The sequence below is a fragment of the Arcicella gelida genome (assembly GCF_034931025.1).
GTDB lineage: Bacteria > Bacteroidota > Bacteroidia > Cytophagales > Spirosomataceae > Arcicella > Arcicella gelida.
In genome coordinates this window covers 1-51,579 of record NZ_JAYGIL010000041.1, presented here as the reverse complement: position 1 = coordinate 51,579, position 51,579 = coordinate 1, and the positions used below count along the sequence as shown (strand labels likewise).

Below are 51,579 nucleotides of genomic sequence, written 5' to 3'. Positions count from 1 at the left end.
ACTTGTCCATAAAAAATAACAATTATTGTTGCTAAGTTATTTAACTTTTTTAGTTTGACATTTGATTTTTTAAAAAATCAAATGTCAAACTAAACTTACACAACTAAAGGGAGGGTGCCGATGTTTGATAGAAAAAATACTTTAATGCTTTTGTAAAATTAATTAGATTTTTTGGATGTTTCCTTGTCTTCTGTTAATCAGATTTCTTTTATTTTTTGGGATGATTGGTTTTATGATTAATAGCAATTCTTTGCTTTAAAGAAAGAGTATTTTGATGTTTTTCTTATCAGCGAAACTTTTTCGTAAACTAGCAATAGACTTTTTCTTGTCAGCAAAACTTTTTCGTAAACTAGAAATGGACTTTTTCTTGTCAGCAAAACTTTTTCGTAAACTAGAAATGGACTTTTTCTTGTCAGCAAAACTTTTTCGTAAACTAGAAATGTACTTTTTCTTGTCAGCAAAACTTTTTCGTAAACTAGAAATGGGCTTTTTCTTATCAGAAAAATTTCTTCGTAAACTAGCAATGGATTTTTTCTTGTCAGCAAAACTTTTTCGTAAACTAGAAATGGGCTTTTTCTTATCAGAAAAATTTCTTCGTAAACTAGCAATGGATTTTTTCTTGTCAGCAAAACTTTTTCGTAAACTAACAATGGACTTTTTCTTGTCAGCAAAACTTTTTCGTAAACTGGAAATGGGCTTTTTCTTATCAGCAAAACTTCTTCGTAAACTATTTATGACTTATTTCTTATCAGAAAAAATGTTCAGCAAACAAGAAAAATTGACTGAATGGTAAAATAAAAGGAGAGTATCCACTAAACTGTGTCAGTTGATTATTGAGGAGTACAATTGCTTTGTTTATTTCAATTATTTACTTTTATGAAAAAACGTGAATACTCCTTTATGAATTAATGGTAATGCTGTAAGACAACTACAATGACAACAAAATTTTTAACACTATTAACAATATTTTTGCTCGTTGGACTTTTTGTGAACGGACAAGATAGAACTTCGCCTAAAAAAATAAAAATTAAAGGCGATTATGTTCATGACCCAACAAATTTTGTTTTTACTGAGAATTTTGAAAATTATAATAGGCGAGCTATCTATTCTTTCAACAAGGAAAACTCAAATATTGGAGTAGTGTATGAAAGTCAAAAGAATGACAAAAATACAACAGTTTCAATTTATCTCTACCCAGCGGGTACGGAGGGTTCAGAAAGTAGATTGCAAAACGAATATTTAATGTCCTTGAAAGAAATCGCTAATGGTAATAATGGCTTTTGGACAAATCAATTTCCTGTCAAATTCAATGGGGAATATATTTGTAATGGATTAAAAGCAATTGGTAGAACTAACATTAACGAATATGATAACCTTACTTTGTATGAATGTGGTACTTGGTTTTTGAAGATTAGATTGACAACAAATGAATTAGATTCTACACAAATTAGTGATATCGAAACGAAGATAGTAGCAAGATATCAACCATCAGACTTAACCAAGTTAAAACCTTTAACTACAAAAGGGAATATCTATATTGCACCAGCAGCTTTTGCAGACTCGTTAATGTTAGGTTCGATAATGGGTAGTGCATTTAAAAAAATGGAATGGGCAAAGAACAATGTAAAAGAAAATGAAAAAGCTTCTGGATTTCCTAATATTTATTTAGATATGCAAATAGAGTCTTTTAAAGAATTACTCATGTTTAAGAATAAAAACAATTTTAAAAGAAAGAGCGAAGCAACTGAAAAGTATTTAGAACAAGTAGCGTTAATTGTAAATTCAGGATTTTTACCTGAGTTTATTATGAAACAATTTGACATGATTTTGATAGTTCCAGAAAAACAAATTTTTAATTTTGAAGGTTTTGAGAAATGGAGGCAAATGAACAATATTTCAATAGATTTAAATAAAAGATATTATGTTGTCTCGTATGGACATAAATAAGTGGATTATTTTCAATCCTTTACCGTTATCTTAGTCTCAACAGACTAATCTCAAGTAACCCCAAAATTTTGTCCAAAACCTTAAAAATCCAAAATGAAACCTCAAATCAAAATCTTGCCGTTGTCAGTGTCTCCACTGACAACTTCTCAAATAACTAAAATCTGTTATCCAAAACCCAAAATGAAACCCTTTATCAAAATCCTATTTATCTTCCTAATCTCTATCACAAATTTTAAAGGCATCGCTCAACAAAAAGAGGAATTCAAAGCTAAAGTGATTTATAAATCTAAGGATTTAGTGATTACTCAAATCGCTAAGAATGCTTTTGAACATACTTCTTTTAAACAAACTAATGATTTTGGTTATGTTCCTTGCAACGGGCTTATCGTTCGAAATAGTAATGAAGTAATTATTTTCGATACGCCAACTAATGATAAAAGTTCAGAGGTATTAATCAAATGGATTAAAGAAAAGCTTCATTGTAAAATCAATGCCATTATTCCAACGCATTTCCATGATGATTGTCTGGGAGGATTGAAGGCTTTTGATGAAAATGGTATTCCTTCTTATGCCCATTCCAAAACCATATCGTTGGCAAAAGAGAATGATTACATTGTTCCTAAAAATAGCTTTAACGATTCCCTTGTCTTAAAAATCGGTAAAGAACATATTGTCGCAAAGTTTTTTGGAGAAGGACATACCAAAGACAATGTAATAGGATATTTCCCAAGTGAAAAAGTTATGTTTGGAGGTTGTTTAATCAAAGAACTAGAAGCTGGTAAAGGTTATTTAGGTGATGCAAATGTTGCAGAATGGTCGAATACGGTTGAGAAAATTAAAAAGACATATCCTAATGTAAAAACTGTAGTTCCCGGACATGGAGAATATGGAAACATCGCTTTGTTGGATTATACTATTCAATTATTTAAACCCTAACAATAGCCCAAAACCTTATAAACACAATAGCCAAGTATTTCATGAATCAGATGATAACCTTCATAATATCCTGCTTCGCTTGGAATGATTAAGCTATTAAAAGTAAACGTTCTTGCTTTTGATCTGAAGGCTGTACTAAAAGGCGTTACTGTTAATCCTGCTTTTTCAAAACAACCAATTGAGCGTCTTTGATGAAAGGCGGAGGTGAATAAAAGGTATTTTGTACCTAATTGTGGATTTTTCTGGAGAATTTCAGCCGTATAAATAGCATTTTCTCTGGTATTTCGGGCTTTAGTTTCGAGGATTAAATCACTTTTCTTTACGCCTAATTCTTCTAATAATTGAGCTGTTTTTAGGTTTTCGTCGGATACATCATTTCTGATAATCGTCAAATCAGTATTACCACCCGTTATTAATATCTTTTTGATTTTTCCCTGTTTATAAAGTCGAAGTGGCTGAATAAATCTATCGGCTGTTTTATCAACAAATATTTCTTGTGGTGTTCCTTCTTTGTTGCTAATCATTCCGCCTGTTAATATTATTCCAACATCATAAGTTTCAGTGATACTTTCTGGCGAAGTAGCTGGAATTTCCCATAACAAAAAGCCTTCATTTACAATAAAGTCGTTTCCAAATACAAAAACCATGATGATGCCAATCTTCAAGAGTTTGTTTTTGCGTTTGATATTTTTAGTAAGCATCGCCCAAACGAATATCAAAAGCGTAATTGATAAAGGCATTAGCACATAAAAAAGTACTTTTGAAAGAAAGTAAAACATAAGTTGATATAAGAATATGTTGATTATGAAATAAATATCGTTAATGCTGTTTAGATGAGCATTATCAAAGAATTAATATCTTGAGGTGATTTAAGTTTTGATACAAAACTACTAAATACTTTTACTTAATGTTTTCCTAAAGTAACTTTGGCTAATATTGCATCGTTTGTCAACTTAAAAATAAAAACGCTTAATTTTTAAAATATTGAAACAACAATTAAACCCAATGAAAAGATTATCTCAAATTTTACTCCTACTATTTATTACAGCTTTCTCTCAGCCACTTTTGGCACAAAAGACTGAAGGTTTTTCTATTAAAGGAAAAGTAAAAGGTATAAAAGATACCACTGTTTTTTTAGCCCATTATTTTGGTTATAACCAACAAGTGATAAAAGATACTGCTAAAGTAGATTCAGAAGGAAGCTTTCATTTTAAAGGAGAAAAGACTTTACCTGAAGGATTGTACTTGGTTTCTTTGCCAAAAGGCAAGTATTTTGATATGATTATTGGTAATCAAGAATTTTCTTTTGAAACTGATACGGTTAATTTGATTCGTAAAATGAAAATTGTTGGTTCAAAAGAAAATGAGGCTTTCTTTAAATTCCAACAAGAAATGTCTGACCGTTTTGATGAAATGAAAGCGTTGGAAGCGGAGGCAAAGAAAGGAAAAACACCCGCTGTTGAAGCAAAAATCAAGAAAGTACAAGCGGCAACAAGTCAATTTCAACAAGAATGGCTTAAAAATAATGCTACTTTGTTTGCTGGGAAATTAATTAAATCTTCACAAGAACCAGAAATTCCTGCTTATCCAAAGCCAGTACTTACCAAAGCAGATACCGCTGCAATGTATCAATTTCAATTTCAATATTACAAAGCACATTTTTGGGATAATATTGATTTGAAAGACGATAGAATGATGCGTACACCTTTCTTGCAGAAAAAATTAGAACGTTATTTTGATGATTTAACGGTTCAAACTTCTGATTCTATCTCTAAAGAAGCAGATTTCGTGTTGGCAAAAGCCACAGCGAGAGATGTAAGAAGATATGTGATTTATAAAATCTCTAGTCAGTACGAAACACCAAAAATCTTAGGAACAGATGGAGCTTTTGTACACATGGCAGAAAAATATTATATCGGCGAACCTGTATTGTGGGATACTTCTACCGTTAGAAGAATGAAAGAAAGAGTAGCAATTCTTAAACCACTTTTGATTGGTAAGCGATTCCCTGATATGTATTTGACGGATACTTTAGGAAAGGAATTAGACATCCCAAGAATCCCAGCTGACTATACCGTAATGTTTATTTATGACCCAGAATGTAGTCACTGTCGTGAATCTGCTCCTAAATTGAAAAAGGCGTATCAGAGTTTAAAAACTAAAAATGTAAAAGTTGTGGCGGCTTCTATTGACAGAACACCTTTTAAATGGAAAGGCTTTATTAAAGAATTTAAGTTAGAAGAAATTATTAATGGAATTGATATTCATAAGAATCCACAAACAGGTAAGGAAGAGTATTATACTGATTTCAAAAATACTTTTGATGTATATGCCACACCAGTAATTTATGTGTTGGATAAAGAAAAGAAAATCATTGCCAAACGCTTACCAATTGAGCAAGTAGAAGATTTTATAGATTTTACTAGAAAGCAAAAAATGGCAAAGAATAAGTAAGAATTTTGAGTGATAAATTGTGAGTGATGATTAATTCAATCAACAGAGGTGTATCAAATGTTAACATGATAAAAAAGCGGTCGAAATTAGTTTTTCGACCGCTTTTTTATGATTGATGAGTAAGTAATTCCATCTTCCAGACAGCCCAATCTATCTAAAAGAACCATCAATCCATCTCAGAGATAGAATGACCTATCTTTTTCATAGAACAAGCTATCTCAGAGATAGCTTGACTTATCTTTTTTGCGGTTTTTTGCGTGAAAAAGATAGGATGTCCTATCTCAGAGATAGATTAATCCATCTTTTTCACGCAATTTTCCGTATAAAACCGACAAAAACCGTAAATTGAAATTCTCTTGATTTTATTGGTCTTTTGCCTTTCTTAAATTTCCCAATACTTGTTGGTGCTATTGTTCTACCTTAGCCAGAATCTCATCTTTCCATTTATCAAGCTTGTCCTTTACATCCTGCATTTTGAATGGTTTACTGATATAATCATCCATTCCAGCAATTATCGCTTTTTCACGGTCATCCGTAAGTGCATTGGCAGTAGTGGTAATAATAATCGGTCTGATATTTTTAGGATGTTGCTCAACGATAATTTTGGTAGCTTCAAAACCATCCATTTCTGGCATCATTACATCCATAAATATCAAATGGTATCGTTTCGCTTCCATTGCCTTTAATGCTTCCAAACCATTTTCAGCAATGTCTGCAATGTATCCCATTTTTTCTAATACTCTTTTTAGAAGCTTTTGATTGATAGAATCATCTTCTGCTATCAGAATATTAATTGGTAATGAAGGCGTAGCTTCCACTAAAGCATCTGTTATTCGAGGAGCTGATTTTTTTGATTTAGTCAAAACCTCTTCAATTGCTTTCAAGATTTGGCTGTGTCTGGTTGGTTTATTTAAGATGGCTTCAAATAATCGTGCATTCTCTTCGTATGACAGTATGTGGTGATTTCCAGATGAACTAAATAAAATCACTGGCAAATCTTTGCGCATTTCCTTAATGATATTGGTTACTTCAATGCCATCTTTCACAGGCATCAACATATCAATAATCACTAAATCATAATTTTCCTTTTCTATGGATGCCAGTGCATCTTCGAAATACTCAAATGTTGTGACATTCATGCCCCAGATACTACATTGTGCTTTAAGTATCTTTAGGTTGGTTTTATTATCATCAAGAATTAATACTCGTTTATCTTTAAGAGAAACTTTTTCTGTATTGATATTGATGGTATTATACTTTTTGACACTATGATTGGCTTTTGCTTTGATATGAAAAATAAACGCAGAACCTTTTCCTACTTCACTCTCAACACGAATACTTCCGCCCATTAAGGAAATTAATCGTTGACTGATGGCTAAACCTAAGCCTGTTCCTCCATATTTACGAGTAGTTGACGAATCAACCTGCGAGAAACTCTCAAACAATCTATAATACTTATCTTGAGGAATACCTATTCCAGTGTCTTTTACGGTGAATTCTATTTTATAGAAACCGTCGTTATCTAGTCCTAAATTTTTAACACTTACTTGTATTTCACCTTTTTCAGTAAACTTAATGCCATTACTTACCAGATTAATCATGATTTGTCGGAGTCTGGTAATGTCGCCTTCTATTTCCAAAGGCACAGTTGGTTCGATGAAATAAAGTAAATCAAGTCCTTTATTATTGGCATTGACAGAAAGTAAATCATAGGTTTCTTCAATGACATTGTTAATGTAAAATGGTTTGTTTTCTAGCTCAATTTTGCCAGATTCAATTTTAGAAAAATCAAGAATATCATTAATAATCGTGATGAGAGCTTCGCCACTGATACGAATGGTTTCTACATAATCTATTTGTTCTTCGCTGAGTTCGGTATTTGTCAGTAAACTTGCCATACCAATTACGCCATTCATCGGTGTCCGAATTTCATGACTCATATTGGCTAGAAAATCAGACTTCGCTTTGTTTTGGTCTTCAGCAATTCTTCTTTTTTCTGCTAATTCGGTGTTCAATTCATACAATTGTTCATTTGCCAAATGTTGAAAAGTAACATCTGTAAATACCCATAAGCGTCCTTTAATATTCTCAGAAATCGTTGGGACACAAGATACACTCAATACCGAAGTAATTGGATTTCCAAAAATCCATTTCCAGTGATGTATTTTTTGCCCCGGAGTTTTAAACAGTCTAATTCCTTCTTGAATAATTTCTTCTTTGTTGGCAGCAGTATTCCTTAATTGTTGCATCGCCTCGGCGATGGCAACAGGATGATTTCTTTCTTTAGGAATATCCAGAATTTCAGCGGCTTGACTATTCACCCAGCCACTTTTCCCTACATCATCTACAAATACAATTCCTTGTGGAATGGTTTCAAGAATGGCATTGAAACGGGTAGTGAGTTCTTCAATAAGAAAATAATTTTGAATGATAAAGGCTGTCTCTTTTAGTCCAACTAAAGCATATTCTAAAAACTTCAGTAATTCTTCAGACTTGAGTTCCTCGTCAATCAATAATATCACAGCTCCCATAAAACCAGATTCGTTTAAGGGAATAAATACGATTTCCTCTCCAGCTTCTTTGGGAAAAGCATTATCAGTATCAAAAACTATTTGATTTTTTTCTAATAGCGTTAATACCAATGTTGCATTATTAAACCTACTCAGAAAATGCTCGGAAGTGTTAGCGTGTTTTCTAACGGTAAGCTTATCTTCCATCCGCACAAAGGCAGCAGCTTTTGCGTAGGCATGTTTTTTGATAAGATTGCTAGTACGAGTATAAATAACTTCGAAGTCTTTTTCTTTTTTAATAGGATACAGACCTATTAAAAAGTTAACTGCTTCGTAAGTCCAGTCGATATTTTTTAGCTTATCCAAAATCATTAAATAAAGTTTTGTAAAGAATTGATAATCTCATTTGGAGCACTCATGTGGGGGAAGTGACCATAAGCATTTACGACTTCAAGCTTACTATTAGCAATATGTTTATTAAGATATTCTGCTACATCTAAAGGCACAGCGATATCTTCTTTCGCCTGAATAAGTAAAGTAGGTTTATCTAGTTTTGTTAATTCGCTTCGATAGTCGGACTGAAAAATAACTCTTGCTACCGACTGTGCAATATCAGGTCTAATAGCATTTAAGCTAGCAGCAAAGTTCTCTGCCAAGTGTGGGTTTTCAGGGTTCGCCATCGCTGCTGCTGAGAAACCACTTACCCAAGCAAAATAATTATTCGCCATGGTATCGAATAAAGCATCTAAATCTTGTTGTTCAAAACCTCCGACATAATCAACATCATTCAAATATCTCGGAGAAGCACCCACTAATATCAATTTAGAGAAAAATTCAGGTCTTTTAATAGCTGTCAATAAGCTAATCATCCCACTAACCGAATGCCCAACCATGATAGCATTTTGCACTTCATAGTCAGTACAAATATCAATCAGGTCATCGACATAAGCCTCAAGACTATCGTATTTGTTAGGGCTAAACGCTTCTGGATCAGAAGCACCACCGCCAACATTGTCAAAAAGAATTACTCTATAATCAGCCAAAAAAGCTTCTGATACTTTAGCCCAAGCACTTTGGTCAGTACCAAATCCATGAGCGAATATAATCGTTGGGCCATCTAGTTTGCCCACTAGTCTTACATTGTTTTTTTTAGCGGAATTCATCATTAATAAAGTACGGAAAATTAGGTTTTTGGGAATGAAGATATTGTTAAAATACTGACAGACGGTTGTTTAAGGAAGGCAGGAAATACTTACTATAATTGTTATAACAAGTAATTGTTCACAAAAATAGTTATGATACGCAAATAATAATCTAATTTTCAATATTTAAACATTATTTTTAGAAATAATAGGCTAAAGCAGGCTGAAATACTCCTTTAATCAAACGTGAAAAGGACATTATACTAAATCTTTAAACAAAAAGAATATGATTGAAATTACAAGTATAGCACAAAAAGAAATTATCAAAGGATTTAAAGCAAGGTTTATTCATACCGATAACCTAACCTTAGGTTACTGGGATGTTGAAGAAGGTGCTGTTTTACCGCTACATTCACATTTTCATGAACAAGTAACCAAAGTTTTAGAAGGAAAATTTGAATTGACCGTTGGCAACGAAACCAAAGTATATGAAGCAGGTTATGTAGCAGTAATTCCTTCCAATGTAATTCATGGTGGCAAAGCACTTACACCATGTAAATTATTCGATATTTTTAGCCCTGCCAGAGAAGATTATAAGTTGTGATATTCTATTATTAGTCAGCAGATAAATCCTAAAAAACACGAAAATTTTTGTTCCATTCTTTATTTTAACATTACTTAATATCAATACGCTTGAGCAAAAAGGATTAGAAGAAGTACAAAAAATATCAATTCAAGAAACGGAATAAATTTTAGGACAACAAGCTAGCTTGAAAGAACCTTTATTATAACTCAAATCTCTTCCCTTGTTCAGGGAAAATAAGATTTAACCCTAAAGTATTTTGCTCGATTAATTGTTTTTTGATTTTTACTTCATTCATAGCTGGTGGTTTTAAATGCGTAATGATGACTTTAAAACCTTTTAATGCTTCTTTTCCTGTTAATTCACTTAATTTATTCATTTCTTTCATCAGCCAATTTGGAGTAAGATGTCCGAATAAAAACTTATCAGGCTGTTCATTTGGAAATGAAACTTCAATAAAAATGCCTTTCAATTGTTTTTGCTGAATGAGTGGCACAATTTCCTTCCAAAGTAAAGCCAATTTATCACTTTTTTCTACTTCATCTGGACCAGTATCGCCCAAATACAAAGCATAATTATTTTGATTTTTAATTAAGAAAGCTGTGCTTTGATAAGGATTCACGTGACTTAATGTCAATGCTTTCACCGTCATAGAAGTATTTGTGATAGCACTTTCTTCGCCAGTCTTTAACGTTTGAAAATGGTATTTCTTTAGAGGAAAGCCTTTGCCTTCGTCTCCAAAATTAGCCCAAGTTTCATCGTTGAAGTAATGATTCTGCATCATTTCCATACATTTTTGGGTGGCATAAACGGTTTTGGAAGAGTCACCAGGAGAATTAATGATTAAACCAGAAACATGGTCGAGGTGAGCGTGCGAAATGAAATAACCTTTGATGTATTTTCTAAGTACTTCACTGGCTGGAACTTTAAATACATTATTTTGTACAGCTTTTTCTATGCCTGCATAAACAGTTCCAGCATCTAAACATACATAATCGTTTGTTGAAATAGGAGCGAGGAGGTAGGCGGAAAGGTTTTTTTCATCCGTTCCACCTTTTACGCCCAAAGGCACAACTTGAAAGGCTGAAGACTGGCTTTGTTGCGCAAAAAGCTTTGCAGAAAATAATAAAAAGCAAATTAAAAGACGATAGTACATATTTGAAAATTGGTTTGCTGAATAATTGAAGAGATTTAAACATAAAAATACCTCCTTCTTTTCAGAAAGAGGTATTTTATTGATTAAGATTTTAACACTAAAGTATTTTATAAATATCTACAGCGTCAATTTTATCTTTTAACTCTTTAATGTTGATACTTGACTTAATGGCTGAATCCTTCTTTTTCTTTTTAGCTCCTAATTCTTTAATCAAATCATCGTAAACCATTTGGGCTGAACGTTCACCTACAGCTTCAATTATATTATTGCTTTTAGCAACATTGATTGACTGCTTTACTAAATCGAAATAGCGGTTTTCTAAATCAAAATATTGGTCATGAATACCAATAAAGCGATTACAAAGTGCCTGTAAATAGTCTAAATTGTTGTTTACATGACGAATATCTAACTCTGTTTGTAACATATCCGTTAAATTAACTTTGCCATCTTTTTGAGTGTACTTACTTTCAATATCGCTAATTCTTTTCTTTACATAATCAGTAGAAAACTCATTCACCATATAATTGAAGTAATCATCCAAAGATTCATCGTTTCTTATATCTCTTGGATTATACCCAATTTTCTGAACATCTTTTTTGAATTTTTCAAGCAAATCTAATTGTAGTGCTTCTAGCAAAGTAACCGTTTGTGAACTTGCATTTGCATTGGTTAAATTGGCTTTATCTAAAGCATTATAAAAACCAGTGTAGCGTTGAAGTTCCTTTTCAAATTCACGGATTTTGTCAAAATTTACTTTTTTGTCTTGTACTCCAGCCGCATAAGCCACATTTACTGCTGCTGTAGAAAGATTGACAGCTTGAGAAGCATAAGGAATTAAACCTACTATTGGGCTATCTTTCAAGCTTTTTAGGACTGTCATAAAACGTTCATTTTTCTCTTTTTTGCTGAAAATCGCTTTGTTTTGAGCCGTCTTCATAATTACTTCCTCAAAAGAAAAACCAAGTGGGCCTTTTTCTACCGAACTCAATTTCTTGATATAACCTTGATAGTCTTGATTGATTACCTGAGATTTCAAATCAATAATATCATCACTCAAAATTTTATAAACCTCAGCACTTTTTACCAAGTTTGTCCTAATTTTTTCCCATTTTGTTTTGTCACTTATAGATTGATTCTTTGAAATATCAGTTAAAGAACGACTTTGCATTTCTAAACGACTTTTCAAATTTTCATTTTCACTTTGTAGTTTACCAAGTGAGCCTTGGATATTGACAAATACTGAATCAGAAAATACTTGGGAGAATCCTGCATAAGTACAAAAAAGATAGCCGATAGCAGTTAATAAGATTGTTTTTTTCATGAAATAATACAAAATGTTATTTTTAATTAAACGCTTAGGTCTTGTGAAATATTGGTTAAAGTTTTCACTTATTTCTTGAAAATCTATTTGGTTCTGTAATAATTTTTGAAATGAGAATATGGCTATCAAGTTTTTGTAGTGAAAACTTGGGTATTTACAATTTATTTGTTTTTTACAAAAGGGCTTTTAATGCAAGATAGCCCATATTTATGCTAAATAAGGGGAAGTAGTTTTTTTATTTTCTAAAAAAAATGCAAGAAACACTTGCTAATAAAAAAGATTGGCGTACCTTTGTGGAAAATTAGTACAAAAAACATCCGCACGTCTCTGTGTACGTTTCGTTGGATACGAAACTATTCTTCTCAGGAACTTTTTAACAGTTCTAAGTCGGTCTCCCAGAGCTTTAACGGATGTTCAGGCATCATTAAAGCAATTATTTCAAATCAATTACAAATTTAGTCTCAGGAACGAGTGGAGCATCAGGTCGATGCCCTCAATCTTCTTCATGTCGTTTGGTAGGCTATACAAACAAAGGCAACGAAATCTTTGAAAGCAACATATATTAAGAAATCGGTTTTCCAAAGCTATTTCTTTAGGTTTGTTTGCGTCTTTGAAATCGTTTTAGAAAAATCATGAGTGAAATTACAAGATTAAGATTCGATGAACTTTCCGTGTCGGAAGACATCAAAAATGCAGTAAAGGACATGGGGTTCGAAACTGCTTCACCAATCCAATCAGAAGCAATTCCTTATTTATTAGAAGGTCGTGACGTAATCGGACAAGCGCAAACTGGTACAGGTAAAACTGCAGCATTTGGTATTCCGATGATTGACAAAGTTATCGCTTTCGATAAATACGTACAAGGTTTAGTACTTTGCCCAACACGTGAGTTGGCTGTACAAGTGACTGAAGAAATCAAAAAATTATCAAAATACAAAAAAGGCGTTTGGGTAACTACTGTATTCGGTGGTGATTCAATTGAACGTCAAATCAAGTCTTTAAAAGCAGGTGCAAACATCGTTGTTGGTACGCCAGGACGTGTTATCGATTTAATCGAAAGACGTGCTTTGAAACTTGAAAATGTTAAAATGGCAGTTCTTGACGAAGCAGATGAAATGCTAGACATGGGCTTCCGTGAAGATATCGAAAGTATCTTACAAGAAACTAACGAAGACCGTCAAACAGTTTTCTTCTCTGCAACGATGTCTAAGCCTATTATGGCATTGACAACTCGTTATCAGAATAATCCTAAATTAGTAAAAGTAGTGAAAAACGAAATTACTAATGCTAACATCGAACAATTATACTTTGATGTAAAAGGAAAAGCGAAATTAGAAGTAATGACTCGTTTGATAGATTTACATAGTGTTAAATTAGCTTTAGTTTTCTGTAACCAGAAGAAAAAAGTTGATGAAGTAGTGGAAGAATTAGTATTACGTGGTTATGCAGCTGAAGGTCTTCATGGAGATTTACGTCAAGCACAACGTACAAATGTAATGGCTAAATTCCGCTCAGGTGTTGTAAATATTTTAGTTGCTACTGACGTTGCAGCACGTGGTATTGACGTTAGTGATGTAGATGCAGTATTTAACTACGATATTCCATTAGATGAAGAATATTATGTACACCGTATCGGTAGAACGGGTCGTGCTGGTAAATCTGGTAAAGCATTTACTTTAGTAGTAGGTTCAGAACGCAACCGTTTACGTGACATCATGAATTACACTAAAGTTAAAATTGACAAAGGTGTTATTCCTTCATTCTCTGATGTAGTAGGAGTTAAAAAAGGAATGTTTATTGAACGTCTTCAAAATACTATCCAAGCAGGTGATTTAGAATTGTTCGGTGATGTTTATGCTTCTTTAGAACATTCAGGATTTAGTGCTGAGCAAATTATTGCTGCTTTAGTGAAAATGAATATGGGTGTTGCTAAAAACGAATTCGCTGACGAAAACTTAGACGGAGAAGCAGAACGCAACGCACGTAGAAATGATCGTGGAAGTGATCGTTTTGGAAGTAGAGATGCTGGTCGTGGTGGTCGTGATGGAGGACGTGAGTCTGGAAATCGTTTTGGAAACAGAGAAGGTGGTAGCCGTTTTGATCGTGGTAATTCACGTGATGACCGTTCAGGTGGTCGTTCAAATGACCGTCAACCTCGTTCTTTTGAAGACCGTGGACCTCGTACCGACAAAGCTGGTAAACCATACCGTCAGGATGCCAACATGGTAAGAATGTTTGTAAACATTGGTTTTGATGAGAAGATTTCTCCTGCCAATATTGTGGGTGCTTTCGCTGGAGAGTCAGGAATTCCTGGAAATACTTTAGGGCAAATCAATATTTTTGATAAATATTCATTTGTTGACGTTCCGAAAGAATATGCAACTACTGTACTGAACCGTATGGAAGGTGCTTCTATCAAAGGAAAAAGAGTAAATGTTGAGATTGCTAAACCAAGCAATTAATCTCAATAAAATAATAAATACAAAAGCCACTGTGAGAAATTGCAGTGGCTTTTGTATTTATTGGGTTTTGCCTTTTTAAAATTAAAAAAGATAGAGAAAGTACTCAGAATATTAAACAATACAATTTATTTGATGATTTTGAAGCGTAATAATTACGTATAACTACTTTACCACCCAAGTTGGTGTATGAAATAATATTTGGCTATAAGTAATAATGACCATATAATGAACGGTTGATTTAGTGGTTTTCTGGATAAATCTTCTGTGATATTGTTTTTTTACTAAAGATGATTGTTGTGGAGAATTGTTGAAAAATGTGAAATAGTAGTATTTATTTTTCTTTTTGTTGTATTTATTTTATTTTTATGCTTATATGTCAAAAAAACTATTGCTTTAACAATAGTTAATACATATTTTCACATACTGATTTTGTTAACCATTTGTTAATATTCAGTAACGTATAAGTAATAACCATCAACAAATTAACCCCTTTATTGCATGAAGAAGAGACTTCTACTTACCATGCTGTTGGTCTTCAGTGTGAGCATACTTTTTGCTCAGAGTAAGATTACAGGAAAAGTTACAACGTCTGAGAATGGCTCCGAGCTACCAGGAGTAAGCGTATCTGTTAAGGGTTCAACTCGTGGAACCACTACAAATGCGAACGGCGTGTTCACAATCAACGCTTCACCAAGTGAAACATTGGTTTTTACTTTTGTAGGCTTCAAGGCTACTTCAGTAAAAGTAGGTAACTCCAGCACAATTAATGTTCAATTAGATCAAGACATTTCTGAATTGAATGAAGTTGTTGTTGTAGGATATGGTACTCAAAGTAAAAAAGTGATTACTGGTGCTGTAACTTCTGTTTCTGGAAAAGACATTGCTTCTCAACCAGTTCAATCATTTGACCAAGGTTTACAAGGTCGTGTATCAGGTGTGAACATTACTACTCCAAACGGTGTATTGAATAATGCTCCAATCATCCGTGTGCGTGGTACATCTTCAATCAACCAAAGCTCATCTCCTTTAATTGTTATTGATGGAATGCCAATCAACTCAGGTGATGTATCAGCAGGAGGTTATACAGTTAATAACCCACTTGGTGATATTAATCCGTCTGATATTGAGTCAGTTGAGATTTTGAAAGATGCTTCTGCTACTGCTATTTACGGTTCAAGAGCTGCTGCTGGTGTAATGTTGATTACAACCAAAAAAGGAAAAGAAGGTAGAGCTAAATTAACTTATGATACTTGGGTGGGTTCTACTCAGGCTTTCAGAAAGTTCAAAATGTTAGATGCTCAACAATTCATGGACATCAAAAACGAAGCTTCAAGAAATGCAGGCTTAGCTGATCAATTTTTTCCTTCTTATAATGCAGATGGTAGTTTAGTAAACACTAACTGGTATGACTATGTTTACCAAACAGGAGTTTCTCAAAGCCATAACTTAAGCTTGAATGGTGGTAATAAAGATACTAAATACTCATTCTCAGTAGGTTACACAGACCAAGATGGTATGATTAAGAAAAATACGTTTAGTCGTATGACAGGACGTATGAACGTTTCTCATAGATTAAATGATTTTATCACAATTGGATCTAACATTACTTATGCAAACAGCTTTAATCAATCGCCAAACACTGGTACGACTGGTGCTTTCTCAACAGGTGGTTTGGGTCGTTTGCCATTAGTTTTAGCACCAAATATTGCTCCATACAATGCTGATGGTTCATACAACATCAACAAAGCAGGTAATAACATGGGCTTAGGTAAAAACTTAGTAGGTCCTGGGGGATATTATAACCCACTTCCAGATTTGGATTTAAGTAAATTTACTTCTGAAAATGCTCACTTAATTGCGAATGTTTTTGCTGATGTTAAGTTATATAAAGGCTTGGTATTCAGAACTTCTTATGGTATGGATAACACTCAAGTTGAAGATATCAGCTTTAGTAACCCTGTTCATGGTGAAGGTGGTGGTAGTAACGGTATTGCAACTAATGCTTACACAAACATCAAACAATGGAACTTCCAAAACTACTTGACTTACGATTTCAACGTAGCGAAAAATAACGTTACAGTTGTTGTAGGTACTGAAGCTCAGAAATTTACAATCAACCGTTGGGGTGCTTCAAGAAACAATGTGTCAGATCCATTCTTTACTAGTTTCCAAGGTAGTTTTGTAAACAATACTGTTGGTAGTAACTATCAAACACAAAATGGTTTATTATCATATTTCGGTCGTTTGAACTATGATTATGACAAGAAATATATTGCCTCTTTCACATTACGTCGTGATGGTTATTCTGCTTATGCTACTGGTAATAAATGGGGTAACTTCCCTGGTGCATCTTTAGGATGGCGTTTATCTGAAGAATCATTCTGGAAAGAATCTTCATTAGCAAATACAGTAAACGAATTAAAATTACGTACTAGCTGGGGCCGTGTTGGTAATACTGGTGTAAGTGATTTCGCTTCATTAAGTTTATTTGGTTCTGGTTTATATGGTTCTACTCCAACATGGGTATTTGCGCAAGCAGGAAATCCAAACTTGAGATGGGAACAAAGTACTAAGTTGGACATCGGTTTAAGCTATGGTTTATTTGACGACAGAATTTCTGGGGAAATTAACTATTACAAAAACGATATTTCTGATTTAGTTTTGGCTGAGCCACAAGCTCCTTCTCGTGGTGTACCTAACAACTCTATCAACACTAACGTTGGTTCAATGATTAATAAAGGTTGGGAATTTACTTTGAATGCTTTAGTATTAGAAAAGAAAGGATTTACTTGGAATGCTAACTTCAATATCTCAACTAACTCTAATGAAGTTCTTGCTTTAGCAAACAACAATGCTGATATCATTGCTTCAACAGGTGGTTTAGAAAGTTCAAACATCGTTCGTGTTGGTTATCCAGTAGGTAGTATTTTCGTAGTAGAAACAAGAGGTGTGAATCCAGTAAATGGACAACGTATTTTTGTAAATGCTGCTGGTAAAGAAGTACAATATTCTCATCCAGGAAAATGGACTTATGTAGATGGTAGTGGTACTGCTCCTGCTATTACTGGTTCTGACCGTAAAGTTTGGGGAACAGCATTCCCAACTTTCTTCGGAGGTTTAGACAATACTTTCAAATACAAATCATTTGATTTAGGAGTTTTCTTACAATTCTCAGGTGGTAACTACATTTACAATGGTACAAAAGCGGGTCTTCGTGACCAACGTGCTTGGAACAACCACACAGAAATCTTGACTCGTTGGCAAAAAGAAGGTGATATTACTAGTGTACCTCGTTTAGTATTTGGTGATAACATCTCTAATGGTTCATCTACTCCAATTTCTGAAAACGTAGAAAAAGGTGATTTTATCCGTATGCGTAATATCTCAATGGGATATACTTTCAAGAAAGGGTTATTAGAAAAAGCTAAAATCTCAAGTGCTAGATTATATGCTCAAGTTCAAAATGCTTTCATTATTACTGGATATTCTGGTGCTGACCCTGAAATTTCAACAAACCGTAACTCGAACATTGCTCCTGGTGTTGACCGTAACTCTACGCCTCAAGCACGTACTTACACAGTTGGTCTATCAGTTAGTTTCTAATTTTAAAATTGATTTTAAGATGAAAAAAAATATAAATATTACTTTTAAAAACGCAGGGAAGACTATCAAAATATCGATGGCTTCTATCATGATGCTAACAACAATTTTGGCTTGTGATGAAAAGAGTTTGCTTGAACCAACGCCGATTACAGCTTTATCTGATTTACAAGCATTTTCAACTCCTGACCGTGTATTAGCTCAAGTGAATGGTTTGTATTCAAGTGCTAAATCTGGACAACTTTATGGTGGTCGTTATTATATCTATAACGATGTTCGTGGGGAAGAGTTTTTGAACGTAACATCAAATGGTGTTACTGCTTTACAAACTTGGAACCATACGAATAACTCTTCTTCAAATGAGCCAACAAATATGTGGAATGCTGCATATTTAGCAATTAACCGTTCTAATTTGTTTGCTGAAGGTTTAGATAAAAACGCTGGTGTTATTGATGCTACATTGGCAACACAATACAAGGCTGAAGCTAGATTTTTGAGAGCTTTGATTTATTATGCTCTTGTAAATACTTATGCACAGCCGTTCACAAAAGATGCTGGCGCAAGTTTAGGTGTACCTTTGCGTTTGACTGGCGAAGTTGGTAGCGGTAATAATAATTTGAAGAGAAGTACAGTTGCTGAAGTATATACTCAAATCATTTCTGATTTAACTTATGCTGAGCAAAACCTTCCTGCTACTTATGCGTCGGCTGCATTGAACACTACTCGTGCACACAAGAATAGTGCAATTGCTATGAAAGTACGTGCTTATACTACAATGGGTAGATGGGCTGATGTAGTTACTGAAGCTAACAAAATCGTATCAGCTACTGCTCCATTTAAAGCAGGTACTGGTGTAGCGAATGCTTTACAAACATCAGTTGCTTCGGTTTTTGCAGCACCATATACAACGGTTGAATCTATCTTCTCATTTCCAATGGGTGATAATGACTTACCGGGCACTCAAAATGGTTTAGCTAGTTATTATTTACCATTAATTGGTATTGGTGACTTCTCATTGAATCCTGCTGGTATTTTAGGAAATACAGCTTTCAGTGCTACTGATGCAAGACGTACTAACTTTGTAAGAAATGATTTTGCAAGTGATGGTGGTCGTTTCCGTTTAACTAAATTCCCTACAGGACCTGTTCATAAAGATTTTGTCCCAGTATTACGTTATGCTGAAGTATTGCTTAACCTTGCTGAAGCAAAAGCTAGATTAGCAGGTGCAAGTGTTGATGCTTCGGCATTAGCTTTATTGAATGCTGTTAGAGGTCGTTCAACTACAGCTTATACTGCTGCTGATTTTGCTTCAGGATCTGCTTTAGTTAGTGCAATTTTGACAGAAAGAAGAATCGAATTCTTAGGTGAAGGTTTCCGTTCAATTGATTTGCAACGTAATAATTTGCCACTTCCTGCTAAAGCGAATATTGCTCCAATTCCAGTAACTTCGCCGGCTTATATTTGGCCAATTCCGCAATCGGAAATTAACGTAAACAAAGATTGTGCTCCAAACCCATAATCTAGTTTAATGATTAATATAAAAATGCCCAGTTGAATGATTTCAGCTGGGCATTTTTTATATTAATAGGATGCTGAAAATTGCTTTATTCGTTAAAGAAATGATTATTGATTTGCTAATTCTAATTTGGCGAAAAAGTCTTCAAACATTAAGTAAGTATCTAAATGATTGTAAACCCTAATATTTCTGCCTTTATGATTATACTCATAAGCTCCCTGCTTGTTGATTTTTGGGGCTAATTTAATTACATACTTACTAGATGATGGGTCAGCTTCAAAAGATGATTGAAGAGCAGTTAATAATACTAAAGGACTATCACCCAATACATAGGTTTCGCCGATATTATAGTATGGTTGGATTCTCTTCATTAAATTCTCTAAAATTGTAACCAAATAGTTTCCTGTTTTTCCTTTTGATTTTACTTTGGTCAGTAACTGATTATATGAAATCAAGCATTGACGATAAGCATTTCTTGGTATTTGCCAGATAGGAAGATTTGATTTGTTGAAAACAACTGCACCAGCTGAAATATCTATTTTAAGGTTATATTCAGGGTCAGAAAAATTGGGAGGAGGTAACGCTAAATCGTTATATTCTGGACCGCCAATCCATACTAATGTTAATTTATTCGCAATTTGTGGGTTCGTTAAAACTGCCGAAGCAATTTCAGTTAAACCTGCTCCACAAAGTACATATAAAGGCAATTTGGTATCAGTCCGTAACGCTTCTTGAATAATAAAATTCACAGCTTCATCTTTTACAGGCGTACTATCATTCAGCATGGCAGTATTTGAACCTGCAAAAACAGGAATATTGTTTTTAACAGCCATTACTTGTAATAATTCTTTCGCTTTATTTGCCGCATTGTCTGCTTGTGTTTTTGAAGGATCGAACCCATCGCCAACACTTAAATGCGAACCAATAATTCCTCTTATTTCTACAGAAGGAGAGAGTAAAAGATGTGCAAGCTGGAAGAGTCCGTCAGGGTCGCCACTGAAATCATTATCAACAATTACACGCATTCGGGGAATTACTGCATTATTGTTCGTTACATTTTGAGCGAACAACATAAAGGGGGCTATCAATAAGAATATTAATAGTAAAAGATTGTGTTTTTTAAGCATTGTTTTTCATGGTTTAACAGATTTAATAGAAAATCAAATTTACATTGCTTTTCTAACTAAATTAAATTCATGAAAAGGTTTTCTTTTTGTCTTTTGCTGTTTTAACGGATATGATGATAATTCCAACGAAGTCGAATCTATAGAAGTACTTACACTTTCAGACTCTGTCTGCATTTTTATAGTTTTAAGTCAAGAATGATTTGGAATAGCGAAGGTGATGAGTAAAACTTTTCAGAGGTTAAAATGTTTATTTCTTCTCTACAAAATGACTTCGAAAAGATGGGGATAAGTATATAATACATACAAATCCCCATTTTATTCTTATTGCAATATTACTCTTACTTTCTCCATCCTTTTTTCTTTATCAGGATGATTTTTATTGGTTATATGTAAATAATATTCACCACGAGGTATTTTGTTTACATCAATGTCAATTATAGTACCTGACATATCTTTACTTTTTATTTTATTTTTAACATCAACAGAATAATATTCCTTCATTTTTATATCTAAAAGTTTGATATTATCTGGCATCAATTCTGTTGGAGTTTCATTATCGTAGTTTATTGATAATGTGCTAGTAGCTGGATTGGGTCCAATTCTATATCCACTTGAACAATTAATAACATTGATATATTTAGTGTTACTACCATAACCACTACAATTTGTAGCACCTGCTTCTACTCTAAATACTCCTGTATTATAGCTGGTAATACTGGCAGAGTTGCTACCATACCAAAGTAAACTAGCACTTCCATTAAGTAGCTGAAAGTTATATGAGTTTGCTCTATCAGAATTGACTACTAAATACTTACTATTACCCGCACACATATTGACAAAGCTATTTCCATCGCCATCAGCTAAAAATGAAGGTGTACTAGGTGCTCCATATTTTAAATCAACTATAGCATAAGCAGTACCTTGCCCACATGTTGAAACTGGATATATTTTAATGGTTCCATCGCTTGTAGCTGATACACTGGCAGATGATGTTGTACTACTTGCCGATACGCCACCTGTGGTTACCCAATTATAGCTTGTACCATTTCCTCCTGTGACCTCAATGGTTGTACTGCCACATATAATTCTATCAGTAACACCCGAACCCCAAACGCCTTGAGTTGTACCATAATTACTAATTGTTGGTAATGAGAATTGCGGACGGGTGATGTTTACTGTTGCTTTTTGGGTTGTTTTACCATCAGTTCTTGATGCGATTACTGACAATATCCCACCTCCTGCTTGATTGGTTGTGATTGTTGCACTGTTGGTATAAGTTGTAGTAACTCCACCTGCAATAGTCCAGCCAGATGGTAAAGCCCAATAATACTTTATTGATGATGTTGGGTATGTTGCTGGAATTTGACAAGAAACTGTAAACGTACTGACTGCACAAGGTAAGTTTGATAATTGTCCTGTATTAGCAACAGTGGTTCCATTTATAACCAAATAACCTACTGTTCCAATATGCTTCACCGTTATGTTTTTGGTGTCTGAGAGGGTAAAATTATCACCTTGTGAGGTATAACGAAAAATTACTTTTATACTTTTTGAAAATATATTATCAGCATTATTTTGCCATTCTGCTGTACTGTTCTGGGAAGTAGGTCCACTTGTTATTGTACCATTTGTTATTATCCATTCCCAAGAAATGTTCTCAGCACCACTTGGAATATTTGCTAACTCGCCTTTGTATGAATACGATTTTGGTGTAGGTTCAAGTAAAGTAAAACCATCTGTACTAGAAATTATCACCGAAGGGGGAGGAGTGCTTTGTGAAATTCCTGAAAAAGAAAGAAAAAAGCTAAAGACAATTGCTATTAGCGGTTGAGTTGTTAATGTTTTCATAATTATTTTTTTTAAAAATGATAACCAATTTGAACCATAGAGAAGCCTCCATTTATTTGTACATCACCTCTACTTGAATTAGCCTCTTGTACTAAATTGTTTGATAGTGAGTTTAAAACTTTGGTATTATAAGTTGATTTATCATAAAAAATTTCCAAATTTGAAGATAGAGAAATAGAGAGATGTGAGTTGAAAAAAAAGCGTCCTCCAAGAAATACACCACCAGAAATCAACATACCATTACTATTGCGAACATTATAGGTTCCACCATTTGATGATGTGATGTTTATCAATTTTGGAGTAGATGAGTCTATTGTAAAAAGAGATCTTACTCGTGGTCCATAAAATAGCATGAATCTACCTTGTTGCTTTTGAAATTCATATCCAAATCCTATATTGTAATTATTTTTTACACTATTAAATTCATTGTTGTCGGTATCAATAAAATTGAGGTTTGAATTAGCAATTCCCAATTTACACTCAATAGCAGATTTTTTAACTTTATTCATGCTGTATCTCCTAATGATAAGATAGCCTTGATTATCAACAACTCCATTAACATTCGAGCCATTGAAAGTGCCAATAAAATTAAATACATCTAATGCCACCTCCCACTTTCGTCTTTCTGGTTCAGGAGCTGTATCAAATCGGGCTTGTTTTGTAGTATTTTCTTGGGCAAAGGTATGGTTTACTGAAAGTGCATAGACCGTCAGCAAAAGCGTTAGAAGCTTTTTTTTCATGTACGATAAGTTAAGTTTTTGATTGAAAAATAAAATTGTGGCAAGGCTTTATCTATCCCGATATTGCTTGCAATAAGAAGCTTAGTTTTGTGTAGTTTTTATTATCATAGGTTTTAGGTTTAGTTTCTTTATACAATATTAATTCTTGTAATAGTACAATACAAATTTATTAACATTTAATTTTGTGCAATTAACATTATATTAATTCACTGAATGTTAAATTAAAGTTTTGACAACTTTTTTGAAAGTTGTCAAAACTAATCTGTAAACCAATCTCCCTAAAAACACCACAGCCCAAACTTTTGCTTGGGCTGGTACTACTGATACTGTTTTGATATTTCTTTTGATTATGCTTGTTAACTATTCAATAATAAAATCCTTTACTCTTTTTGCAGTTAATAGATTTGATTGCTCTCTTTGGATAAAAGTGATTTTTTTTACATTCATTCTTTTGAACCAATCATCCCAATAAGTTTTTAAAATCTCAAAATCATATCCTTTCCCCTCTTTTCTTTCATTGACTTCACATACTAAAACCTCAGTATTAGCTAAATCTATATTAACTTTAGGAATATTCAAACCATTTGATGTAATAATTTCTAAAGTATTCCCAGCTAATACAGATGGGTAGAGAATTTCTTGATAACCATAAATTTTAGTATCAGCAGGATTCGTTTCGGGTTCTAAATAACCATCAGTAATAATTATTACTTTATTTTTAAAATTATCAAATAGAGTAGATTTTTTTAAATGGCTCGCAAGGTATCTACGTAAGTAAAATCTATAGTCAGCTCCAAGGGGTTTGTCTTTTGCTAATTTGTACATTTCTTGAATGTTACCTTCAAACTGCTTGTCTTTTTCAGGAGAAAAAAACAATCTATTACTTTGTCCTTTATGATTAGATAAGTCATATTGCAATTTATCTGCAACAATTCCAAATTGACCTTTTGCTTGGTCAATATCTGTAACTTCGACAATTAATTTATCCTTACTATCTTGTTTTAATTTAGAAAAATCTACGAAAGATTTCCATATAGTTCTTAGTATAGAAATATCATTTTCTATTTGGTTTGGGTTATTTATATCATCAATAATCCTTCTTGATAAATCAGGAACTATAATTACATTTATACTTTCGGGCGCTGGTGGTAGCCAACTTCTACATTCATTAATTTCTTCATCAGACAGATTAAAGCTCACAAGTTTTGTTCTAGTTTCTAGTATAAATTCTTCATCTTGATACAAGTCAGTCTTGTATTTATACCAAATAGCTTCAACTTCTTTTTTGTTTGAGCATATTTTTAATTCTTCAATAGCATTAGTTTGGGAAGAAGGTATTATCAAGACAATTATAAAAATTGTAAAAAATACAAATAATCCAAAAAGTAGGAATAATGGTTTTTTATCCTTTTTTTTTGTCTTTTTAAAATTATCCATGTTTATCTATTTATCTGAGTTTAGGTTTTTTATTTTAAGATTAAGCCAATTATCTTGTACTTTGATGGTTTCACCAATTAGTGCATCCGAGTCTGCTTTAGAAAAGTTATTATTTGTAAATGCTTGCCAACCTCCCATGAACTCACCAAGTGAGCCTTTCAATGATTCTATATTTAATGGGATGACTCCGTTTTCATAACCTATTATATCATTTTCTTTTTCTTGAATTTTACTTTCAGAAGTTATAATCTCACTTTCTAATTTATGAATTTTGTTGATTATATCAGAAAGTTCTTTACGTTTATCAGATATTTTGTTATTAATATTTTCAAGCATTAATTTAATTTTCTCATTTTCAGGCTGTAAATAAGGATGACTAAAAACATAATTCAGTAATAAACCCCAGATAACATAAACAACAAATCCAAGCACTAGTATAAGGTAAAAATTAATATCAGTTAATACCATTTGGAAATTCCATGGTTCATTCGTCAGACCAGCATTAAATTCATTAACATGAACACCTTGTGAAATTTTATAGCCAATGAAAATATCTGCAATAAGAGTAATCAATAGGAGTAATGTTATTAAGGTAAATTTTCTAGGCTTATTTTGATTTGATAGTTTTTTGTTAGTTTCTATTGAATCATGAATTAGAAAGCCTAATCCTAAAAAAATCACAGGAAATAACATTATTAAGGCAACAACTCCACCTCCTTTATTTTTTGCATCTATAAATACATTTGGGTTAATAAATCCTAAACTTCCCTTTTTGATACCATAAAAAGCAGAGTAACCCGAAGAAGAATAAAAAACAAATAGATATAGTGTTAGTAGCAGTGTTATAAATGAACCTATCACAAAAGGAATGGTGTCACCAGTTTCAATATCTCCATTTCTGATATCAATTTTCTCTAAATCCAATTCTTCTATCTCTTGTTCCTTATCATCTTTAAGTCTTTTGTGTGATGCTATTTCAGCATTGGTGTCATTTTTTTTTGTTTTTTCTTGCAAAACTTCAGCCTTTAACTTTGAAATTCTATCTCTAAGCCCTTGTTCATCTAGTTTCTGCTCATTTAAAAATCTTTCATAAACATTGTTCAAGAAACCTTCAATAGAATCAGGTCTTGCATTTGAATGTTGTGCTGAACGAAAACCGTAAACATGATACGTTATTTTGTCGTTAGGGGTGTCAACTTTAGTCTGACCATTAAAAAATGTATCTTCTGCCATACTTTATATTTATTTACTTGTTCAATTGTGGATGTAATAATTAAGAGTTTTACTAGGCTCAATCATTTTCAAAAATAAGCAAGATTCTTGCCATAATTACTATCTTTAACATTTTAATTTTATCATGTACTTATATTTTTCACCTCCCCCTAAAAACACCACAGCCCAAACTTTTGCTTGGGCTGGTACTACTGCTTTAATATCTCTGCTTTGCTATGAAACAAACCTCATGAGTATATCTGAATATATCAACATGGGTTCGACACCGATACCTGCCATTTTTACAGCATATTGTGTTCCCGGAGTTAGCCCAACAAACATGTGTGTTTTGGTGCTGGCATATTCCGTTTGCCAAATGCTGTTATCACTTACTGGTGCTGTCGTTATTTGATAAACGTATGTTTTTGCACCATCTACTTTATCTGAACTAGCAACCAATGTTCCAGATGCTGGACCATTCTCTACCTTAAAATTGGTAGGTCTTTCTAAAATACCAGTAGGTGTTCTACTTTTCTGAATATCAAAACCCGAACCTTGGGCAATGACTTCATTATTATTGCAGTTTGCCTGCACATACAGTCCTAATAACCTTAGTTTTGCTTCTAAATTCTTACGGGCTTCGTTTTTAACTAAGGTTTGTTGTTTGCCACCTGTTTCATTAGCTGAAAGTGCATTGATATAAGCATCTCTGCTTGCTGCAATATCTGCTAAAGAAGGTTGAGGATTAGAGAAATTGGCATTTCCCGTCAAGCTGTTGAGGATGACAAGACTTTTAGTGTCTAAATCGTCATCTCTTAATTTTGTGAAACTAATGATGATTTTTACTATGGACATGGTGATAGAGGGGTTTTATGTGTTAAACTATTGACTTACTACAGAGATATTAAAACAAGGTGTGAGTGAGCGTAGTACTTGTTCTAATATTTGAATTTAATAAAAAAAATAATTTAAAAGCAAGTCAACTATCTACAATTCAGTAAATTATCTAATTTATTTATTATACGGTAAAATAATGTTTTACAATTTAATTATTGGCTTAAAAAAGCCTTTGTTCGGAGATGTATATTCGTAAACAAGAAAAAGTTTATTTCTTATCAGCAAAATATTTTCGTAAACTATTTTTAAAATTTTTCTTGTTAGAAAAATTTTATTTCTGATGAGAAAAAGTTTATTTCTTATCAGCAAAACATTTTCGTAAACTATTTTTAAAATTTTTCTTGTTAGAAAAATTTCATTTCTGATGAGAAAAAGTTTATTTCTTATCAGCAAAATATTTTTGTAAACTATTTTTAAAATTTTTCTTGTTGGAAAAATTTCATTTCTTATCAGCAAAACATTTTCGTAAACTAATGTTAGATTTTTTCTTGTCAGAAAAATTATTTCGTTTATAAGAAAATATTTATTGCTTGTCAGAAAAATATCTGCGTAAACAAGAAAAATATAATTTTTGAGTACCTAAAATATTTTTCAAGAATGAAAAAATCAATTTCTCGTTAATTCATTCTTTGAAATACTTGTATCTTGCATCTAAAAATCTTCTGTCAACCCAATGACTTTCAGAAATCGTCTTCAGTATCTTCTCGTTAAACGTCTTCAAATTTCTAATAAAATGGCTCTATCGCTGATTCAATCAGAAACGATTATGGTCAATAGTGTGCTGGTTAATGAGAATATCATTATTGAAATGGAAGATGAAGTAATCTACAACCATTCAATCATTAAAGAAGGTAAAAAGATGATTTATTTGGCTTTCTACAAAGCTCGTGGCATCGAAACAACGCTCAATACCAATATTCCAGATAACTTAAAAGCCATTTTACCTTTTGAAGATATTTTCCCTGTGGGCAGATTGGACAAAGAATCAGAAGGATTGCTATTATTGACTAATGACGGTCGCCTTTTTGATAAAACCCTCCGCAAAGAACATCAAACCGAAAAAGAATATTTGGTGACGGTCGATAAAGTAATTGATGAAGAGTTTATTGCCCGAATGTCTGGCGGAATTAAAATCATGGGTAAAACTACTTTGCCTTGTCAGGTTGAAAAAATCAATGATTTTACCTTTAAGATTATTTTGGTACAAGGCTTGAATCGACAAATCCGAAGGATGTGTTATCAATTGCATTATGAAGTATTGGAACTTATCCGAATCAGAATTGGAAATATTACTTTAGGAGATTTACAACCCAATGAATACAGGGTTTTAGATAGGAGTCATGAATTATGAATTAGGTTTATGAAGGATTTAATAGTGTTCAAATTTCTTAAGTTAATATTTTTGTAGCGGCAAACCCTTGCGGTTGCCGTTTTGAGTGCGGTAACCGCAAGGGTTTACCGCTACAACTTCCGTTTTGAAGATAAATCTAAACCATAGTACTTTAAAAGTATAAATAATGAGATTAAAAACACACCATATAAAATGATTCAACAATTCTCATCATAAGCAAAATGTTTTTCTTATTTTCGTCTTTCATTCATCAATTATAAATCATGAACAAAAAACACTTCACTAAACTATTGCTAATCCTGATACTTATTCCCGCAGGATTGTTCGCACAAGGCATTAATTGGGATACTGATGGCACTTCTTACACTCAGTTAGAAGGTAGCCAAATCTCAAGAGTAAGTCTTCCCTCTTTACAAAAAACTACGATTGTTACTGCTGATTTATTGATTCCAAAAGGACAAACAAAAGCTTTAGCTATCAGAAGTTATGCTTTTTCTGAAGATGCTAAAAAAGTATTGATTTACACCAACAGCAAAAGAGTATGGCGACAAGATACTCGTGGCGATTATTGGGTGCTTAATTTAGCCACCAAAGAATTGAAACAATTAGGTAAAACAATGCCAGAATCATCAATGATGTTTGCGAAATTCTCGCCAGATGGTTCAAAAGTAGCTTATGTTTCAAAACATAATATTTATGTAGAAGACCTTGCTACCAATAAAATCAAAGCTTTGACCAAAGACGGAACTACGAAGTTAATCAACGGTACTTTCGACTGGGTTTATGAAGAAGAGTTTGATTGCAGAGACGGTTTTCGTTGGAGTCCAGATAGTAAATCAGTTGCTTATTGGCAGATTGATGCCAATACCATTCGTGATTATTTTATGTTGAATACTACAGATTCTACTTATTCGCAAATCATTCCTGTAGAATATCCAAAAGTAGGAGAGAAGCCTTCCGCTTGTAAAGTAGGAGTAGTTGATATTGCAACAGCCAAAACAATTTGGATGAAAGTACCGGGCGAATCGACTAATAACTATATTCCAAAAATGGAATGGGCTGGTAATTCATCTGAAATCATTATTCAACAATTACCGAGAAAGCAAAACGAAACAAAATTGATGCTTTGCAATATCAAAACAGGAGAAGCAAAAACGTTTTATAGTGAATCTGACAAAGCTTGGGTAAATGTAAATAATCGTGGAGGAGAATCTGTAGGTTGGGATTGGTTGAAAAATGGTAAAGATTTTATCTGGCAATCAGAAAAAGATGGTTGGAATCATTTATACATTGTTGGAAAAGATGGCAAAGAAAAGTTGATTACCGTAGGCGACTATGATGTGATTAATCTATTAGCTTTTGATGAAACATCGAATATTATTTACTTCACGGCTTCGCCAGAAAATGCTACGCAACAGTATTTATACAAAACTACTTTAGACGGAAAAGGTAAAGCTGAAAGAGTATCACCTTTGAACCAAGCTGGAACGCATAGTTATAATGTTTCGCCTACAGGGAAGTTTGCACAACATCGTTTTACAAGTTCAGTGGTGAGTCCAGTAAGTGAAATGATTTCTTTGCCAGACCATAAACCTTTCAATGAATCGGAAAGTGTAAATGCGAAAATTGCAAAACAAAAACCAAGAAAAAACAAAGTAGAATTCCTGAAAATCAAAACGGAAGATAACATCACAGTAGATGCTTGGATGGTAAAGCCTTATGATTTTGATTCTACTAAAAAGTATCCAATCGTATTTATGGTTTATACAGAACCAGCTTCGGCAACGGTGAAAGATACTTATTCGGCAGGTTCAAACGGATTATATAGTGGCGATATGGCGAAAGATGGTTATATCTATGTTTCGATTGATGGACGTGGAACGCCTTCACCAAAAGGACGTGAATGGAGAAAAGCGATTTATCGTAAAATTGGTCAAATCAATATCCGTGACCAAGCGATGGCAGCCAAAGAATTATTGAAAAATAAATATATTGACCCAACAAGAGTGGCGGTTCATGGCTGGAGTGGTGGAGGTTCAACTACGTTGAATTTACTTTTCCAATATCCAGAAATTTATCAAACAGGTATTGCCGTTGCTGCGGTAGCGAATCAACTTTCGTATGATAATATTTATCAAGAAAGATACATGGGTATTCCACAAGAAAATCGTGAAGATTTTATAAATGGCTCGCCGATTACTTATGCTAAAAACTTGAAAGGAAATTTATTGTACATCCACGGAACAGGAGATGATAACGTTCATTATCAAAATGCGGAACAATTAGTCAATGAATTAATTAAGTATAACAAGCAATTTCAGTTCATGGCATATCCAAACCGTTCGCACGGTATTTATGAAGGTGAAGGCACAAGATTGCACTTAAATACTTTGTTTACTAATTATTTAAAACAATATTGCCCTCCGGGAGGAAGATGATAGTTATGAGTTTTGAATTATGAAGTCTCTTCATTTGCATATTATTTCAAACAAAAACACCTGATGGGCTAGAATCTATCAGGTGTTTTTGTTTATTAATATGTTCAATTGAATTTATTTTTTCTCCAACTATCAGTAAATTTTGGGTTATATTTTTTTGAAATTATTGAGCAAGAAAATGATTTTATCATATCGTGTTTCTATATTTTAATTGCTTAAATTCCTCTAATTCTGTAAATTGAGAATAAAAAATCAACAAATATGAATTCAAAACATTTACTTACTTTATCAATAAGCCTTTTAAGTTTGGTTGCTTGTAAAACTAATCAAACCAATATTCAGCAAACTACTTCACAAAAGCCAGCTGAAAATCAAGGTTTTTATCAATTCACAAACGAAGACCCAAATGCCTCGCCATTCTTTGCAAAAAAAGCTTCTGTTTATGGGAAAAACGGAATGATAACAGCTACGCATCCTGTTGCTTCGCAAGTGGGTGCTGATATTTTAAAACAAGGTGGTAATGCAATTGATGCTGCCGTGGCGACACAATTTGCTTTGGCTGTAGTTCACCCAGCTGCTGGAAATATCGGTGGAGGCGGTTTCTTGGTTTATCGTGATAAAAATGGAAAAAGTTATACCTTGGATTATCGTGAGAAAGCATCAGAAAATGCCAGCAGAGATATGTATTTAGATGAAAATAAAAATATAAAAGCTGGTCAGCCAAGTTGGTTAGGGCATTTAGCTAGTGGAACTCCAGGCTCTGTAGATGGTTTGGAACAAGCTCATAAACGTTTTGGTAAACTTTCTTGGAAACAAGTAATGCAACCAGCGATTGATTTAGCCGAAAATGGTGTAAAACTAACAGCCAGAGAAGCTAGAGGATTGAATAATGTTAAAGCGGATTTGTTGAAATTTAATCCGACGAAAACATACTTTATGAAAACCGATACTGCTAAATGGAAAGAAGGTGAAGTATTGATTCAAAAAGATTTAGCCAAAACGCTTAAACTGATTCAGGAGCAAGGAAGAAAAGGCTTTTACGAAGGTGAAACGGCTAAATTACTTCTCGCTGAAATGAAAAGAGGAGGAGGAATTATCACTCAAAAAGATTTAGATAATTATCATGCGGTTTGGCGTGAAGCGGTAATTGGGAATTATAAAAACCTAAAAGTGATTTCTATGCCACCGCCATCAAGTGGAGGAATTGCTCTTTTACAATTATTGAAATTTGTTGAACCTTACCCTTTGAAAAGATGGGGTTGGCATAGTGACTCAACAACCCAAGTAATGATTGAAGCGGAGCGTCGTGTGTATGCCGACCGTTCTAAATGGCTGGGCGATCCAGATTTTGTGAAAGTACCGCAGAAAGAATTATTAGATGCTGAATACTTAAAGAAACGTTGGCAAGATTTCCAATTCGCTCAGGCTACAGACAGTAAGGTTGTAAAAGGCGGAGACATTATTGGTTACGAAAGTCCAGAAACGACGCATTCATCTTTTGTAGATAAAGAAGGAAATGCCGTTTCAATTACCACTACTTTGAATGGTTCGTATGGAAGTAAAGTAGTAGTGGACGGAGCAGGTTTTTTAATGAATGATGAAATGGATGATTTTTCTATTAAACCGGGAGTGCCAAATGTTTATGGATTAATTGGAAATGAGGCGAATGCTATTGCAGCCAATAAAAGAATGCTTTCTTCAATGACACCAACAATTGTAGAGAAAGATGGAAAATTGCTGATGGTTTTGGGTACTCCGGGTGGTTCAACGATTATTACTTCGGTTTTTCAAGTTTTTTTAAATGTGGCAGAACATCAAATGTCGATGCAACAGGCTGTTGATGCACTTCGTTTTCATCATCAATGGATGCCCGACAGAACTACTTTTGAAGAAGGTGCTTTTACCGAAAAAACCTTAATTAGAATGCGTGAAAGAGGCTATAAGTTAGATTCACAAAAAAATACGATTGGTAGAATGGACTGTATTTTGGTTTTACCAGATGGTACTTACGAAGGTGGTGCTGATGTTAGAGCCGACGATACAGCTGTGGGTTATTAATCTTTGATATGTCATGATTAAAAAGGAAGTTAGTACATTCACAGCTACCTTTTTAATGAAATAATCACATAAAAGTCAACAAAAAAAGTATGCTTAATAAAAGCATACTTTTTTGCATTAATTTTCTATTTTTAATCTACGGTCTTTATGTTAGTTAAATAATGAAAGGAATTGTTCTTGAATTGGCAATTCAAAATCTGTTTCAATATTTACTTCAATAACATTATAGTTTGATTTCCTTAAAAGTGGAATTGGACTAAAAGCTTTCTTAGAAGTTTTTAACTGATAATTGCTGGGAATGTAAATTTCATCCACATGATTAGCTTCTAAAAAAGTTTTTATCGCATTTTTATTATATCCATGAAACAACTCAATGCTGATGTGCTTTAATTTTCCTTCAAATCTATTTTTAATGATTTCTAAGGCTTCTTTAAATGCTGGAGTAATATGATTTGAAATCGTTTTGTTGGGCGTATAAAATAATAATTCTGTGATAGAATCATCCAGATATTCGGAGTACATCAGGATTACCTCGATAGGGTCTTCACTGTATGGTTCCAGTGCAAGTTTCAACGTGTTGAGCGAGGCAACACTGAAATCAATCGGGACTAAAATAGTTTTTGTCATCACTTATTGTTTAAGTATTAAGACAAATCTATTTTGAATAGATTATAAACTTTTAAGAAAGAGATTAGAATTCGATAAGAGTGAGATTTAAATGAATTTCATGAGTGGAATCTTAACTTGAACTTTTGTGCCAACATTTACTTGTGAACTCACAATTAAATCGCCTCTGTGTAGTGAAATTATATTTTGAGTAAGTGGCAAGCCAATGCCGTAACCTTCAAAAAGATTTGTATTGGAAGCTCTGAAAAATGGGTCATAAATGTAGTCGATTTCAGATTCAGGAATACCAATTCCTTGATCTTCAACCATAATAATTACTTGAGAATTACTAGAAGCAATATGTACCGTTACAGGTTTATTGTTTGAATATTTACAAGCATTACTCAGAATATTGGCAAAGGCAAGGTGTAATAATTGTTGATTACCTTGTACTTTTAGTTTCTTGGGGTCTTCTGGCAAAAGACGTAAATCTACCAAAATCTTATTGTTTGGATTCAGTTTATCAATTAGACTTTTTGTACTCCAAATTACTTCGTCAATTCGTACCATTTCAAAAGTAATGGTTTTGCCTTTGTAGCCAGTTTGAGCTAAAAAGAGTAATGACTTTGTAATTTCGTTCAAACGTTCAGCTTGTTGAAGTATATTTTTTATGGCTGCAATGTATTCTTCAGAAGTTCGTGGTTTTAGTAGCGAAAAGTCTGCTTCGCCAATAATCGTTGTTAGTGGAGTGCCAAGTTCATGAGAGGCATTACTGATGAAATTTTTTTGTGTTTCAAAAGCCGTTTCTATACGATTGAGGAGTTCGTTGAAAGTACTGGTTAGCTCACTGATTTCACTACTTTTATCAATATTGTTTTCCAATCGAAGATGAATATTTTCAGTACTGATTTGTTTTACTTTAACGGTGATGTCTCGAATCGGGTCAAAAATATGCTTAGAAAAGTAAAATGAGAAAATCGCAACGATTAAAATTACCATTGAAATTCCGCCAATCAATACTGTTCTTAAAAAAATTAAGTGATTGGAAACATAGTAATTTTCTGCCGAAACAATGACAAAATAGCGTTTGTTACCTTTTTTATATTGCGAACCAGCCATGAATAAATTTCCTTGTTTTTCTCTGTAAGTTCCCACTTTTGAAAGCGAAATAAGAAAATTAAGAGGCAATTTATGTTTTTGAGCAATGTCTTTTAAGGAAACATTGGGAGAAGTTTCAATCAAATATTCTTTTTCTTTTTCAAGCGTTTCTAAATGCTGTTTTCGTAAACTTTTTAAGTATCTAGAATTTAATGTTCCTGAATTTAAACTGTATTGTGCCGAAATACTTACCCTTGCTTCTAGTCTTTTATAAAAATCTACATAAGAGTATTTATCCAGAAAATAATAAACGGAAATACCAAATACAACAACAAGTGTAGTACTCAGAAAACCAAGTATGATGGCTAGTTTGGTTTGTGTTTTCATTTTTCTTTTAGCACATATCCCATTCCAACAACAGTATGAATAAGCTTGTTTTCGAAATCACCATCAATTTTTTTTCTTAGGTAATTAATATAGACATCCACCACGTTGGTTCCCATGTTGAAATTAATGTCCCAAGCACTTTCTAAAATGTCTATTCTTGAAAGTACTCTTCCTTTATTTTTCATTAAAACCAATAATAAACGGTATTCTGTGGCTGTTAATGAAATTTTTTGTTCTCCTCTCATTACTGTTTTGGCATCGTCATCAATAATTAAATCGCTGATGACAAATGTGTTTTTTACTTTTTCATCTGAAAGGTTGTCAGTATAAGAAGTCCTTCTTAGAAGGGCATTGATTCTGGCATATAATTCAATAAACTTAAAAGGTTTTACCAAATAATCGTCTGCACCAGTATTTAAACCCAAAGCGATGTTCTCGGAAGTACCAAGAGCTGTTAAGAAAAGAATGGGTGTTTTGATGCCTTGTGAACGCAATATTCGGCATACTTCAATCCCATTTTTATCGGGCAACATGATGTCTAAAATGATAAGGTCAAAAGAAGATTCAGAAGCCATACTGATGGCAGAGTTCCCATTCAAGGCGACGGATACTTCAAAATTTGCTTCGTCTAGTCCCTTTTTTAAGAATTCAACAACACTAAAATCGTCTTCTACTAAAAGTATTTTTTTATTCATGTGAGTCGTCTGTCTGTATAAATTTCAAAAAAACAGTTAAATATCCTACCTATTTTCCCATTACTACCAGTTTGGCTTTCCTGATTTTCATGGTAGTATAAAAACGAATTTTTTCATTGTGAACAAACCAGCCACCAATTGCACCAATTAAACTTCCAATTGAAATATCTAAAAAGCGAGTAGCAATTAATAAATCAGGGTTTTGAATTAAAGGATTGGCAGCTTCAGCAAGTAGGATTGTCATGGGTGTAATAAAAATAACTGCCAAAGCATAATGGCGAACAATGAGTATTTCGATGATAAATTGTAAAGCAATAATCGTAATACAAATACTAAAAGGTGTGTGGATGATTGATAGAAAAAGCCAGCATAAACCCAAACCCAAAAATGTACCTAAAATACGATGAATGACTCTTTGCCAAATGTGATAGAGGTTTACGCCTTGCATTACAGCCAAACAGGAAATTGGAATCCAATAAGGATTTTGGAATTTTAAAACATGTCCGATAAGCATAGAAGTAAACATAAAAGAACCGACAATCATGGCTTCAACTAAATCCGCATATTTACTTTTTACCAGTAAATCAGAAATGATAGCAGCATCTTTTTTATGATTTTTACGCTTTACCAAAAAACTATAAATTAGTGCTAAAGTGCAAGCCAACATGGTTCCCATGGCAATTAAACCAATTTTCTGAGGAATACTTGATAAGTCATGAGGCATGCCACTAGCCAATGAGGCAATCATAATAAAGAAGAAACTAGCTGGTGGCTTTGTCTTAAAATAGAGGTTAATCCAGTAAACCATCGTTGAAAAAATACCGAAAACGATTGTAGAAACAAATGGATTAAAACTGAAAATTAAGCCTATTGCATAAGATACCATAAAGCCAAAAGAGCAAATCAACATGGTTGCCATTCTGCTAACGATTGAGTTGGCGGTAGGAATGTATAAAATGACAAGTCCAGAAAGGCTTGCTAATAAACCCGATTTTACATTATCAAAAGCCAAGCCAATCAGTAAAGGAATTCCTATGCAGAGTGAAGCCAGTACAGGAATATGCCAAAGTCTATCCGACTTTTTAAGTTTAAAGAAGGCTTTAATCTCTTGAGATAAAATTTGTTTAATGGATAGCTCTTGCATATTGTTTTTGGATTTTTCGATATACTTTGCTTTAGCTATTTATAAGATTATTTAGGCAACAAATCACAATACCAGAAACCATTATCAAATGGATTTTCTTGTGATGAATCATCGCAATCATAATTATTACCGTCTTTTTTTGAAGTAGGAGTATATTGTCGATAAACTATTTCGCCTTTTTCAAATGGAATTGCTTCTTTGAAAATTGGTCCATCGAAGACAAAAGTATGAAATTCGCCATTTTCACCACAAGGGTCAACATTTTCAGGTAAATCATTTAAAAAAGATTCATCAATGATTCTACCTACAAAGCTTTTGTCCAAATACTTATCGTTTACACAAGTAGTGATGGTTTTAAAACCTAAGTCAAGGAATTCTTTGATAATATCTTTCGTTGGGGTTTTCCATAAAGGAAAAACACCTTTTAAATTCAGTTCGGCTAATTTGTTTTCACGATATTGGCGTAAATCTTCTAAAAAAATATCGCCAAAAATAGAGGCTGTAGCTCCTTTGCTTTGTAAATCAAGCAAAGTACTTTTCATCACATTTTCATAAACTTCCATTGTTGGCATTTCTGGAAGAAACATTTTTACCAACGAAATACCGAGACTTTCAGCTTGTTGAATTAATAATTCTTCTCTTACACCGTGCATTGAAATTCGACGATACTGCTCGTTGATACTCGTCAGCAAACAATTTACTTCGTATTCGTTTGACTGTAATGTTTTATATAAACTCAAAGCAGAATCTTTCCCGCCACTCCAATTAAAAATTGCTTGTTGCTTAGTCATTCGTAATAATCAAGGTTTATCAGATAGGTTTTTCTTTGTTGGATTTTTTATTTTGTGTATCAAAAAATCACTAACTCGCTTACTTACAATTCATATAACTGTTCTATTTATCCTCCAAACATTTTTGCTACGAAGAAAGCAGCACCAGCGGCAGCAGCACCGATTAAGGTTACTTTAATCGCTCCAGTCAATGGATTTTGTCCTGTTACTTTACTTTTAAAATAGCCAAATACAAAAAGTGTTAGTAAAGTTACTGCCATAGAATAAAGTAATCCTTGATGAGCATCTTCTACAAAAAAATAAGGAGCAAGTGGAATTATTCCACCGACGATGTAAGCAGTGCCAATCGTCAAAGCTGAATTTCTAGCTCTGTTGATGTCAGGTTTTTCTAAGCCTAATTCAAACTTCATCATAAAATCTACCCATTTCTTTTTGTCTTTTGAAAGGGCTTCAACGATTAAATTTTGTGCTTCTTCATCTAAACCATAATCAGCAAATACTTCTCTTACTTCTTCTTTTTCTCTTTCAGGAACTCTTTCTACTTCTTCGTATTCTCGTTTTAGTTCGGCATCGTAATGTTCAACTTCGGTTTGTCCTGCTAGAAAGCCACCCAAACCCATTGCAATTGAACCTGCTACAATTTCAGCAATACCCGCAGTAGTAATGATGGAAGTATTAGCTACGGCTCCCGAAAGTCCAGCCGCCAAAGCGAATGGGACGGTCAGTCCGTCAGACATTCCGATAACAATATCTTTAATAAAATCAGAGCTTTCTAAATGTTGTTCTTCCATAATGTTTTTTAGGACTTTCAGCCTTGAGCTTTTTCGTGGAAATATACAAAAAATGAGCTTCAAGAAATATGATTTAAGTTTTATCTTAGTCTATTTCTTGAAGCTCAAAGCTAAAAACTCGTTGCTAGCTTTACTCCGTCACTCCTACATAACGAGTCTCCTTCATTCTTGAAGCAATAGAAATGTAAACAAGAAATGAAGCAAACATCAAGGCTGCAAAAAACCAGAAATATTTAGCACCATCTAATTGAGCAAAGAAGCCTTTGTTAGCAATATTTTCGTTGATAAGTGAAACGGCTAAATTCCCAATAGAAACTGTTGAATAAAAGATAGCAGTCATCGTCGATTTCATAGATTTTGGCGAATTAGTATAAGCATATTCTAAACCAGTAATTGAAACCAAGATTTCCCCCCAAGCCAAAACCAAATAAGCCAATATTTGCCACCAAACAGAAGGTTTGCCACCAGCATCAATATTTTCTTGAATCATGGCTATAATCACAAAAGATAAAGCTGTTAAGAAAAAGCCAACGCCTAAACGACGTAATGGAGTAGTTTTGATGCCCAATTTTTCAAAGAAAGGATACACAAAATAAGTAAAAACTGGAATAAAGCTTACTAAGAAGAAAGGATTAAATATTTGTACTTGTTCTGGTAATAAAGTAAAGCCTAAGCCTATATTCAAATCAATTTTTTGAGCTTGCAAAACCCATTCTGATAAATTTTGATCCCACAACGCCCAGAAAATTGGAATAAAAGCAAACACAATAATCAAACGATAGACAGCTTTTATATCATCAACTTTTTGTGGGTCATAACTTGCTTTGGCAACGTCTAGCCAATGATCACCTTTTACTCTTTTGCCCATATTTATCAGTGCATAGAATGAAATAAATATAAAATTATTTCGATTAATACCTGTTGGAGGCACTCTAATATATTTTTTTCTCCCTAAAAAGAAAATCAAAGTTGCCAGAGCCATTAAAACCCCTGGAATACCAAAAGCCCATGCTGAACCATATTTTTTATTGATTTCAGGAATAAAATAGGTAGATAAGAATGAACCAGCATTGATTGAAAAGTAAAACCAACCATATACTTTAGACATAAAATGTTCATTGGTTTTGTCAAATTGGTCTCCAACATTGGCAGAAACGTTCGATTTGATACCACCAGCACCTGCAGCAATCACTGTCATTCCAATAGAAAATAGTGCTAAGTCTGTATCAAACATAGCTAACATTAAATGTCCAAAACAATATAAAATAGAGACATATAATATTACTTTATATTTTCCAAAAAACCAGTCAGCGGCAATACCTCCCAAAATAGGCATAATATATGCCAATGCAACAAACATGTGTACTTTTTGATTGGACTGAGCTTCTGCAGTTTGTTGAAGGAGTGGATTGAAAGTAGGATTGAAAAATTGTGCAATTAAAAAAGTAGGAAGGATAGAACGCATCCCATAAAAACTAAAACGTTCAGCGGCTTCATTTCCGATGATATAGGGAACAGCCTTGGGATAGCTATTTGATTTTTGAACCTCTTCGGTTTCAATGGATTTTGATGTCATAAAATAAGTTTGTTAATAAAGTATATGAATGAAATGTAAATAAAATGTTAAGATTGAACGTTCCAAAATTATGCTAAAATACATTTTCTGATTTTTAGAAACAATTTTGAATACATCTCTAAAAGTATATCGAATGTGTATTATTTGTACTTTGTTGCTATTTATATCTAAAAATCATCATTTTTATTGTCTTAATCTAATTTTTATCAAAATAAAAATAATCATTTTAACTCATAAAATTGTCAATTCTATTGATTGTTAATACTGAATCAAATATAGTATTATACTCATAAATCAATAATCGTGAAACATTTTGTGGAACACTCTTTGCTTATGTGGTCGGAAAGGACGATATTTGAAGTCTGTTATTTGAGGTACTGGGAATTGTGAATTAGCTTGTAGGAATTAAGGAGTAAGATTTGTCTTTTTAATTTAATACTTCTTTAGCCCGTTTGTCTGTTCGTAAATGCCTAGCTTAAAAAAGACTGTAACTCAGAAAAATCCAAGATGGGGAAAATAATTGCCATAGCCAACCAAAAAGGAGGAGTTGGAAAAACGACAACCACTATTAACCTGGCGGCAAGTTTGGCCGCTCTCGAATTCAGAACACTCATTGTTGATGCTGACCCTCAGGCAAACTCTACTTCAGGTTTAGGGTTTAATCCTAAGGAAATTGAAAATTCAATTTATGAATGTATGGTTGATGGAGTAAATGTGCAAGATATTATCATTGCTACAGATTTACCTTATCTGCATATCATTCCTTCGCACATTGATTTGGTTGGTGCTGAAATTGAAATGATTAATCTTCGTGATCGTGAACAAAAAATGAAAGAATCATTAGGCGTTATTCTTGATAACTATGATTTTATTATTATTGACTGTTCACCATCTTTGGGTTTAATCACCATTAATGCCCTTACAGCCGCTGATTCTGTGATAATTCCTGTACAATGTGAATATTTTGCATTAGAAGGACTTGGAAAATTATTGAATACCGTGAAAATTATTCAATCTCGTTTGAATACCAATTTGGCCATTGAAGGTATTTTATTGACAATGTATGATTTAAGAGTACGTTTGTCGAACCAAGTAGTAGCAGAAGTAACAGCCCATTTTCATAACATGGTATTCAATACCATTATTCCTAGAAATATTCGTCTTTCAGAATCTCCAAGTTTTGGTGTTCCAGCCATTGCACACGATTCGGAAAGTAAAGGTGCAATTAGTTACTTGAACCTCGCTCGTGAGGTTTTGGCTAAAAATGGATATGTAACACAAGAGTAGATTTTTCCTTTTGGAAAACGCCATCCCGAAAAATCTGTTCTATATCATCGTATAAGAAATGAGTAAAGTAGAAATCCCAGCAGTAAAAAAACGTGTCGGACTTGGTAGAGGCTTAGGTGCTTTACTTCAAGATTCGGACGAAGTAAATAACACGCAGCCTCGTCAACCTGCAACACCCATCGAACGCCCTACACGTTTAGAGCAAATTAGTTCGATGAACGAAATTTCGGTTGATTTAATCGAAACAAACCCTTATCAACCAAGAACACATTTTGACGAAGAAGCCCTGAATGAATTAGCAGATTCAATCAGAGTACAAGGAATTATTCAACCGATTACGGTTCGTCAGATTGCTCCGAATAAATTTCAGTTAATTTCTGGAGAGCGTCGTTTGCAAGCTTCAAAAAGAGCTGGTTTGAAAAGTATTCCTGCTTATGTGCGTACTGCTGACGACCAGCAAATGCTAGAAATGGCATTAATCGAAAACATTCAACGTGAAAACTTGAATGCTATCGAAATTGCATTAAGCTACCAAAGATTGATTACTGAATGTTCTCTAAAACAAGAAGAACTAGGTGATAGAGTAGGGAAGAACCGCACAACGGTTAATAATTATATTCGTTTGCTAAAATTACCAGATGTAATACAAGTAGCGTTAAGAGATACCAAAATTTCGATGGGGCATGCTCGTGCTATTATCAATATTCCTGATAGAGAACAGCAATTAGATATTTTTCAGAAAACGATTGCAGACGATTGGTCAGTAAGAAAAGTAGAAGAAGCCGTTCGTGAATTAGCCAATGCCTCTTTAGTAAATACTGCAAAGAAAGCAATCGGTGGAGGAGTAAAGCAAGAAATCAGAAGTTTACAATTCCGTTTACAAGCCTATTTTGGAGCAAAAGTGACCGTAAAGGCTGACGATAAAGGTAAAGGTGAAATTAAAATCCCATTTACTTCTCAAGAAGAATTAGATAAAATCTTATTAGCGATTAAAGCTTAGTTGAAAATCCAGTCCTTCTATCATGAAAAGGACTGGATTTTTCTCTTAAAAAAACTTAATTACCCTTCACCAGACGGAATATTAGCGGTAATTTTGCGTTGAAGTTCAAAAAACTAAAATGAAGAAATTACTTATAGGCTTATTTTTTTTCCTTGGAAGTTTGCTAACACAAGCACAAGTATTGAAAGAAAGTAATGTTGTTAGTCTGAAAGACTCTTTAACAAATGTCATCGTCAAGAAAGATTCTATAAAAAAGCCTTATAAAATCATTCCAAGAGTTTCAACGTTACGCTCGGCAATGGTACCGGGTTGGGGACAAATTTACAATCGTCAGTATTGGAAATTACCTTTTGTATATGGTGGTTTTGCCGTGAATATTTACTTTATCATTACCAATCAAGCTAAATATTCTTATTACAAACAGCAATACATTGATAATTTTAAAGTGGCAAGTCCACCTTCAAGTGCTAAAATTACACTTTATGGTGACGAAAGTGGAACGCAACGAGAAGTAACATCTTCACAGCTCAATACTTTTGTGAATGGTTATCGTAGAAACAGAGATGGTTCTTACTTATTTATTGCAGTAGTTTGGGCGGCCAATATTATTGATGCCAACGTAACGGCTCACTTGAAAACCTTTGATTTGACAGACGATATTTCATTCAAAATTCAGCCGACATTAACAAGCCCCGATATGATGAATGCCGTTTACGGAGCAAAACTTACTTTTGCTTTCAAATAAAATTAAACATTATTAATCCTTTTAGGAAATATTCAATTACACAATCAATTTATTACTATGAATATTGTTTTACTCGGTTATGGCAAAATGGGAAAGGTTATTGAAAAAATCGCCTTAGACCGAGGTCATAATATTGTTGCTCGAATTGACGTAAATAATCGTCAAGATTTTGAAGCACTAACCACTGCTCAAGTAGATGCAGTTATTGAATTCAGCCATCCTTCTTCTGCTTTTGAAAATGTAAAAGCATGTATCAATAAAGGTTTTCCTGTAGTTTGTGGAACAACTGGTTGGCTTGAGAATAAGCCAGAAGTAGAAGCTTTAGCCCTTGAAAAAGAAGGGGCTTTCTTTTGGTCATCAAATTATTCAATTGGTGTAAATATCTTTTTTCAATTGAACAAGATGTTGGCTAAATTGATAAGTCCACAGAAACAATACTCTGTTTCAACGACTGAAATCCATCATACAGAAAAGAAAGATTCTCCGTCTGGTACGGCAATTACCATTGCAGAAGGATTGATTGAAAACCTTGAAGGAAAAAGTAAATGGATTAATAACGAAATTCCAGCACAAGATGAAGTAGCCATTTGGTCTGCTCGTGAAGGCAAAGTTCCCGGAACACATATTGTAAAATACATTTCAGACATCGACCAAATTGAAATCTCACACGTAGCGCACGGTCGTGAAGGTTTTGCTTTGGGTGCAGTTGTTGCAGCTGAATGGATTGTAGGCAAGAAAGGTGTTTTTGGAATGAATGATTTGTTGGCGTTGTAGCTTTAAGCTGACAGCTAAACTGTAATTCTATTATCAACTTTACGACTAACCATTGGAGAACATTTCCAACAACGATAAAAATGTCAGAAAAAAAACAACCTAAACAAAAATCACCTTTCCGTGAATGGATTGATTCTGTAGTATTTGCAGTAGTAGCGGCAACTTTAATACGTTTCTTCTTCTTTGAAGCCTATACCATTCCAACGCCTTCAATGGAAAGCTCATTGATGGTCGGCGATTTCCTTTTTGTAAGTAAATTACATTATGGGGTTAGAACTCCCAAAACGCCTCTTCAAGTACCTTTAACGCACCAAAAAATTTGGGGAACAGATATTCCTTCTTACTTGCGTTGGTTAGATTTGCCTATCAAACGTTTACCTGGTTTTTCAGAGGTAAAACAAGGCGATGCAGTGGTATTTAATGTGCCAAACTACACGCCAGATGGCGATGCACCAGTTGATTTACGTACTTATTATATCAAACGTTGTATCGGAACTCCGGGAAAAACTTTGGAAATTCGTGATACGCAGGTATATATCGACGGAAAACCGATGGAAAATCCTAAGAAATTACAACATGAATATTTGTTGAAAGTGAAGGAGCAATTAACAGACGAATTCTTTGAAGACCATAATATCTTCAATGGAGTTGATGCAACGGGGCAGTCGAATGCGAATTGGATGGAAGTAAATCTAACAGGACAAGATTCATTAGTAGGTGGTTTGCACGATTATATCATCAATACTTATGCTGGTAATATTGAAGAATTCAAAAAAATGAAATCTTTCTACAGCGTTGATTTATTGAAAGCTCCTAAAGGTACTCCTGATGGACAAGATGGCATGACTAACGACGATGGAGCAACGCCAATGTTTGGTAGTTCATACATTTGGAACAGAGATAACTATGGCCCATTATTGATTCCGAACAAAGGTCTGACTATCAAGTTAGATTCTGGCAATGTAGATAAATATAAGTACATCATTAAGTATTACGAAGGAAATCAAAATGTTGTCATTGACGGACATAGAATTTTGGTTGACGGAAAAGCAATTACTTCTTATACTTTCAAACAAGATTATTACTTTATGATGGGCGATAACCGTCATCATTCAGCGGATTCACGTTATTGGGGTTTTGTTCCTGCCGACCATGTGGTTGGAAAAGCAGTATTTATTTGGATGTCTTTAGACCCTAATAAGAACTTCTTGAGTAAAATTCGTTGGAATAGAATTTTTAGATTCGTTGACTAAACGAAGAAACGCTTCAAATTTTAATCGGGCTAAGTAAATGTTAACAGCATTTGCTTAGCCCGATTTTTTATAGTACATGACGAGTGATATTTGCTTGCTCCGAATTGGAGCGAGGCATTTACGAGTGATATTTGCTTGCTCCAAGTTGGAGCGACGTATTTACAAGCTATTATTTCCTTCCTGCACGATGCAGCGACGAATTTACGAGTAATATTTCCTTCCTGCACAGTGCAGCGACGAATCATCGAGTGATGTATCCTTCCTGCACGTTGCAGCGACGAATCATCGAGTGATGTATCCTTCCTGCACGTTGCAGCGACGAATCATCGAGTGATGTTTCCTTCCTGCACGTTGCAGCGACGAATCATCAAGCGATGTTTCTTTCCTGCACAGTGCAGAGACAAAAAATCAGAAAATTTTATCTCACCATTTACCTATCTAAAAAGCCTTTGTTTTTTGATAAGAGCCGTTCAGCTAATTTTTTGAAATTAAAAATTGAATCACTGTATTTAAAAATGGATTCGTCTATTTTTGTAAGAAAAAATACAAATATGAAAAGAGTAATTACATTGATTTTGTCTGTAATGGTTGCCCATTATGGATTCTCACAATCAAGCATCAAACAAACTGAAGTAGAAAGAATTGTGAAAACCTTGAGTGCCGATGACATGATGGGGCGAAGAACTTTTACACCCGGTATTGAAAAGGCTTCTGTTTTCTTACAGGCTGAATTTAAAAGAATCGGTTTGAAACCTTTAGCAGGATTGAATTCCTACGAGCAAAAATTTAGCATGTATTCGCTCAAACCAGAGCAATCTACTGTTGTTTTAAACAATGCTGAAATTGGCAAAGACAAGTATTTCTTCTTGACTGGTCACGAAAGTATTGCTTGGACTAGCCCGAAACAGATATTTTATATAGGCGAAAATGCTAATTACAGAAAGGCTTTTGGCGAAATTTTAAGCAAAAAAGTAGATGCTGTTGTATTGGTAAATCCGAAGCATCAGAAAACATTTGCCAATTATCACCGTCGTTTTAATAGCAGTTCTATGAAGGAAAGTATTGGAAAAGGTGAATCACAACTCTTTATTTTAGCCGATTCTGTACAAGTAAATGACATTAAAGCTGAGTTAACTAATAAAGTAGAGACGCTTCCGTTAGCCAACGTAACAGGAATGATTCCTGGTAAAAGAAGTAATGAGTACATAGTTTTCTCTGGACATTACGACCATCTTGGCTATCAAAAAGCCGTTGAGGGCGATTCAATTGCTAATGGTGCGGATGACGATGCTTCGGGAACAACGGCAGTAGTTGCTTTAGCAGATTACTTCAAAAAGCAAGGTAAACCAGAGCGTACTTTAATTTTTGTATGTTTCACTGCTGAAGAAATTGGCGGTTATGGTTCTCAGTACTTCTCGAAACAACTGAATCCTGATGAAATCGTAGCGATGTTCAACATTGAAATGATTGGTAAGGCTTCGAAATTTGGGGTAAATTCAGCTTTTATTACAGGTTTTGAACGTTCTGATTTTGGAACAATTTTACAAGAAGCCGTAAAAGGAAGCGTTTATAGTTTTCATCCAGACCCTTATACTGAACAGAATTTATTTTATCGTTCCGACAATGCTACTTTGGCTAGATTGGGCGTACCAGCACATTCTATTTCGTCTGACCAAATTGATATTGATAAATTATATCACTCTGTAGATGATGAATTTGAAAGCCTTGATATGACGCACATGACCAATATGATTCGTGCCATTGCAGTAGGGGCGAAGTCGATGGTAGATGGAAAGGCTACTCCGAAAAGAGTAAACAAGGCAGAGGTAGATTAGTGATTATTGCTAAAATCAACATGAGTCATCCCAATTTTTCTCCGAAATCTTTTTCAACAGATCTTTTTCAAGAGAAAATTTGGGATGACTCGTTTTTCTTTAAGAAGTAATTCGTTGTGCTTCTTCCAAATCTTCAGGAATATCAATTCCAAAACTATCGTAAGGAGTAATGGCAACTTTTATTTTAAAGCCATTTGCCAACCATCTTAATTGCTCTAAAGATTCTACTTTTTCTAATAAAGCAATTGGTAATTTTGTGATTTTATTCAAAATGTCAACTCTGTAAGCGTAAATTCCAATGTGTTTGAAGTAATCATGGGCATTTAGCCACTTATCTTTTTCGATGCCTCTTAAATAGGGAATTGTTTGACGTGTGAAGTAAATGGCTTCGTGATAATTATTGAAAATTACTTTTGGTGTATTGGGATTGAACAAAGTAGCTTCGTCTTCAATACGTTTTATTAAAGTCGCCAATTCAGTTTTAGCCGTTAGGCATTGCACCAAAATATCAATTTGTTTAGGCTGAATGAAAGGTTCATCGCCTTGAATATTGATGACATAATTATATCGTTGGAATTCTTTTCCCTCTTTTCTGCGTTCCAATTTAGAAACGATTTGTAAAGCCTCAAAACAGCGGTCAGTTCCGCTTGGATGTTTAGAGGAAGTCATTACAACTTCGCCACCAAAACTTTTTACGTGTTCAAAAATTCTTTCATCATCTGTGGCAACAACTACTTTGGCAAGTAAGTTAGATTTTGACGCTTGTTCATACACACGTTGAATCATGGTTTTACCACTGATGTCCACTAATGGTTTTCCAGGAAAACGAGTGGAAGCGTAGCGAGCAGGAATAATGCCTAATATTTTTAACACTGATAAACTGGATTAGGATGAGATTGCAAAAATATATGTTTAAACTTGTAATCGGAGACTCAAATTAAAATGTAAAATAACAATAAAATTTATGCTAAAAAAAATAGAGGAGACTTTCGCTGGAAAAATTTGGAATACTGTTTTTTATGAAGACAAAATGGTTTTGGAAGTAAGAGATGAATCTAGCCGACAAGTAAGCTTTTCTGCATTGAATTTAAAAACAGGTGAAGTATTATGGAAAGACTATCGTCCAGAAAAATCTTGGTGGTTAGGTTTAGTCGGAATTTTTGGTAATCATTTGGTCTTACATAAATATTCAGATCAGCAAAAGCCTGAACCTCTGGGAGTAATCCTAATAAATATTACAACTTGCGAGATTGAACAAAAAATAGAAGACTGGATTTTTTTTAGTTGTGATGGCAATATATTAGTGCTTTATCAGTTAGATGAGAGTAATTTACCTATTTATCAATCGCTTGAAATCGGATTGAAACCATTTCAAACCTTTATTCCTGAACAAAATCAGCATTTTGTGAGGCATTATCCTGATTCAAGTCCACATTTTCCAACGATTTTTAAATTCCTTTACCATTTAATAAATATTGAAGCCCAAAATGGGGTAGATTATCTGGAAGTCAATGACAAAATTGTAATTTCTTACTATATTTACAGAGGAAAGCAATTCCAAAATTATTTGTTGATTACCAATAAAGAAAAAAAAATTCTACTACATGATTTCATCGCAGAGAGCGAAGGAATAGGAATAGACACCTTTTCTATGAAATCTGACACTTTACTATATGTTAAAAATCAAAATCAACTCATCGGATATGAAATATAACACTAAGTCCGTTGCTAAGATTGTCTCTATCTTTCTTTTATCAGCAACATATACATCATCTTTTGCCAAAGAAATAAGCCTAGATTCAGTTACAGTACGTAAAGAAGCAGGCAAAACGTATGTAATTCATAAAGTAGAACCTAAGCAAACATTGTATTCTATTTTAAGAAAATATGGAAGCTCAATGTCTGAATTTAGAGCAGCCAATCCAGGGATTTCTGATAATGTGAATATCGGGCAAATGGTGAAAGTGCCTTTTAATAAGGTAGTTAGCACGGTTCCAGCAAAATATACAAGTAACTCAACAGCTTTATTAACACCTGAACCTTCAAGACCAGCAACACATACTGTTGAACAAGGACAAGGTTTATACGGTATTTCTAGTAAATATAAAGTAGCAATTGCTGATTTGAGGAGATGGAATAATTTAACAAACGACCAATTGTCAGCGGGACAAGTACTTATCGTAGATGCTAAAGAGTATGAACGCAAACGATATACTAATACTGACGTTCCTGCAAGAGGAGAAGTAAGAAATGAACCTTACAGACCAACATCAACTGCTGTTGAACAGCCCAAAGTAGCTGCAAAAACAGAAGAACCTGTACCAAATGATGTAAAAACTTCTTCGGAAGTAGTAAGAACAGCATCAGGATACAGAAGAACGATTGAAAGTGGTTTAGCTGAATTGATTGATGTTGAAGATAATTCAGGGAAATATTTAGCACTTCACCGTTCTGCTGGTGTTGGGACCTTGGTGAATGTGAAAAATATAGCTAACGGACAAAGCATTTGGGTAAAAGTAGTTGGAAAATTACCCGATATTGGAAGCGATAAAGTAATTATTAAATTATCGCCAAGAGCTTTTGAAAAATTGAATCCAACAGAGAAAAGAATTAGAACAGAACTCAATTACATGACCCCTTAAACAATGCGACGCAATAAAAGACAAATCACTTTTGGGCATATCGTGTTTAATGTTCTTTATACATTGGCATTTCCAGCCATCGCAACTTTTGCTTTTTTATACACAGTATTAGTTTGGATTTTTTCAATCCCGTCAAAACTTATCGCATTTGTTGCTTCAAAAATCAAATAAAAAATACTCGGCATTATTCATGGTAATAATGCCGAGTATTTTGTTTTTATCCTTTCAAGAATGACTAATTACGTCGCTGATTTATTAGCAGAAAAGTATTTACAGTACAACCAAACTAATTTTATTCCGAACGACCCAATTTCTATTCCACATCTTTTTACTAAGAAAGAAGATATTGAAATCATGGGCTTTTGGGCTTCTATTTTAGCATGGGGACAAAGAAAAACAATCATCAATAAATGTAAAGAATTGATTACTTTGATGGATGGTAGCCCGCATGATTTTATCATGAATCATCAAGATTCTGATTTAAAAACTTTCCTTTCTTTCAAACATCGTACTTTTAATGCTACAGATACACTGTACTTTATCGCTTGGTTTCGTGAGTTTTATCAAAAACATGAATCTTTAGAAGAAGCTTTTTTAGTGGGAAATCATAGTACAGAAGAATCCAATATAAAAAATAATCTCATCGGCTTTCATGACTTTTTTTTTAGTTTAGAAGATTATCCTGAAAGAACTCGTAAGCATATTGCTACGCCACTTAGAAACTCTTCTTGCAAACGCTTAAATATGTTTTTGCGTTGGATGGTAAGAAAAGATAATCATGGCGTTGATTTTGGAATCTGGGAAAATATTTCAAGCTCAACATTGATTTGTCCTTGCGATGTTCATGTAGAAAGAGTAGCTCGTAAATTGGGTTTGATAGAAAGACCTAAACCCGATTGGCAAATGGCTGTAGAATTAACCGAAAATCTAAAACTATTCGATGCCAACGACCCTGTAAAATATGATTTTGCCTTATTCGGTTTGGGAGTGGAAGGAGAGATGTAACCTTGAAGCCTGAGCTTTTAATTTTGCCTAAAATTTAAATAGTAAGTAATATTATCCAACATGAAAATTACTAAAGAGGCATTCGGACGTTTTACTGAATACGTTTTATCGAATCCAACAACTGGTGAAACCGTTAATATTTTACCTGAATTGGGTGGAATTATTCGTAAAATGGTTTTCCGAAAAAATGAAAACTTATTTAACGTAATTGTTTGCGCTGATACCGATGAACAATTAATACAACAAATGGCTGCATATCCTTCTGCACATTTATTTCCTTGGGGAAATCGTGTTAGAAATGGCAGATATTATTTTGAAGGCGATACTTATCAATTACCTATCAATGAAGTAGCACTCCACAATGCCATTCACGGCTTTGTCGCTTTTGCTAATTTTGAAGTAATTGAAGAAATATCTACCGATACAGAAGCGAGCATAATTCTCCGCTACCAATATAAAGGCAATTACTTCGGCTATCCATTTCCTTTTGTGTTAGAAATCACGAATACGCTATCTGCCGAAAAAGGTTTTACTTTGACATACTCTATCAAAAATGCAGGAACAAAAACGATGCCTATGGTTTTGGGTTGGCATCCATATTTTAAAATTGAAGGAGAAACGGCTGATGATTGGCGAATAGATTTTCCTGCTATCGAACAGTCAATTCCTGATGAACAATTGATTTCTGTAGAAACAAAATCCGTTGATTTTAGTGAAGGAATCATCTTAGATGGTCAAGACTTAAATGCTGTTTTTGCTGTTAAACCAGCCGAGAAAGTAGAAGCAGTATTGCATTCAATCCAGAAGGATGTTTCGCTTACACTTTGGCAAGAAGGCTTGAAAGGACAATTCTCTTTTATCGTTGTGTATATTCCAGAAGCACGTAACTGTGTGGCGATTGAACCAATGACAGGAAATACAAATGCTTTTAATTCAGGAGATGGTTTATTGACTTTATCAGCAGGAGAGACCTATCAAGTAAGTTGTGGAGTAACTTTGTCGTAAAAGCTGTTTGAACTTTACTAGGCTTCTTTCTATTAGCAGGCGAATTAATTCGCCTGCTAATAGAAAGAAGATGATTATAACTGTTTATTTCGGCTTCCCTTGAAAATTGTTTTTCGATATTGATTTAGAATAAAATCCACTCATATTCTGGGTGGATTTTTCATTTCACTTACGGTGATTTATTAAAAAAATACAATTTTATTTGACTTG

General features: G+C 33.8%; 42 protein-coding genes. 21 read left to right on the top strand and 21 right to left on the bottom strand.

Annotated elements, in window-relative coordinates; all coding sequences use genetic code 11:
- Window positions 1-274 precede the first annotated feature (274 nt).
- The 3 genes from VB776_RS22400 (at window position 275) to bla (ending at window position 2,883) form a co-directional block, all read left to right on the top strand.
- Window positions 275-793 carry a hypothetical protein gene (locus VB776_RS22400; protein WP_323699105.1) on the top strand — a complete coding sequence of 173 codons (519 nt, stop codon included), beginning with the start codon at window positions 275-277 and terminating at the stop codon, window positions 791-793.
- A 140-nt stretch (window positions 794-933) separates the two neighbouring features.
- Window positions 934-1,947 (top strand): hypothetical protein, encoded by a 1,014-nt coding sequence (locus VB776_RS22395; RefSeq protein ID WP_323699104.1) that lies wholly within the window; start codon window positions 934-936, stop codon window positions 1,945-1,947.
- Window positions 1,948-2,127: 180 nt separating this feature from the next.
- Window positions 2,128-2,883, top strand: coding sequence for a subclass B1 metallo-beta-lactamase (gene bla / locus VB776_RS22390; RefSeq protein WP_323699103.1), 756 nt, complete (start codon window positions 2,128-2,130; stop codon window positions 2,881-2,883).
- On the opposite strand, the gene VB776_RS22385 is transcribed toward bla, so the two are convergent.
- A complete protein-coding gene (locus VB776_RS22385) occupies window positions 2,880-3,662 on the bottom strand; it encodes a YdcF family protein (RefSeq protein ID WP_323699102.1) in 783 nt (260 codons plus the stop codon). The genes bla and VB776_RS22385 overlap by 4 nt on opposite strands.
- A 226-nt stretch (window positions 3,663-3,888) precedes the next feature.
- Here VB776_RS22385 and VB776_RS22380 point away from each other — a divergent pair, with 226 nt between their 5' ends.
- Window positions 3,889-5,337: a DUF4369 domain-containing protein gene (locus tag VB776_RS22380; protein WP_323699101.1), complete on the top strand. Its 1,449-nt coding sequence runs from the start codon at window positions 3,889-3,891 to the stop codon at window positions 5,335-5,337.
- A gap of 407 nt (window positions 5,338-5,744) precedes the next feature.
- On the opposite strand, the gene VB776_RS22375 is transcribed toward VB776_RS22380, so the two are convergent.
- Together VB776_RS22375 and VB776_RS22370 are read right to left on the bottom strand one after the other, a co-directional pair.
- A complete protein-coding gene (locus VB776_RS22375) occupies window positions 5,745-8,213 on the bottom strand; it encodes a response regulator (protein ID WP_323699100.1) in 2,469 nt (822 codons plus the stop codon).
- 5 nt (window positions 8,214-8,218) lie between these two features.
- Window positions 8,219-9,013 carry an alpha/beta fold hydrolase gene (locus VB776_RS22370; protein WP_323699099.1) on the bottom strand — a complete coding sequence of 265 codons (795 nt, stop codon included), beginning with the start codon at window positions 9,011-9,013 and terminating at the stop codon, window positions 8,219-8,221.
- Window positions 9,014-9,275: 262 nt separating this feature from the next.
- On the opposite strand from VB776_RS22370, the gene VB776_RS22365 reads away from it, so the two are divergent.
- Complete coding sequence (locus tag VB776_RS22365) at window positions 9,276-9,593, top strand: cupin domain-containing protein (protein WP_323699098.1); 318 nt, start codon at window positions 9,276-9,278, stop codon at window positions 9,591-9,593.
- Window positions 9,594-9,774: 181 nt separating this feature from the next.
- Here VB776_RS22365 and VB776_RS22360 read toward each other — a convergent pair whose 3' ends face one another.
- Window positions 9,775-10,728: a 3',5'-cyclic-nucleotide phosphodiesterase gene (locus VB776_RS22360; RefSeq protein ID WP_323699097.1), complete on the bottom strand. Its 954-nt coding sequence runs from the start codon at window positions 10,726-10,728 to the stop codon at window positions 9,775-9,777.
- A 97-nt stretch (window positions 10,729-10,825) separates the two neighbouring features.
- The gene (locus VB776_RS22355; protein WP_323699096.1) at window positions 10,826-12,049 is read right to left on the bottom strand and encodes a hypothetical protein; all 1,224 of its coding nucleotides are present in this window, start codon (window positions 12,047-12,049) and stop codon (window positions 10,826-10,828) included.
- A gap of 632 nt (window positions 12,050-12,681) precedes the next feature.
- On the opposite strand from VB776_RS22355, the gene VB776_RS22350 reads away from it, so the two are divergent.
- The 3 genes from VB776_RS22350 (at window position 12,682) to VB776_RS22340 (ending at window position 19,630) form a co-directional block, all read left to right on the top strand.
- Complete coding sequence (locus VB776_RS22350; protein ID WP_323699095.1) at window positions 12,682-14,511, top strand: DEAD/DEAH box helicase; 1,830 nt, start codon at window positions 12,682-12,684, stop codon at window positions 14,509-14,511.
- Window positions 14,512-15,009: 498 nt separating this feature from the next.
- Complete coding sequence (locus VB776_RS22345) at window positions 15,010-18,114, top strand: SusC/RagA family TonB-linked outer membrane protein (protein WP_323699094.1); 3,105 nt, start codon at window positions 15,010-15,012, stop codon at window positions 18,112-18,114.
- Window positions 18,115-18,133: 19 nt separating this feature from the next.
- Window positions 18,134-19,630, top strand: a complete 1,497-nt coding sequence (locus VB776_RS22340; RefSeq protein ID WP_323699093.1) for a RagB/SusD family nutrient uptake outer membrane protein — start codon at window positions 18,134-18,136, stop codon at window positions 19,628-19,630.
- Window positions 19,631-19,734: 104 nt separating this feature from the next.
- Here VB776_RS22340 and VB776_RS22335 read toward each other — a convergent pair whose 3' ends face one another.
- From VB776_RS22335 to VB776_RS22305, 7 genes are all read right to left on the bottom strand, one after another.
- Window positions 19,735-20,754, bottom strand: a complete 1,020-nt coding sequence (locus VB776_RS22335; protein ID WP_323699092.1) for a nucleoside hydrolase — start codon at window positions 20,752-20,754, stop codon at window positions 19,735-19,737.
- A gap of 39 nt (window positions 20,755-20,793) precedes the next feature.
- Window positions 20,794-20,928, bottom strand: coding sequence for a hypothetical protein (locus VB776_RS22330; protein WP_323699091.1), 135 nt, complete (start codon window positions 20,926-20,928; stop codon window positions 20,794-20,796).
- 147 nt (window positions 20,929-21,075) lie between these two features.
- The gene (locus VB776_RS22325; RefSeq protein ID WP_323699090.1) at window positions 21,076-22,602 is read right to left on the bottom strand and encodes a hypothetical protein; all 1,527 of its coding nucleotides are present in this window, start codon (window positions 22,600-22,602) and stop codon (window positions 21,076-21,078) included.
- Between the two features lie 11 nt (window positions 22,603-22,613).
- Window positions 22,614-23,342, bottom strand: a complete 729-nt coding sequence (locus tag VB776_RS22320) for a hypothetical protein (RefSeq protein WP_323699089.1) — start codon at window positions 23,340-23,342, stop codon at window positions 22,614-22,616.
- Between the two features lie 360 nt (window positions 23,343-23,702).
- On the bottom strand, window positions 23,703-24,779 hold the full coding sequence (locus VB776_RS22315) for a hypothetical protein (protein ID WP_323699088.1): 1,077 nt from the start codon (window positions 24,777-24,779) through the stop codon (window positions 23,703-23,705).
- 6 nt (window positions 24,780-24,785) lie between these two features.
- Window positions 24,786-26,012: a hypothetical protein gene (locus VB776_RS22310; RefSeq protein ID WP_323699087.1), complete on the bottom strand. Its 1,227-nt coding sequence runs from the start codon at window positions 26,010-26,012 to the stop codon at window positions 24,786-24,788.
- 213 nt (window positions 26,013-26,225) lie between these two features.
- The gene (locus VB776_RS22305) at window positions 26,226-26,846 is read right to left on the bottom strand and encodes a fibronectin type III domain-containing protein (protein WP_323699086.1); all 621 of its coding nucleotides are present in this window, start codon (window positions 26,844-26,846) and stop codon (window positions 26,226-26,228) included.
- A gap of 775 nt (window positions 26,847-27,621) precedes the next feature.
- Here VB776_RS22305 and VB776_RS22300 point away from each other — a divergent pair.
- The 3 genes from VB776_RS22300 to ggt all read left to right on the top strand — a co-directional run bounded on the left by VB776_RS22300 (window position 27,622) and on the right by ggt (window position 32,735).
- Window positions 27,622-28,239: a pseudouridine synthase gene (locus VB776_RS22300; protein WP_323699085.1), complete on the top strand. Its 618-nt coding sequence runs from the start codon at window positions 27,622-27,624 to the stop codon at window positions 28,237-28,239.
- Window positions 28,240-28,502: 263 nt separating this feature from the next.
- On the top strand, window positions 28,503-30,677 hold the full coding sequence (locus VB776_RS22295; RefSeq protein ID WP_323699084.1) for a S9 family peptidase: 2,175 nt from the start codon (window positions 28,503-28,505) through the stop codon (window positions 30,675-30,677).
- Between the two features lie 261 nt (window positions 30,678-30,938).
- A complete protein-coding gene (gene ggt / locus VB776_RS22290; RefSeq protein ID WP_323699083.1) occupies window positions 30,939-32,735 on the top strand; it encodes a gamma-glutamyltransferase in 1,797 nt (598 codons plus the stop codon).
- Window positions 32,736-32,885: 150 nt separating this feature from the next.
- Here the strand turns inward: ggt and VB776_RS22285 are convergent, their stop codons facing one another.
- From VB776_RS22285 to VB776_RS22255, 7 genes are all read right to left on the bottom strand, one after another.
- On the bottom strand, window positions 32,886-33,362 hold the full coding sequence (locus VB776_RS22285; protein WP_323699082.1) for an adenine nucleotide alpha hydrolase family protein: 477 nt from the start codon (window positions 33,360-33,362) through the stop codon (window positions 32,886-32,888).
- A gap of 87 nt (window positions 33,363-33,449) precedes the next feature.
- A complete protein-coding gene (locus tag VB776_RS22280; protein ID WP_323699081.1) occupies window positions 33,450-34,826 on the bottom strand; it encodes a sensor histidine kinase in 1,377 nt (458 codons plus the stop codon).
- On the bottom strand, window positions 34,823-35,521 hold the full coding sequence (locus VB776_RS22275; RefSeq protein WP_323699080.1) for a response regulator transcription factor: 699 nt from the start codon (window positions 35,519-35,521) through the stop codon (window positions 34,823-34,825). Before VB776_RS22275 ends, VB776_RS22280 begins: the two co-directional genes overlap by 4 nt.
- 49 nt (window positions 35,522-35,570) lie before the next feature.
- Complete coding sequence (locus VB776_RS22270) at window positions 35,571-36,665, bottom strand: FUSC family protein (protein WP_323699079.1); 1,095 nt, start codon at window positions 36,663-36,665, stop codon at window positions 35,571-35,573.
- 47 nt (window positions 36,666-36,712) lie between these two features.
- Window positions 36,713-37,456: a Dph6-related ATP pyrophosphatase gene (locus tag VB776_RS22265; RefSeq protein WP_323699078.1), complete on the bottom strand. Its 744-nt coding sequence runs from the start codon at window positions 37,454-37,456 to the stop codon at window positions 36,713-36,715.
- Between the two features lie 107 nt (window positions 37,457-37,563).
- Window positions 37,564-38,247, bottom strand: a complete 684-nt coding sequence (locus VB776_RS22260) for a VIT1/CCC1 transporter family protein (RefSeq protein ID WP_323699077.1) — start codon at window positions 38,245-38,247, stop codon at window positions 37,564-37,566.
- Window positions 38,248-38,377: 130 nt separating this feature from the next.
- Entirely contained in the window at window positions 38,378-39,823 is a 1,446-nt protein-coding gene (locus VB776_RS22255) for a POT-type proton-dependent oligopeptide transporter (RefSeq protein WP_323699076.1), read from the bottom strand.
- A 507-nt stretch (window positions 39,824-40,330) separates the two neighbouring features.
- Between VB776_RS22255 and VB776_RS22250 the strand changes: the two genes are divergently transcribed.
- The 6 genes from VB776_RS22250 to VB776_RS22225 all read left to right on the top strand — a co-directional run bounded on the left by VB776_RS22250 (window position 40,331) and on the right by VB776_RS22225 (window position 46,717).
- Entirely contained in the window at window positions 40,331-41,110 is a 780-nt protein-coding gene (locus tag VB776_RS22250; protein WP_309920033.1) for a ParA family protein, read from the top strand.
- Between the two features lie 58 nt (window positions 41,111-41,168).
- Window positions 41,169-42,110, top strand: coding sequence for a ParB/RepB/Spo0J family partition protein (locus VB776_RS22245; protein ID WP_323699075.1), 942 nt, complete (start codon window positions 41,169-41,171; stop codon window positions 42,108-42,110).
- 118 nt (window positions 42,111-42,228) lie between these two features.
- Window positions 42,229-42,855 (top strand): DUF5683 domain-containing protein, encoded by a 627-nt coding sequence (locus VB776_RS22240; protein WP_323699074.1) that lies wholly within the window; start codon window positions 42,229-42,231, stop codon window positions 42,853-42,855.
- Window positions 42,856-42,912: 57 nt separating this feature from the next.
- Window positions 42,913-43,629 carry a 4-hydroxy-tetrahydrodipicolinate reductase gene (gene dapB / locus VB776_RS22235; protein WP_323699073.1) on the top strand — a complete coding sequence of 239 codons (717 nt, stop codon included), beginning with the start codon at window positions 42,913-42,915 and terminating at the stop codon, window positions 43,627-43,629.
- An 80-nt stretch (window positions 43,630-43,709) separates the two neighbouring features.
- Window positions 43,710-44,882 (top strand): signal peptidase I, encoded by a 1,173-nt coding sequence (gene lepB, locus VB776_RS22230; RefSeq protein WP_323699072.1) that lies wholly within the window; start codon window positions 43,710-43,712, stop codon window positions 44,880-44,882.
- 551 nt (window positions 44,883-45,433) lie between these two features.
- Window positions 45,434-46,717, top strand: a complete 1,284-nt coding sequence (locus VB776_RS22225; RefSeq protein ID WP_323699071.1) for a M28 family metallopeptidase — start codon at window positions 45,434-45,436, stop codon at window positions 46,715-46,717.
- Window positions 46,718-46,816: 99 nt separating this feature from the next.
- Here VB776_RS22225 and kdsB read toward each other — a convergent pair whose 3' ends face one another.
- Window positions 46,817-47,590, bottom strand: a complete 774-nt coding sequence (gene kdsB, locus VB776_RS22220; RefSeq protein WP_323699070.1) for a 3-deoxy-manno-octulosonate cytidylyltransferase — start codon at window positions 47,588-47,590, stop codon at window positions 46,817-46,819.
- A 91-nt stretch (window positions 47,591-47,681) separates the two neighbouring features.
- Between kdsB and VB776_RS22215 the strand changes: the two genes are divergently transcribed.
- Both VB776_RS22215 and VB776_RS22210 read left to right on the top strand, forming a co-directional pair.
- On the top strand, window positions 47,682-48,431 hold the full coding sequence (locus tag VB776_RS22215) for a DUF4905 domain-containing protein (protein WP_323699069.1): 750 nt from the start codon (window positions 47,682-47,684) through the stop codon (window positions 48,429-48,431).
- The gene (locus VB776_RS22210; RefSeq protein WP_323699068.1) at window positions 48,421-49,359 is read left to right on the top strand and encodes a LysM peptidoglycan-binding domain-containing protein; all 939 of its coding nucleotides are present in this window, start codon (window positions 48,421-48,423) and stop codon (window positions 49,357-49,359) included. The genes VB776_RS22215 and VB776_RS22210 overlap by 11 nt, the downstream gene beginning before the upstream one ends.
- A gap of 56 nt (window positions 49,360-49,415) precedes the next feature.
- Here the strand turns inward: VB776_RS22210 and VB776_RS22205 are convergent, their stop codons facing one another.
- Entirely contained in the window at window positions 49,416-49,544 is a 129-nt protein-coding gene (locus VB776_RS22205) for a hypothetical protein (protein ID WP_323699067.1), read from the bottom strand.
- A gap of 46 nt (window positions 49,545-49,590) precedes the next feature.
- Here VB776_RS22205 and VB776_RS22200 point away from each other — a divergent pair, with 46 nt between their 5' ends.
- Together VB776_RS22200 and VB776_RS22195 are read left to right on the top strand one after the other, a co-directional pair.
- Window positions 49,591-50,364 carry a TIGR02757 family protein gene (locus tag VB776_RS22200; RefSeq protein WP_323699066.1) on the top strand — a complete coding sequence of 258 codons (774 nt, stop codon included), beginning with the start codon at window positions 49,591-49,593 and terminating at the stop codon, window positions 50,362-50,364.
- A gap of 60 nt (window positions 50,365-50,424) precedes the next feature.
- Window positions 50,425-51,369: an aldose 1-epimerase gene (locus VB776_RS22195; RefSeq protein WP_323699065.1), complete on the top strand. Its 945-nt coding sequence runs from the start codon at window positions 50,425-50,427 to the stop codon at window positions 51,367-51,369.
- Window positions 51,370-51,579 lie beyond the last annotated feature (210 nt).

Excerpts from the sequence above, each read along its gene's own strand:
- VB776_RS22400 (WP_323699105.1), top strand. The coding sequence starts at position 275 with ATGTTTTTCTTATCAGCGAAACTTTTTCGTAAACTAGCAATAGACTTT.
- VB776_RS22395 (WP_323699104.1), top strand. The coding sequence starts at position 934 with ATGACAACAAAATTTTTAACACTATTAACAATATTTTTGCTCGTTGGA.
- bla (WP_323699103.1), top strand. The coding sequence starts at position 2,128 with ATGAAACCCTTTATCAAAATCCTATTTATCTTCCTAATCTCTATCACA.
- VB776_RS22385 (WP_323699102.1), bottom strand. The coding sequence starts at position 3,662 with ATGTTTTACTTTCTTTCAAAAGTACTTTTTTATGTGCTAATGCCTTTA.
- VB776_RS22380 (WP_323699101.1), top strand. The coding sequence starts at position 3,889 with ATGAAAAGATTATCTCAAATTTTACTCCTACTATTTATTACAGCTTTC.
- VB776_RS22370 (WP_323699099.1), bottom strand. The coding sequence starts at position 9,013 with ATGATGAATTCCGCTAAAAAAAACAATGTAAGACTAGTGGGCAAACTA.
- VB776_RS22365 (WP_323699098.1), top strand. The coding sequence starts at position 9,276 with ATGATTGAAATTACAAGTATAGCACAAAAAGAAATTATCAAAGGATTT.
- VB776_RS22360 (WP_323699097.1), bottom strand. The coding sequence starts at position 10,728 with ATGTACTATCGTCTTTTAATTTGCTTTTTATTATTTTCTGCAAAGCTT.
- VB776_RS22355 (WP_323699096.1), bottom strand. The coding sequence starts at position 12,049 with ATGAAAAAAACAATCTTATTAACTGCTATCGGCTATCTTTTTTGTACT.
- VB776_RS22350 (WP_323699095.1), top strand. The coding sequence starts at position 12,682 with ATGAGTGAAATTACAAGATTAAGATTCGATGAACTTTCCGTGTCGGAA.
- VB776_RS22345 (WP_323699094.1), top strand. The coding sequence starts at position 15,010 with ATGAAGAAGAGACTTCTACTTACCATGCTGTTGGTCTTCAGTGTGAGC.
- VB776_RS22340 (WP_323699093.1), top strand. The coding sequence starts at position 18,134 with ATGAAAAAAAATATAAATATTACTTTTAAAAACGCAGGGAAGACTATC.
- VB776_RS22335 (WP_323699092.1), bottom strand. The coding sequence starts at position 20,754 with ATGCTTAAAAAACACAATCTTTTACTATTAATATTCTTATTGATAGCC.
- VB776_RS22330 (WP_323699091.1), bottom strand. The coding sequence starts at position 20,928 with ATGCAGACAGAGTCTGAAAGTGTAAGTACTTCTATAGATTCGACTTCG.
- VB776_RS22325 (WP_323699090.1), bottom strand. The coding sequence starts at position 22,602 with ATGAAAACATTAACAACTCAACCGCTAATAGCAATTGTCTTTAGCTTT.
- VB776_RS22320 (WP_323699089.1), bottom strand. The coding sequence starts at position 23,342 with ATGAAAAAAAAGCTTCTAACGCTTTTGCTGACGGTCTATGCACTTTCA.
- VB776_RS22315 (WP_323699088.1), bottom strand. The coding sequence starts at position 24,779 with ATGGATAATTTTAAAAAGACAAAAAAAAAGGATAAAAAACCATTATTC.
- VB776_RS22310 (WP_323699087.1), bottom strand. The coding sequence starts at position 26,012 with ATGGCAGAAGATACATTTTTTAATGGTCAGACTAAAGTTGACACCCCT.
- VB776_RS22305 (WP_323699086.1), bottom strand. The coding sequence starts at position 26,846 with ATGTCCATAGTAAAAATCATCATTAGTTTCACAAAATTAAGAGATGAC.
- VB776_RS22300 (WP_323699085.1), top strand. The coding sequence starts at position 27,622 with ATGGCTCTATCGCTGATTCAATCAGAAACGATTATGGTCAATAGTGTG.
- VB776_RS22295 (WP_323699084.1), top strand. The coding sequence starts at position 28,503 with ATGAACAAAAAACACTTCACTAAACTATTGCTAATCCTGATACTTATT.
- ggt (WP_323699083.1), top strand. The coding sequence starts at position 30,939 with ATGAATTCAAAACATTTACTTACTTTATCAATAAGCCTTTTAAGTTTG.
- VB776_RS22285 (WP_323699082.1), bottom strand. The coding sequence starts at position 33,362 with ATGACAAAAACTATTTTAGTCCCGATTGATTTCAGTGTTGCCTCGCTC.
- VB776_RS22280 (WP_323699081.1), bottom strand. The coding sequence starts at position 34,826 with ATGAAAACACAAACCAAACTAGCCATCATACTTGGTTTTCTGAGTACT.
- VB776_RS22275 (WP_323699080.1), bottom strand. The coding sequence starts at position 35,521 with ATGAATAAAAAAATACTTTTAGTAGAAGACGATTTTAGTGTTGTTGAA.
- VB776_RS22270 (WP_323699079.1), bottom strand. The coding sequence starts at position 36,665 with ATGCAAGAGCTATCCATTAAACAAATTTTATCTCAAGAGATTAAAGCC.
- VB776_RS22265 (WP_323699078.1), bottom strand. The coding sequence starts at position 37,456 with ATGACTAAGCAACAAGCAATTTTTAATTGGAGTGGCGGGAAAGATTCT.
- VB776_RS22260 (WP_323699077.1), bottom strand. The coding sequence starts at position 38,247 with ATGGAAGAACAACATTTAGAAAGCTCTGATTTTATTAAAGATATTGTT.
- VB776_RS22255 (WP_323699076.1), bottom strand. The coding sequence starts at position 39,823 with ATGACATCAAAATCCATTGAAACCGAAGAGGTTCAAAAATCAAATAGC.
- VB776_RS22250 (WP_309920033.1), top strand. The coding sequence starts at position 40,331 with ATGGGGAAAATAATTGCCATAGCCAACCAAAAAGGAGGAGTTGGAAAA.
- VB776_RS22245 (WP_323699075.1), top strand. The coding sequence starts at position 41,169 with ATGAGTAAAGTAGAAATCCCAGCAGTAAAAAAACGTGTCGGACTTGGT.
- VB776_RS22240 (WP_323699074.1), top strand. The coding sequence starts at position 42,229 with ATGAAGAAATTACTTATAGGCTTATTTTTTTTCCTTGGAAGTTTGCTA.
- dapB (WP_323699073.1), top strand. The coding sequence starts at position 42,913 with ATGAATATTGTTTTACTCGGTTATGGCAAAATGGGAAAGGTTATTGAA.
- lepB (WP_323699072.1), top strand. The coding sequence starts at position 43,710 with ATGTCAGAAAAAAAACAACCTAAACAAAAATCACCTTTCCGTGAATGG.
- VB776_RS22225 (WP_323699071.1), top strand. The coding sequence starts at position 45,434 with ATGAAAAGAGTAATTACATTGATTTTGTCTGTAATGGTTGCCCATTAT.
- VB776_RS22215 (WP_323699069.1), top strand. The coding sequence starts at position 47,682 with ATGCTAAAAAAAATAGAGGAGACTTTCGCTGGAAAAATTTGGAATACT.
- VB776_RS22210 (WP_323699068.1), top strand. The coding sequence starts at position 48,421 with ATGAAATATAACACTAAGTCCGTTGCTAAGATTGTCTCTATCTTTCTT.
- VB776_RS22205 (WP_323699067.1), bottom strand. The coding sequence starts at position 49,544 with ATGCCGAGTATTTTTTATTTGATTTTTGAAGCAACAAATGCGATAAGT.
- VB776_RS22200 (WP_323699066.1), top strand. The coding sequence starts at position 49,591 with ATGACTAATTACGTCGCTGATTTATTAGCAGAAAAGTATTTACAGTAC.
- VB776_RS22195 (WP_323699065.1), top strand. The coding sequence starts at position 50,425 with ATGAAAATTACTAAAGAGGCATTCGGACGTTTTACTGAATACGTTTTA.